Origin of the sequence: Streptomyces sp. OZ13, from assembly GCF_052068155.1 — a bacterium.
Taxonomy (GTDB): Bacteria; Actinomycetota; Actinomycetes; order Streptomycetales; family Streptomycetaceae; genus Streptomyces.
Map to the genome: position 1 here is coordinate 171700 of NZ_JBQHCZ010000006.1, position 57015 is coordinate 228714.

Genomic DNA, 57015 nt, shown 5'->3' on the forward strand with positions numbered 1-57015 from the left:
GCGCTCCACCACCTGCGGCAGCAGCCTGGTGAACCAGCGCTCCACATGGCCCAGATACTCCGCGTCCTCCGTGCGCGCCCGCCGCCCGACCCGGCCGGTCAGCCAGAACGGAAGGCCGCCGTTCTCCCACTCGGCGCAGATGTACGGACCCGGCCGCACGATCGCCCACATCCCCGCCGCGTGCACCGCGTCCAGGAACCGCCCCGGCGCCCCGTCGTCCGCGTACCTGCCCGGCTCCGGCTCGTGCAGATTCCACGGGACGTACGTCTCCACACAGTTGAGACCCATCGCCCGCAGCATCGACAACCGGTGGCCCCACTGCTCCTCGTGCACCCGGAAATAGTGCAGCGCCCCCGACAACAGCCGCACCGGCCGCCCGTCCAGCAGGAAATCCGTGTCACCCACGGTGAAATCAGCCACCGGCCCGTCCCTCTCTCGCAACCGCCGCCCCCACGATCACCCCTGGCGCGCGGCCGGTCCATGGACAAAGATCGGCTCTCCTTGGACTGGCCGGGAAGGAGCGACGAATCGGCATGTACCACACCTGGATGCGCTATTTCACCCCGAGCCCCCTGCACCACCGGCTCGGACTGGTGTGCCTCGGCGTCGGCCTCCAGCACGGCAGCCTCCCCACCGTCGGCCCCCGCACCCTCGACCACCACGTCGCCGTCGTCATCAGCGCCGGCAGCGGCTGGTACCGCGCCGCCGACGGGCGGCGCACCACCGTCACCGGGCCCGCCCTCATCTGGCTCACCCCCGGCGTCCCCCACCACTACGGGCCCGACCCCGCCGCCGGCTGGGACGAATCGTTCGTCGACTTCACCGGACCCGCCACCACCACCTACACCGAACTCGGCTACATCGAACCCGACCGGCCCGTCGTCCCCCTGTCCGACGCCGCCGGCGCACGGACCGCCGTCGGCAAGATCGCCCGCGCCGCCCGCCGCGGCAACCCGCTCCTCGAGGTCGAGACCGGCGCCGCCGTCCACGAACTGCTCGTCGCCCTGCGCCGAGCCCGCGCCGACCTCGGCCCCGACGGCGACCCCGTCCTCACCGCACTCGCCCGCGACGCCTTCCGGCCGATGTCCGTCGCCGAACACGCAGCACGCCACGGCATGACCCCCGCAGAACTGCGGACCGCCGTACGCCGCGGCGCCGGCTGCAGCCCCAAGGACTACCTCCTCGGCATCCGCCTCGGCCGCGCCAAGGAACTCCTCGCCGCCACCGACCTGCCCGTCGCCGCCGTCGCCCGCCGCGTCGGGTACGAGGACCCGGCGTACTTCTCCCGCCTGTTCACCCGCCGCGTCGGACTCGCCCCCGTCCGATTCAGGGAACAGCAGGGCAGGGCCGTACCCGGCGGCTGGAGCACCCGCGTCCCGGACCCTGAACACCCTCCGACCATCGGCGCCCGGCCGACGTAAGCTCCCTGACCATGACCACGAGTGACATCGACGAATCCGTGCGCGCCGAGCTCGACCGCCTGCGCTCGAGCATCGACAACATCGACGCCGCCGTCGTCCACATGCTCGCCGAGCGATTCAAATGCACCCAGCAGGTCGGACACCTCAAGGCCCAGCACCACCTGCCGCCCGCCGACCCCGCCCGCGAGGCCCGCCAGATCGCACGGCTGCGCCAGCTCGCCGAGAGCGCGAAACTCGACCCGGCGTTCGCGGAGAAACTGCTGAACTTCATCATCGCCGAGGTGATCCGCCACCACGAGCAGATCGCCGACCAGCCCGGCGAACGCCCACAGCACTGACCCGTCCGACCCGCGCGCCGCGTCCGCCCCACCCCGCCCGGACGCCCGCGCGCGGGAGCCGGGTGTGCGCTGACAGCGCAACCACCACCCCGTGTGCCGACCGGGGCCCATCAGGCAGCATGGGCCCATGTCCGTACTGACGCGCGACGAAGCGCAGACCCGAGCCCGGCAACTCGACGTACACCGGTACACGATCGACCTCGATCTGACCACCGGCGACGAGACCTTCGACTCCCGAACCGTCATCCACTTCACCGCGACAGCGGCCGGTGACACCTTCGTCGAGATCAAGCCCGCCGAACTCCGCTCCCTCACGCTCGACGGACTGCCTCTCGACCCCGCCGCCCTCACCGAGAACCGCGTCCCCCTGACCGGCCTGACCGCCGGCGAGCACGAACTGCGCGTCGACGCGCGGATGCGCTACTCCCGCACCGGCGAAGGCATGCACCGCTTCACCGACCCCAGCGACGGCGAGACGTACGTCTACACCCAGCTGTTCATGGACGACGTCCAGCGCGTCTTCGCCGCCTTCGACCAGCCCGACCTCAAGGCCGTCTTCGAGCTCTCCGTCACCGCGCCAGAAGCGTGGACCGTCCTCGGCAACGGCGTCGCCACCCACCACGGCGAAGGCCGCTGGACGTGCGCGCCCACCCCGCTGCTCTCCACCTATCTGGTCGCCGTCGCCGCCGGACCCTGGCACTCCGTACGGACCGAGCACGCCGGACTGCCCTTCGGCATCCACTGCCGCCGCTCCCTCGCCCCCTACCTCGACGCCGACGCCGACGAACTCCTCGACATCACCCGGCAGTGCTACGACCGCTACCACGAGAAGTTCGAGGAGCCCTACCCCTTCGACTCCTACGACCAGGCGTTCGTCCCCGAATTCAACGCCGGCGCCATGGAGAACCCGGGCCTCGTCACCTTCCGCGACGAATTCGTCTACCGCTCCGCCGTCACCGACACCCAGCGCCAGACCCGCGCCATGGTCATCGCCCACGAGATGGCCCACATGTGGTTCGGCGACCTCGTCACCCTCAAGTGGTGGGACGACATCTGGCTGAACGAGTCCTTCGCCGAATACATGGGCTACCAGACCCTCACCGAAGCCACCCGCTTCACCGACACCTGGACCGACTTCGCCATCGCCCGCAAGTCCTGGGGCTACGACGCCGACCAGCGCCCCTCCACCCACCCCGTCGCCCCCGACCCCGACGCCGTCCCCGACACCGCGTCCGCGATGCTCAACTTCGACGGAATCTCCTACGCCAAGGGCGCCTCCGCCCTGCGCCAGCTCGTCACCTGGCTCGGCGAGAAGGACTTCCTCGCCGGCATCAACACCCACTTCGCCCGGCACAAGTTCGCCAACGCCACCCTCGCCGACTTCATCGACTCCCTCGCCGGAGCCACCGACCGCGACGTGCACGCCTGGGCCGAGTCGTGGTTGCGCACCACCGGCGTCGACACACTCAGCCCCGCCGTCGCGGACACCGCGGGCGGCTGGTCACTCACCGTCGAACGGGACGGCAGCCGCCCTCACCGCATCGCCGTCGGCGCCTACGACGCCGACCCGATCGACCCCGGCCGCCTCGTCCTGCGCGACCGCCTCGAGATCGACGTCCCCGAGACCGGCAGCACAGCACCCCGCCCCGGACGCCGCCCGGCCCTCATCGTCCTCAACGACGGCGACAACACCTACGCCAAGGTCCGCCTCGACGCCGCCTCCTGGGCCGTCGTCGTCGACTCCCTGTCCGGCATCCCCGACGCCCTCACCCGGGCCGTCGTCTGGAACGCCGCACGGGACATGGTCCGCGACGGCGAACTCGCCCCCACCGCCTACCTCGAGACGGCCGACACCCACCTGCCCCACGAGAACGACCTCGCCATCGTCCAGGGCGTCCTCGCCTTCGCCGCCGGCCAGATCGCCGACTGCTACCTCACCCCCGACCAGCGCCCCGCCGCGCTCGCCACCCTCACCCGCATCAGCCGCGCCCTGCTCCGCCGCACCGAGGACGGCAGCGACCCCGGCCTGCGCCTGACCGCCGTACGCCACTACATCGACGCCGCCACCCAGCCGGAGCCCATCCAGGAATGGCTCACCGAAGGCAGCGTCCCCGGCGGCCCCGAGCTCGACCCCGAACTGCGCTGGCGCGTCCTGACGCGCCTCGCCGTACTCGGCGCCACCGACGACGCGGCCATCACCGCCGAACTGGAACGCGACCCGAGCGCCACCGGCCAGGAAGGCGCGGCCCGCTGCCGTGCCGCCCTCCCCACACCCGAGGCCAAGGCCGCGGCCTGGGCCCGGCTCTTCACCGGCGACGACCTGTCCAACTACCTGTTCGCGGCCACCGCGCAAGGCTTCTGGCAGCCCGAACAGGCCGACCTCGTACGCGAGTACGTCCCGCGCTTCTACCCCGACGCCGTCGCCCTCGCCGCGCGCCGCGGCCCGGCCATCGCCGAAGCTTGCGGCCGCTGCGCCTTCCCCCTCCACGCCGTCGACGCCGAGGCACTGGGCGCGGGGGAGGCCTGCCTGGCCGGGACGGACATGCTTCCGGCACTGCGGCGCAAGCTGGCCGACCAGATCGACGACCTGCGCAGGGCCCTGCGGGTCCGGGGAGCGTGACGTTTCCCCACCCCGCCCCTTCCCGAACCGGGCTCCGCCCGGGCCCGTACCGCCCTTCGGCCCCGTACCGCCCTTCGGCCCCGTACCGCGCTCCGCGCGGTGCCCTCAAACTCCCCCTACGGCCTGGCGGCCGTGGGAGGTGCCCCCAGGCGGGGTGAAGTTGCCTGCCAACTTCAGCCTCGCCGGCGTTTGAGGCGCGGGGTCCGGGGGCGGAGCCCCCGAAACACCGCGCGGAGCGCGGTGGCGGGTCCGGGCGGAGCCCGGTTTCGGGAAGGGGCGGGTAGGGGACAAGCCTCCGCGCAGCGGACCCCGCGCCCGCGGCGGCGAGGCCTTCGCGCAGCGGACCCCGCCCGGCGGCCACGCCCCGCGCAGTGGACCCCACGCCCCCGCAGACGCACGCACGCGCCCATACCAGCCGCCCGCCCCCCACCCCCTCCCTCCCGTGAGGCGATACCACTTTCGGGTTCCGATCGTTGAGATCTGCGGGCGCCCCGCCGGGCCCCTCGCCACCGTGGGGTGACACCCGCCGGGTGACACCCCAGCGCCTCGCCGAAGGACCCCGCCTCATGAACACCCCGCCCCTCGCGGGAGGAATCACCGGCCCCGACGCCCTGCGCCCCCTGCTCGCGCTCGTGCTCGACGCACTCGGCGAAGGCGCGATCGCCCGCGGCGGCCCCGTACCCGCCGGCGGGCCGGACGCCGTCGCCGCGTTGATGCGTCAGAGCCTCGGTGACGTACTCCCGGAGCACGGCGCCGGCGCCGCCCCCGCCCTGCGCGCCCTCGTCCGCGCCGTCGCCCACGGCGCGGCCGACCCCGCCGACCCCCTGTGCGCGGCCCACCTCCACACGCCGCCCCTCGCACTGGCCGTCGCCGCCGACCTCGCCGCCTCCGCGCTCAACCCGTCCATGGACTCCTGGGACCAGGCGCCCGCGGCCTCCGAACTGGAGGCACAGGTCACCCGTGCGCTCGCGGCGGAGGTGTACCCCGGCCGCACCGCCCCCGACGCGATCGTCACCACCGGCGGCACCGAGTCCAACCAGCTCGCCCTCCTTCTCGCACGCGAGCGCGTCGGCACACCGGTGCAGGTCGTCTGCGACGACAGCGCCCACCACTCCGTCGGCCGCGCCGCCTGGCTCCTGGGACTGCCCGGGCCGCTCCCCGTCCCCCTTGACGACCCGGCCGCGCTGGACGACGCACTGACCCGCCTCCACGGCCCGGTCGTCGTCGTCGCCACCGCGGGCACCACCGACACCGGCCGCATCGACCCCCTCGACCGGATCGCCGACCTCGCCGACCGCCACCGCGCCGAACTGCACATCGACGCCTCCTACGGCGGCCCGCTCCTCTTCAGCACCGAACGCCGCCACCTCCTCACCGGTCTGGAACGCGCCCACTCCGTCACGCTCGACCTGCACAAACTCGGCTGGCAGCCGGTCGCCGCCGGACTCCTCGCCGTACCCGACACCGCCCGCCTCGCGCCGCTCGGCCACACCGCCGAATACCTCAACGCGGAGGACGACACCGACGCCGGACTGCCCGACCTCCTCGGCCGCTCCCTGCGCACCACCCGACGGCCCGACATCCTCAAGATCGCCGTCACCCTCAAGGCACTCGGCCGCACCGGCCTCGCCGCCCTCGTCGACCGCACCTGCGCCGCCGCCCAGGACCTCGCGGACCTCGTCGACAAGAACCCGCGCCTCGAGCTCTACGAACGGCCCACCCTCTCCACCGTCCTGTTCCGGCCCACCGGCGCGAGCGACGAACAGACGGCCGGGATCCGGCGCGCCCTGCTCGTACAGGGCCGCGCCGTCCTCGGCAGGGCCCGCGCCGACGGCCGTCTCTGGCTCAAGGCCACCCTGCTCAACCCCCACACCACAACCGGCGCCCTGCAGACCCTCACCGACCTCGTGGAAGGCAGCACCCCCCGATGACCGCCACACCACCGGCCCAGCAGCCCGACCGCCCCTACGACCTCGTCGGCATCGGCATCGGCCCGTTCAACCTCTCCCTCGCCGCACTCGCCCACGGCGTCCCCGGCGGACTCGCCACCACCTTCTTCGAGCAGCGGTCCACCTTCCGGTGGCACCCTGGACTCCTCATCGAGGGCGCCACCCTCCAGGTCCCGTTCCTCGCCGACCTCGTCACCCTGGCCGACCCCGCGAACCCCTGGTCGTTCCTCAACTACCTGCGCGCCCGCGACCGGCTCTACCCGTTCTACTTCGCGGAGCGCTTCCACATCCAGCGCGCCGAGTACGACGCCTACTGCCGCTGGGTAGGCGACAACCTTCCTGGCCTGCACTTCGGCCACCAGGCCGACGCCGTCCGCTGGAATACCGAACGCGACCTGTTCGAGGTCGACTTCACCCAGCTCGACGCCGACGGCGAGGCCGAGGCACTGGGCCGCGCCTACACCCGCAACGTCGCACTCGGCGTCGGCACCGAGCCGTACGTACCCGAACCGCTGCGCCCGCTCGCCGACGCCCCCAGCGTGCCCGTCCTCCACTCCGCCGACTACCTGGAGCACCGCGAACGGCTCCTCACCGCGGAGCACGTCACCGTCATCGGCTCGGGCCAGTCCGGCGCCGAAGTGTTCCTCGACCTGCTCCGCGCCCGCCCCGCCGGGGCCGAGAAGCTCCACTGGCTGACCCGCACCGAAGCCTTCGCACCCATGGAGTACTCGAAGCTCGGCCTCGAACACTTCACACCCGACTACACCCGCTATTTCCACGCCCTGCCGGAAAAGGTCCGGAGCGAGCTGCTGCCCCGCCAATGGCAGCTCCACAAAGGCATCGACGCCGACACCATCGCCGCCATCCACGACGAGCTCTACCGCCGCAGCCTGCACGGCGGCTGGCCCGACGCCGTCCTCACACCCGGCGTCACCGTCCGCACCGCCGGCCGGGTCGCCACCACCCGGGTCGAGCTCCACCTCGAACACATCCAGCAGGGCACCCGCTCCCGCCTCACCACCGACGCCGTCGTCCTCGCCACCGGCTACCGCGAACGCCCGCTCACCCGGCTCCTCGCCGGCATCGACCCCTACATCCGCCGCGACCGCGCCGGCCGCCCCCTGGTCGACAGCGAATTCCGCCTCGACCTCGACCCCGCCGTCAGCGGATCCCTCTACGTCCAGAACGCCGAGGCCCACACCCACGGCGTCGGCGCCCCCGACCTCGGGCTCGCCGCCTGGCGCAGCGCGAGCATCCTCAACTCCCTCACCGGCAAGGAGCACTACCCGCTGCCCCGCCGCACCGCCTTCACCAGCTTCGGCCTCCAGCAGCAGGAGGCGCCCGGCATTCCCGGCCAGACGCCCCCGCTCACACCACTGCAATCACAGCGCTAGACGGCCCGCGCGGGGAGGTCTAGAACACCGGTACGCCGTCCCGCGTCAGCTTCCAGCCCACAGAGGCGAACTCCGCGGGATCCACCGAACCCTTCGCCTGCACCCACGCGATGATCGTGTTCCGGATCTCCTCCGAGTTCGCCCACAACTGCTGCGCCGCGGCGATGTGCGGGAAATTGCCGCCCCCACTCGCCCGGTAGTTGTTGACCGCGAGCACGAACCGCGCGGCCGGGTCGACCGGGGCGCCCTCGAAGGACAGCTTCACGATCCGTGAACCAGCCGGCTTCGCGATGTCGATCTCGTACGCCAGACCCGACACCGCGTCGTAGTTGTAGTCCGGCGTCCCGTTCGCGTTCGTCAGCTTCGAGGTGTCCACCGGCGTCCCGGCCGGAGTCTGCACGTAGTACCGGGCCGAGAACTCCAGATACTCCTTCAGCTGCGCACCCGTCATCAGCCGCGCCTCGAGGGTGTTCTCGAACGGGTACAGCCCCGCCGCGTCCTTGATCGTCACCTCGCCCGCCGGGATCGCCGCCGTCCGAGAGAAGCACGACGCCTGCGACAGCACCGGCAGCGCCGCGTACTCGCCGCCCGCCAGCGCGGCCTTCACCGTCTCGGCCTGGACATGGTTGATCAGGTCGATGATCGGCTCGTCCTTCCACGGCGCGTCGGCCGTGGACATCGCCGCCGTCGACGTGCCGATGACCTGGTTGACGTACGCCACGACCTTCTTGTGCTCGTCACCCAGCAGACCCGTGACCTTCGGGTCCTCGGCGACCGTGTTCGAGTTCAGGACCTGCGCCCCGACCCGCTCCACGACCCAGCGGCCCCTCTCCCACACCAGGTCGAAGTCGAACAGCGTCAGCCGCTGCCCCCACTTCAGCGGCTCGGAGAGAACCACCTGCTGACCGGTCTCCTTGTTGGTGACGAAGTACTCCGGTATCTCCGTGTGCGCGTGCCCCACCAGGATCGCGTCGATACCGGGCACCTGCTCGGCCACCAGACCCGCCGCGTTCTCGACGTACGGCAACTGGTCACCGTAGGAGGACGTGCCGCTGGAACCCGAATGCGCCGAGACGACCACCACGTCCGCGCCCATCGAGCGCAGCTTCGGCACCCACTTCGCCGCCTGCTCCTCCAGGCCGGGGAAGACCATCTTGCCGCTCACGTTCTGCTTGTCCCAGATCGCGATGCCCGGATTCGTCAGACCGAGAACGGCCACCCGCACATCACGCCCGTGCGGCGTGCGCAGCCGGTGCATGCTGTACGGCGGGAACGCGGGCCGCAGCGTCTTCGCGTCCAGCGCGTTCGCACCCAGCAGCGGGAAGTCGCACTGCTCCTCGAACTTGCGCAGCACCGGGATGCCGTAGTTGAACTCGTGGTTGCCGAGCGCCGCGGCGTCGTAGCCGATGGCGTTCATCGCCTGCGCCATCGGATGCACCGGACCGCGCTCGGCCGTGATCGGGTCGACCTTGGCGTAGTAGTACGACAACTGGGTGCCCTGGATCGTGTCACCGGCGTCGATCAGCAGCGTGTTGTGCCGGCCCTTCTCCTCACGGATCCGGTTCACCAGCGTCGAGATCTTAGCCAGGCCCACGTCGTTGTGCGCCTTGTCGTCGAACTCCTTGTCCGTGAAATAGTCCCAGTTGAAGACATTCCCGTGCAGATCCGTCGTCCCCAGCACGGTGAACGAGTACCGCTTCCGCGGACGTCCGTGCCCGTGTTCCTCGCCCCGCTCCTCGGCCACCGCGGGCGCGGCAGCGACCCCCGCGACAGCGGCACCCGCCCCGGCGGCGGCCGACCGCTCAAGGAACGTCCTACGGTTCAGCGGCATTTCGTCTCCCTCGATCACATGCACAACGCGCGTAGATTCTGGCCTACGCGCCACCCCCGCAACACCCCTGACAGGTTTCGATCCGATGTCCGGCCGGGGCGCGAGCCGGCTGCCGGACCGGACAGCGGGATTCGACTGTGCGACCGGACGCCGGACCCGACTGTCCGACCCGGATGCGACAGTGGGACGACCGGCCCACCGTGCGAGGGAGACAGCCATGGACGACATCACACCCCCCACTCCCACCGCCCCCTACGCCACACCCGAACAACCGCGGGTCGCCGTACGCGGCGAGGCACGCATCGAATTCGACCCTGAGATCGCCCGCATCAGCATCACCATCAGCGCCCGCGGCAAGGACCGGCGCACCGCCCTCGAAGACCTCACCCGCCGCAACGCCGCCGCACTCGACCTCGTCAAGTCCTACGGCCAGGCGGTCGAAAAGCTCGAGACAGGCGCATTCTCCGTCACGCCCCAACTCACCCAGCACGGCCGCGGCGAACGCATCCACGCCTACCACGGCCGCGTCCACATCACCGCCGTACTGAGCGACTTCACCGCCCTCGGCGAGCTCACCACCCGACTCGCCGACCTCGAGCTCACCCACGTCAACGGCCCCTGGTGGTCACTGCGTCCGGACTCGCCCGCCCACGGCGAAGCCCGGCGCCAGGCCGTACGGGAAGCCGTCCAGCGCGCCCGCGAATACGCCGAAGCAGTCGGCGGCAGACTCGCCGCCCTCGTCGAGCTCGCCGACATCGGAGCAGAAGCCGCCCCGGCCCGCTATGCCATGCCCGCCCCGCCCGGCAGCGTGCGCGGCTTCGCCGGAGCCGCCGGCGCGGAGGCCGCCCCCGCTCTCGACCTCGAGCCACAGCGGCAGACGGTCTACGCCCAGGTGAACGCGCGCTTCACCATGACACCGCCGCAATTGTGAGCGGAAGGCGTCCCCTGCTCATCCGAGCGCCCGTGCGCACAATTCAACACTTGTCAATAGCCCTTCATGCAAAGGTTGTTGAGTAGTCACGCACGCCCAATTCTCTACCGACCGGTAAGCCATAGGCTCGAAACATGCGCCGAGCAAAAATCGTCTGCACCCTGGGCCCCGCGACCGACTCGTACGAGCAGATCAAGGCACTCGTCGACGCCGGAATGGACATCGCCCGCTTCAACCTCAGCCACGGCACCTATGCCGACCACGAGGAGCGCTACCACCACGTACGAAAGGCTTCCGACGAAACCGGCCGCAGCGTCGGCATCCTCGCGGACCTTCAAGGCCCGAAGATCCGTCTCGGCCGCTTCCGTGAGGGACCCGTACTGCTTGAACGCGGCGACACGTTCACCATCACCACCGAGGACATCGAGGGCGACCGCCACATCTGCGGCACCACCTATCAGGGACTCGCCTCCGACGTCAGCCGCGGCGAACGCATCCTCGTCGACGACGGCAAGGTCGCCCTCGAGGTGACCGCCATCGACGGCCCCCGCGTCACGACCACCGTCGTCGAAGGCGGCATGGTCTCCGACCACAAGGGCCTCAACCTCCCCGGTGTGGCCGTCTCCGTCCCCGCCCTGTCGGAAAAGGACATCGAAGACCTCCGCTGGGCCCTCGGCATCGGCGCCGACGTCATCGCCCTCTCCTTCGTCCGCAACGGCAACGACATCGACGACGTCCACCGCGTCATGGACGAGGAAGGCCGCCGCCTGCCCGTCATCGCCAAGGTCGAAAAGCCGCAAGCGGTCGAGAACATCGACGACATCGTCGCCGCGTTCGACGGGATCATGGTCGCCCGCGGCGACCTCGGCGTCGAAATGCCCCTGGAACAGGTACCGATCGTGCAGAAGCGGGCCATCAAGCTCGCCAAGCGCAACGCCAAGCCGGTCATCGTCGCCACCCAGATGCTCGACTCGATGATCGACAACTCCCGCCCCACCCGCGCCGAAGCCTCCGACGTCGCCAACGCCGTCATCGACGGCACGGACGCGGTGATGCTCTCCGGCGAGACCAGCGTCGGCAAATATCCGGTCGAAACGGTCCGCACCATGGCGCGGATCGTCATCGCGGCGGAAGAGGACGTCCTAGCCAAGGGCCTCCCCCCGCTGACCGACCGGAACAAGCCCCGCACCCAGGGCGGCGCCGTGGCCCGCGCGGCCGCCGAGATCGGCGACTTCCTCGGCGCCAAGTTCCTCGTCGCCTTCACCCAGTCCGGCGACACCGTCAAACGCCTCTCCCGCTACCGCTCCCCGATCCCTCTCCTCGCCTTCACCCCCGACCCCGCCACCCGCTCCCAACTGAACCTCACCTGGGGCGTCGAGACCTTCCTCGGCCCGCACGTCGGGTCCACCGACGCGATGGTCGCCCAGGTCGACGAGGAACTGCTGCGTATCGGCCGCTGCGAGCGGGGCGACATCGTGGTCATCACGGCCGGCTCCCCACCGGGCGTCGCGGGCTCGACGAACCTGGTCCGCGTACACCGCATCGGCGAGAGTCTGTAGCGGCGGGGGACATTCAGTACTTCGGCCCGACGTGCGCGTCCATGAGCGCGACGGACGCGCGTCGGGCGACGTGTTGTACGGATACGCCACCAGCCGACTGTGCCGCGCGGTGATTCAACTTCTCGGCAATGCGTCGATTGGGTACACCGCTAGGCATCATCTCGACGGCGAGTTCGCGAATCGATCGGTTGTGCTGATCCATACCCGTGCGGATCGCTGTCGCGACGACAGGAATGTGCACCATTCTTAAGGGATCACGCGAACGGGTGAGATGCGGTTCTGTCCGCCCCGGCTTGGAATCAGAGAGAAAGTACCCCGGGTGGGATTCGAACCCACGCTAGATGGTGTTTGAGACCATTGCCTCTACCGCTGGGCTACCGGGGTATCCTTCGAAATGAAGGCTGGCGATCACCCGCCGTGCCCCTACCTTACAGCAGCTGGGTAGGCTCTTGGGAGCTGTATCTGCCCCGCACCGAGGAGCCCCCGTGACCGCCCCCGAGTCGCCCCAGCCCACCGCCGATGACGACGACAAGTCGCACGTCCCGCCTCTGACGACACGTGTCGTCATCGCCGAGGACGAGGCGCTCATCCGGCTCGACCTCAAGGAGATGCTCGAGGAGGAGGGGTACTCGGTCGTCGGCGAGGCCGGTGACGGGCAGCGGGCCGTGGAGCTGGCGCGGGAGCACCGGCCGGATCTGGTCATTCTCGACGTGAAGATGCCCGTGCTCGACGGGATCTCCGCGGCGGAGAAGATCGCGGAGGAATCCATCGCGCCGGTCCTGATGCTCACCGCGTTCTCGCAGCGCGACCTCGTGGAGCGGGCGCGGGACGCCGGCGCCATGGCGTATCTGGTGAAGCCGTTCAGCAAGAGCGACGTCGTGCCGGCGATCGAGATGGCGGTGTCGCGGTTCACCGAGCTCAAGGCGCTCGAGCAGGAGGTCGCGGATCTTTCGCAGCGGCTGGAGACGCGCAAGCTGGTGGATCGGGCGAAGAGCATTCTGCAGACGCAGTACGGGCTGACGGAGCCGGCGGCGTTCCGGTGGATCCAGAAGACGTCGATGGACCGCCGGCTGTCGATGCAGCAGGTGGCGGAGGCGGTCATCGAGGACGCCGAGGAGAAGAAGGCCGCGAAGGGACAGTAGTCGGCGGCAGGGCGCTCAGCGGTCCGGAGGACGGGCGGTGGGGCAGCGTCACATACCGGACAAATAGGCGGAATTGCGGCGGGCCTCCGGTCACTTGGTGACCGGGGGCCCGCCGCTGTTGTGGGGGAAGTTGTGAAGGTCGTTTTCGATTCGGCCGCGCGGCGGGCCGTCGCGCGCTACGGTGACGCGACCCGGCCGGAGAGGCGCTGTCCGGTGAGACGGAGGTGCTCTGTGCGGCGTGTGGGAGGGACCCGGCGGGGGCATGTTCCGGCCAGGTCGTGTGACCGGGGCCCGGGAGAACGTCGCAGTTCAGAGCGTTGGCGGGGTCGGCGGAAATGTGGTCGTGAAGATCATGTGCGCGTTTGTCGGGAACTTGTGGATCACTGCTGACATGTCCGGTCGCCGGTAAGGAGTGTTCTGTTTCCGGCGCATGACTCAGGTCACAGGGCGATCACACATCTTCCGGTCACCTATCCGTGTGCCCGAACGCCCGATTACATTCCCCGCACACCGCACGGACAAGCGGTGTCCTGTGAGGGGATGCCAACTTCCCCCGCTGACAAGATCGTTCGCGCGGCTCCGAGGGGTTCGTAGTGCTGAACAAGACCATCATCAAAATGGCTATACCGCTGGCCGTGGGTGCTCTGGCCCTGACCGGGTGCGGCAGTGACTCCGGCAGCGGCGACGGCGCCGTGAAGATTGCTTTCCAGGGTCCGCTCTCCGGCGACAACGTCGCGCTGGGCGAGAACATGCAGAACGGCGTGAAGCTGGCCATCGACCAGGCCAACGCCAAGGGTGACCTCGACTTCAAGCTCGAGTACGTCGCCGGTGACGACCAGGGTCTGCCGGACAAGGCCACGGCCGCCGCGCAGAAGATCATCGACGACGAGAGCGTCGTCGCCGTGGTGGGCCCCGCCTTCTCCGGGCCGACCAACACCTCTTCGCCGCTGTACGCGGAGTCCGGTCTGGTGACGGTCTCGCCGTCCGCGACCAACCCGCTGCTGACGGACAAGGAGAACGGCTTCACCAGCTTCCTGCGCGGTGTCCCCAACGACAACATGCAGGGCGCCGGCATGGCGACCTACTACGCCAAGAAGCTGCAGGCGAAGAAGGTCTACCTGATCGACGACAAGACCGACTACGGCGTGGGCCTGGCGACTGTCGCCGAGAAGGGTCTGAAGGACGCCGGTATCGAGGTCGTCAAGAAGTCCGTCCCGCAGAAGACGCCGGACTACTCCGCGACCGCGAAGGACGTCGTCAACTCCAAGGCCGACGCGCTGATCTACGCCGGTTACTACCAGGACCTCGCTCCGTTCGCGAAGAAGCTCAAGGACGCCGGCTACAAGGGCGCGGGCATCTCGGGCGACGGCTCGAACGACATGAAGTTCGTCGAGCTCGCGGGTGACGCCTCCGAGAACTGGTTCCTCACCTGCCCCTGCACCGACGCCACCGTCGAGGCGGGCACGAAGAAGTTCGCCGAGGACTACCAGAAGGAGTTCGGCCGCGCGCCGGGTACGTACTCCGCCGAGGCGTACGACATCACCAACATGATCATCGCCGAGGTCAAGAAGTCGGGTGCGGACACCGAGCGTGAGGCTCTGCGTGACGCGCTGGCGAAGGCCTCCTACAAGGGCCTGACGAAGACCTTCTCCTTCGGTGAGAACGGTGAGTTCAAGGGCACCGACGTCTACCTGTACCAGGTCAAGGGCGGCAAGATCGGGTACCAGGGCAACATCAACGAGCTGGCCGGCTGACGCTGGGGCTTAGTGGCTGATGCCATGCGACTGGGGGCCGGGAGGCGGTAGTTCTCCCGGCCCCCGTCCGCGAAGTGGGGCGGTCGGTTCCCCGACCGGTGCCTCCCACTGTTTTGAATGATTCGCCCGCGGGCCGCCCTCGTCGCCACGAGCGCCGCCGCCCGCTCAGCTCCCACAAGGAAGTCTGCTCCATGTCCCTTCAGGAATTCTGGGACTACCTCGTCCTAGGGGTGATGCTCGGCTCGCTGTACGCCGTCATCGCCATCGGCTACACCCTTGTCTACGGCGTGCTGCAGCTGATCAACTTCGCGCACAGCGAGGTCTTCATGCTCGGCGCCTACGGCAGCCTCATCGTCCTTCAGCTGGTCAGTCCGGGGGACAACCCGTCCGCTCTTGCGTCCATCGGCTTTGTCGCTCTCGCCATGGCGGGGTCGGCGCTGTTCGGCGGCGTCACTGCGTACGGCCTGGAGAAGGTCGCGTACCGACCACTACGCAGACGTGGCGCGCCGCGGCTGATCTTCCTGATCACCGCGATCGGCGCCTCGTTCTTCCTGTACAACCTGGCCGGCAAGCTGTTCGGGCGTGACCCGCTGCCGCTGCCGGACATGTACGACAACCACACCGTGTTCTCGCTGTTCGGCGCCGGTGTGAACATCACTCAGATGCTCCAGTTCGCGACGGCCGTGGTCATGATGATCGCGCTGGACCTGCTGGTGACCCGTACGAAGCTCGGCAAGGGCATCCGCGCGGTCGCCCAGGACGCCGAGGTCGCCGGCCTCATGGGCGTCGACATCGACAAGGTCATCTCCCGCACCTTCATCATCGGCGGTGTGCTGGGCGGTGTGGCGGGCTTCCTGTTCGCCAACCTGAACCAGGTGTCGTACACGATGGGCTTCATACCCGGTATCACCGCGTTCGCCGCGGCCGTCGTCGGCGGCATCGGCAACATCCGCGGTGCGATGTTCGGCGGCATTCTGATCGGCATCGTGGAGACGATGACGGTGCCGCTGCTCGGTGACGAGTGGCGCAGCGTCTCGGCCATGGTCGTGCTGATCCTTGTGCTGATGTTCCGCCCGATGGGCATCCTCGGTGAGCGAGTGGGGAGGGCGGCATGAGTACGGTCGACACCTCGAAGAACCTGACGCCGTCTGCGGCGTCGAAGCTGCGCCGTACGGCGTGGTACCAGTCGGAGCGTTTCTCCCGGCTGTGGGCGATGATCGCCCTGGGTGTGCTGCTGGCCCTGGTGACGGGCGAGCAGGGCAACACGCGTGACATCTTCTTCTCGATCGAGAACACGTTCACGGGTCCCAACCTGTGGGTGTGCCTGGGTCTTACGGTCGGTGTGTGGGCGCTGCGGGAGTTCGCGGCGGCGCCGATCAAGGGCGCGGTCACGAAGGCCAAGGAGTCGGCCGGTTCGGCTGTCTCCGGTGGCCCGGTGGGCACGCTGCGGGAGCGGCTGCGGACCGACAAGCGGGTGAAGCTGGGTGGCATCGCCGTCCTGCTGATCCTGGTCCTGGTCATTCCGTCGGGTCTCGAGCGGACCTGGCAGACGGTGCTGGTGGACCAGATCGCGATCTTCGCGCTGCTGGCGATCGGCCTCAACGTGGTGATCGGCTGGGCGGGTCTGCTGGACCTGGGCTTCTTCGCCTTCTTCGCCGTGGGTGCCTACTCGACGGCGTACTGGACGGGCCGGCTTCCGATCGAGCCTCCGGTCGTGCTGAACAACTTCTGGGTCATCCCCGTCGCGGTGATCACGTGTCTGATCTGTGGTCTGCTGCTGGGTGCTCCGACGCTTCGGCTCCGGGGTGACTACCTGGCGATCGTGACGCTCGGTTTCCACGAGATCATCTACCTGGTGGCGAAGAACGCGGACGGGCTCACGGGCGGTCCGCAGGGTGCCCGGCTGATCCCGGACTTCTCCATCGACTTCGCGGGCTTCGAGTACAAGTGGTCGATCAAGCCGTTGCCTTACTGGTACCTGCTGGTCTTCTTCATCGTCCTGGTGATCATCCTGTTCTCGCGCCTCGAGCACTCGAGGGTGGGACGTGCGTGGACGGCGATCCGTGAGGACGAGATCGCGGCTGCGGCGAACGGCGTCAACACGGTGCAGTTCAAGCTGATGGCGTTCGCGATCGGTGCGTCGACCTCGGGCGTCGCGGGTGTGATCTTCACGAGTAAGTACGGGTACATCAACCCGGAGGTCTTCCCGCTTCTCCAGTCGATCCTGATCCTGGCGTACGTCATCTTCGGCGGTATGGGTTCGATCCCGGGTGTGCTGATCGGTACGGCGATCCTGGTGTGGCTGCCGGAGGCGCTGAAGGACTGGGTCGACCCGTCCGACCGGTACATGTATCTGGGCGCGCTGCTGGTGATCATGATGATCTACCGGCCTCAGGGTGTCTGGCCGTCCCGGCGAAGGCAGAGAGAGCTGAAGATGGCTGAGGAAGGCATCGGCGACGCGGACGCGATGTCCGAGCCGGCGGGAGGCAAGATCTGATGAGCACGGACGTGAAGAGCGACGCGACGGCCGGTGCGCAGCCTTCGGCCGCCGGCACCGATCTGGTGCTGCAGGCGTCGGATGTGACGCTGCGGTTCGGCGGGTTGACCTGTCTTGACCATGTGGACGTCAACATGTGCCGGGGCGAGGTCCTGGCGGTGATCGGGCCGAACGGTGCGGGTAAGACCTCGCTGTTCAACTCGCTCACCGGGGCGTACACCCCGCAGGAAGGCAAGATCGTCTTCCGTTCGAAGGACGGCGACGAGAAGTCCCTGCTGGGCAGCAAGCCGCACATCGTCAACCGTGTGGGTGTGGCGCGTACGTTCCAGAACATCCGGTTGTTCGGTGCGCTGACTGCGCTGGAGAACGTCAAGATCGCGGCGGAGACCCGGCTCAAGGCCGGCCCTGTCTCGATCATGCTGGGTCTGCCCAACGCGCGTAAGGCGGAGCGGCTCAGTGACGAGCGTGCGCACCGGCTGCTGAAGTTCGTGGGCCTGGAGGACAAGCTCAACGAGATCGCGGGCAGCTTGTCGTACGGCGACCAGCGCAGTCTGGAGATCGCGCGGGCGCTGGCCACGGATCCGCAGGTGCTGCTGCTGGACGAGCCGGCCGCCGGTACGAACCCGACGGAGAAGCTGGAGCTGGAGCAGCTGATCCGCCGTATCAACACGGAGCTGGGCATCAGCGTGCTGCTCATCGAGCACGACATGCGTCTGGTGATGTCGGTCGCGGACCGGGTGATGGTTCTCAACTTCGGCAAGAAGATCGCCGAGGGGACGCCGAGCGAGGTGCAGCAGCACCCGGCGGTGATCGAGGCCTATCTGGGCGCGTCGGCGGAGGACGCGGAGGTGGTTCAGGCCGCCATCGCGGAGCAGCATGCGGCGACGGACGGTTCGCAGGAACCGGCGTCGGACGAGTCCGCTTCCGAGGAGCCGGGTTCGGACGAGCCTGCTTCCGAGGACTCGGGTTCGGACGAGCCGGCTTCGGACGAGCCGGCTTCGGACGAGCCGGCTTCGGACGGGTCCGCGGCGGACGATGCCTCGGACGAGGTGTCGGCCGATGCGAAGTCGTCGGACGGAACGGCGCCGGGCGAGACCGCGGCGGACGAGGAGAGCGGCAAGTGAGCACCACGACTGAGCTGCAGAAGGACGCCGGTACGGCGGGCACTTCGGAAGAGACGCTGCTCGAACTGAAGAGCATGCGTGTGTTCTACGGCGCCATCGAGGCCATCAAGGGCATCGACCTGACCGTGCGCAAGGGCGAGATCGTGGCCCTGCTCGGCGGTAACGGCGCGGGCAAGACGACGACGCTGCGCACCGTCTCGGGCATGCTCCAGCCGCGCCACGGCGAGGTGCTGCTGCGCGGTGAGCGCATCGACGGCATCAAGTCGCACGAGCTCGTGCGGTTCGGCATCGGTCATGTGCCGGAGGGCCGGCGGGTCTTCTCGACGATGACCGTGCGGGAGAACCTGGAGATGGGCGCGTACCGCTTCAGCTCGGTCGACATGGCCGAGATGGACCGGGTGTTCACGCTCTTCCCGCGTCTGGCCGAGCGGCGCTCGCAGCAGGCGGGCACGTTGTCGGGCGGTGAGCAGCAGATGCTGGCGATCGGCCGTGCCCTGATGGGCAAGCCGGAGCTGCTGCTGCTGGACGAGCCGTCGATGGGTCTGGCGCCGCTGATCGTGCAGCAGATCTTCGAGATCATCGAGGAGATCAACAAGCAGGGCACGACGGTGCTGCTGGTGGAGCAGAACGCCACGCAGGCGCTGGGTCTGGCGAACCGCGGCTACGTCCTGGAGACGGGCGAGGTCGCGATGTCGGGGCCGGCGGCGGATCTGCTGGCGGACAACCGGATCCGGGCGGCGTACCTCGGTGAGGGCGCGGCCTGACGGTCCGTGAACCGATGAGAAAGGGGCCGGGAAGCTTCGCTTCCCGGCCCCTTTCCGTGCCTTGCGGGTCTTTCGTGGGGCCGGTTCAGCCCTGGGCGTCGCGGAGCAGGCAGGTGAGGCGTGCGGTGCAGACGCGCTTGTCCTGCTCGTCGGTGATCACGATCTCGTAGGTGGCGGTGGAGCGGCCGCGGTGGACGGGGGTGGCGACTCCGGTGACCATTCCGGAGCGGGCGCCGCGGTGGTGGGTGCAGTTGAGGTCCACGCCGACGGCGATCTTGGAGGGGCCGCCGTGCAGCATGGAGCCGACGGAGCCGAGGGTCTCGGCGAGGACGGCGGAGGCGCCGCCGTGCAGCAGGCCGTACGGCTGGGTGTTGCCCTCGACGGGCATCGTGCCGACGACCCGGTCCGCCGCGGCCTCGAGGATCTGTACGCCCATGCGCTCGCCCAGGTGTCCGGCGGAGAAGAGCGCGGGCAGGTCCACCCCGAGCTCGGCGTACTCGTCGATGACATCTTGCGGGAACTTCACGGTGGTCTGCTCGCCCATGCCGGCTCCGATCGTATGACTGTCTGGTCCTGTGTTCGTCTGCTCGTCCTGCTGCCTGAGCGAACGCTTAGACGGTTGGTGATTGTTCCAGACGTACGATCACGGACTTGCTGGCGGGGGTGTTGCTGGTGTCGGCGGTGGAGTCCAGCGGGACCAGCACATTGGTCTCCGGGTAGTACGCGGCGGCACAGCCCCGCGCGGTGGGGTAGTGGACGACGCGGAAGCCGGTGGCCCGCCGCTCCACGCCGTCCTTCCATTCGCCGACCAGATCGGCGTACGAACCGTCGGCCAGACCCAGTTCGCGAGCGTCCTCGGGGTTGACCAGGACCACCCGGCGGCCGCCCTTGATGCCGCGGTAGCGGTCGTCGAGGCCGTACACCGTGGTGTTGTACTGGTCGTGCGAGCGCAGGGTCTGGAGCAGCAGCCGGCCCTCGGGGACCTCCGGGTACTCGACGGGGGCGGCGGTGAAGTTGGCCTTGCCGGTGGCGGTGGGGAAGCGGCGCTCGTCGCGCGGGCCGTGCGGCAGGGTGAAGCCGCCGGGGCGGGCGATCTTCGCGTTGAAGTCCTCGAAGCCGGGCACGACGCGGGAGATCCGGTCGCGGATCGTGCTGTAGTCCCGTTCGAAGTCCTCCCACGGTGTGGTGGAGGAGGGGCCGAGCACGGCGCGCGCCATCCGGGCGACGATCGCGGGCTCGGACAGCAGGTGGGGGCTCGCGGGAGTGAGGTTGCCGCGGGAGGCGTGGACCATGCCCATCGAGTCCTCGACGGTCACCACCTGCCTGCCGCCCGCCTGGATGTCCTTGTCGGTACGGCCCAGGGTGGGCAGGATGAGCGCCCGGCGGCCCGTGACCGCGTGCGAGCGGTTGAGCTTGGTGGACACGTGCACGGTCAGCCGCGCACGGCGCATCGCGGCCTCTGTGACGTCCGTGTCGGGGCTCGCCGCCACGAAGTTGCCGCCCATGGCGAAGAACACCTTCGCCTTCCCGTCGCGCAGCGCCTCGATGGACCGCACGACGTCGAGGCCGTGGTGGCGCGGCGGGGCGAAGCCGAACTCCTTCTCCAGGGCGTCCAGGAACGCGGGCGCGGGCCGCTCGAAGATGCCCATGGTGCGGTCGCCCTGGACGTTGGAATGCCCTCGGACGGGGCAGACGCCCGCACCCGGGCGGCCGATGTTGCCGCGCAGCAGAAGGAAGTTGACGACCTCGCGGATGGTGGCGACGGAATGCTTGTGCTGGGTCAGGCCCATCGCCCAGCAGACGACGGTCCGGCGGGAGTCGAGCACCATCCGCAGGGCCTGCTCGATCTCGTCACGGCCGAGGCCCGTCGCGGCGAGCGTGGCATCCCAGTCGGCGGCCCGTGCCGCAGCAGCGAAGTCCTCGAAGCCTTCGGTGTGCTCGCGCACGAACTCCTCGTCGACCGCGCCCCCCGTCTCCAGGATCAGCTTGTTGAGGAGACGGAACAGAGCCTGGTCGCCGCCGATGCGGATCTGGAGGAAGAGGTCGTTCAGCGCGGTGCCCTTGAGCATGCCGCGCGGGGTCTGCGGGTTCTTGAACCGCTCGAGACCGGCCTCGGGCAGCGGATTCACCGAGATGATCCTGGCGCCGGAGGCCTTGGCCTGCTCCAGCGCGCTGAGCATCCGGGGGTGGTTGGTGCCCGGGTTCTGCCCGGCGACGATGATCAGGTCCGCCTGGTGCAGGTCCTCCAGCGAGACGCTGCCCTTGCCGACGCCGATGGTCTCCGTGAGCGCCGAGCCGGAGGACTCGTGGCACATGTTGGAGCAGTCGGGCAGATTGTTCGTGCCGAACTCGCGGGCGAACAGCTGCAGCAGGAACGCCGCCTCGTTGCTGGTGCGGCCGGAGGTGTAGAACAGCGCCTCGTCCGGGGATCCGAGCGCGCGCAGTTCCTCGGCGATGATCGCGAAGGCCCGCTCCCACGTCACCGCCTCGTACCTCTCGGCGCCCTCGGGGAGATACATCGGCTGCGTGATCCGGCCCTGCTGCCCCAGCCAGTAGCCGCTGCGGCGCGCAAGATCGGAAAGCGGGTGCGCGGCGAAGAAGTCGGGCGTCACCCGGCGCAGGGTCGCCTCCTCCGCGACCGCCTTCGCGCCGTTCTCGCAGAACTCGGCGACATGGCGCTTGTCGCCCTCCGGCCAGGCGCAGCCGGGACAGTCGAAGCCGTCCTTCTGGTTGACCTTCATCAGGGTGCGGGCGGTGCGGCCCACTCCCATCTGCTGCTGTGCGACGCGCAGGGTGTGGCCGATGGCGGGCAGGCCGGCCGCCGCATGCTGCGGGGCCCCGACCTGCGGGGTGTCCTGGACCGGGTCCCCTGCGGGCGGCTTGCTGGCCATCGTGCTCCCCTTCGAGCCGTGCCTGTGCGATACGTCTTTCCCTACCTCTCCGATCCTGTCACGGGCCTCCGACAAACAGTGAGCCCAGGCCGGGCGGTCGGGAATGTCAGCGGTGCATGGCAGGATCGGGGTCGTGGCTGAGACAGCATCGAAGAAGACGGCAGACAACCGACCGCGCCTGCTCCTCATGGACGGGCACTCCCTGGCGTACCGGGCGTTCTTCGCGCTGCCCGCGGAGAATTTCACGACCGCGAGCGGCCAGACGACCAACGCGATCTACGGCTTCGCGTCGATGCTGGCGAACACCCTGCGTGACGAGGCGCCCACGCATTTCGCGGTGGCCTTCGACGTCTCACGCAAGACCTGGCGGTCGGCCGACTTCCCGGAGTACAAGGCGAACCGCTCCAAGACGCCCGACGAGTTCAAGGGCCAGGTCGAGCTGATCGGCGAGCTCCTCGACACGATGAACGCCGAGCGGTTCGCGATCGACGGCTTCGAGGCGGACGACGTGATCGCCACCCTCGCCACCCAGGCGGAGGCCGCGGGCTTCGAGGTGCTGATCGTCACCGGCGACCGGGACTCGTTCCAGCTGGTCAGCGAGCACACCACCGTGCTCTACCCGACCAAGGGCGTCTCCGAGCTGACCCGCTTCACCCCGGCGAAGGTCGAGGAGAAGTACGGCCTCACCCCGCAGCAGTACCCGGACTTCGCCGCACTGCGCGGCGACCCGTCCGACAACCTGCCCGGCATCCCCGGCGTCGGGGAGAAGACCGCCACGAAGTGGATCAACCAGTTCGGTTCGTTCGCGGCGCTCGTCGAGCACGCGGACGAGGTCAAGGGCAAGGTCGGCCAGGCGCTGCGCGACCACCTGGAAGCCGTCAAGCTCAACCGCCACCTGACGGAGCTGGTGCGCGACGTGGAGCTGCCGAAGGCAGTCACCGACCTGGAGCGCGCGCCGTACGACCGGACCGCGCTGAAGGGTTTCCTCGAGGTCCTGGAGATCCGTAACCCGAGCCTGCGGGAGCGGCTGCTCGCGGTCGACCCCGGAGCCGCGGAGGAGGAGCCGCCGGCCCCCGAGGCCGGTGTGGAGCTGGACGGCACCGTGCTCGGCGCCGGCGAGCTGGCGTACTGGCTGGAGCAGCACGGCAAGCAGCCGCTCGGCGTGGCCACCGTCTCCGCGTGGGCGCTGGGCGTCGGCAGCGTCAGCGAGGTCGCGCTGGCGGCCGCCGACGGCAAGGCGGCCTGGTTCGACACGACCCAGCTCGACGAGTCCGACGAGCGGGCGTTCGCCTCGTGGGTCTCCGACCCGTCCCGGCCGAAGGTCATGCACAACGCCAAGGACGCGCTGCGGGTCTTCCCCGAGCACGGCTGGGAGATCGCCGGCGTGACCATGGACACGGCGCTCGCCGCCTACCTGGTCAAGCCCGGCCGCCGTTCGTTCGCCCTGGACGCGCTGTCCATCGAGTACCTGCACCGTGAGCTGGCACCCGCCGCGGCGGACGGGCAGCTTGCGTTCGGCAGCGACGAACAGGCCGAGGCAGACGCGCTGATGTCCCAGGCCCGCGCCGTCCTGGATCTCGGCGAGGCGCTCGGCGGGAAGCTGAAGGAGGTCGGCGCCGTCGAGCTCCTGCACGACGTCGAGCTGCCCACCTCCCTGCTGCTGGCCCGGATGGAGCGGCACGGCATCGCCGCCGACCGCGCCCACCTCGAAGCCATGGAGCAGCAGTTCGCGGGCGCCGTGCAGCAGGCCGTGAAGGAGGCGCACGCGGCAGTGGGGCACGAGTTCAACCTCGGATCCCCCAAGCAGCTCCAAGAGGTGTTCTTCGGCGAACTGAACCTGCCGAAGACGAAGAAGACCAAGACCGGCTACACCACGGACGCCGACGCGCTCGCGTGGCTCGCCGCGCAGACGGAGCACGAGCTGCCCGTCATCATGCTGCGCCACCGCGAGCAGGCCAGGCTCCGCTCGACGGTCGAGGGCCTGATCAAGACCATCGCCGCCGACGGCCGCATCCACACCACGTTCAGCCAGACCGTCGCCGCGACGGGACGCCTCTCCTCCACCGACCCCAACCTGCAGAACGTGCCGGTGAGGACGGACGAGGGCCGCGCCATCCGGCGAGGCTTCGTCGTCGGCGAGGGCTACGAGTCCCTGATGACGGCCGACTACAGCCAGATCGAGCTGCGGGTCATGGCCCACCTGTCGGAGGACGCGGGCCTGATCGAGGCGTTCACCTCCGGCGAGGACCTCCACACGACCGTCGCCTCCCAGGTGTTCTCGGTCGAGCGGTCCGCCGTCGACGCGGAGATGCGTCGCAAGATCAAGGCGATGTCGTACGGGCTTGCCTACGGGCTCTCGGCGTTCGGCCTCTCCCAGCAGCTGGGCATCGAGCCTGCCGAGGCACGAGTCCTGATGGACACCTACTTCGAGCGGTTCGGAGGCGTGCGGGACTACCTGCGGCGCGTCGTCGACGAGGCGCGGGCCACCGGCTACACGGCGACGATGCTCGGCCGGCGCCGGTATCTCCCCGACCTCAACAGCGACAACCGGCAGCGGCGTGAGTCCGCCGAGCGGATGGCGCTCAACGCACCGATCCAGGGCACCGCGGCGGACATCGTCAAGGTCGCCATGCTCAACGTGGACCGGGCACTGAGGGACGCGAAGCTGTCATCCAGGCTGCTCCTCCAGGTCCACGACGAAGTCGTCCTGGAGGTCGCCCCGGGCGAGCGCGAGCAGGTCGAGACACTCGTGCGCCACGAGATGTCCTCTGCCGTATCGCTCCGCGCCCCGCTGGACGTCTCGGTCGGCTCGGGCACGGACTGGGAGTCGGCAGCCCACTGACGCCTGCGGCACGCCCCTCGCCGGGGGCGTGCCGCCGTTCGCGTCCGACAGTGCCCGGCACATGAACTCCGCGCGCAGGACGGCAGGGACCCGTCACCCCTGACGCACTCCCCGCTCCGGCAGCGGCGGCGCCTCGGAGCTCTCCGTGACCGGTCCCCGCCCGCGCTCACGCACCCGCGCCGCCGTGGCGTACAGCACCAGCCCCACGGCCAGCCCGGCCCCCGCCCCGAAGCAGGCCGTCGGGATGATGTCGAGCGGCGTCTCGATCCCGCCCCAGTACTGGTACCAGCGCACACAGCGGTGCGCGACGCCCGCCAGCACGCACACCGCGATGAGCCCTGCCGCCAGCAGCCGGTCCCGGCGGCCGAGCAGCATCACCGGCGCCTCCGGTGACGCCGGCGCACGCCGCAGCGCCGACGCCGTGAACCACACCAGCGCGACGAGAGCCACGGCCGAACTGCCGTACTGCGTGTACGTGTAGAGCGGGAAGCCCGCGACGACCTCCCCGAGGACCGGCATCATCCGCACGCCCCACCGGTCGAAATGGGTGAACGCGTCCCATACGACATGCGTACTGGCCCCGATCACCGCCGAGACGTAGAACCACAGGGCCGCGGTGACCGGCGGCCGGACCCTCTTCCGCCCGCGCAGCAGTGTGTACACCCGGCCCTGCTGTGCCGCCGGCAGCAGCGCGACGAGCGGATCCCGCATCAGCAGCCAGAGGCAGACGAGTACCGCGGTGATGGCGACATCGACGCTCAGCACGCCCAACACCCCGTGCGTCACCTCGCCGTAGCCCATCGCGTCGGGAAGGAGACTCGCCGCGAAGTACGTCGTGTCCGGTGCGAACGACCCGAGGACGAGTGCCGAGGCGTACAGGGGACCGCGCGCGGTCCCGTTCCGCCGCAGCCCCGGCAGTACCGCCGCGGCGTGGCTGATGGTGAACGGCATGGCGACGCCCCCTGTGACCGATGTTGATCAGTGGGCCCAGTATGCGTGATGCCTTGCGGCGAGGGGCGTCCGGAATCCGGCGAGGACCAGGAGGTGGCGAAGTAGTGAAAACCGGTCAGCGCACGGTGTCCCGATGTCTCAAGGTGCACTAGGGTCACGTGAGTCCGCGCTGGGGAGCGCGAACAGCAGCTCATGGGGAGGGAACAGACGTATGGCAGCGCAATTCGGCCGCCGGCTGCGCAGGGGAGCGACGACGACGGCGGTTGCCGCCGCCGCTGTGGCCGCACTCTCCGCTTCACAGGCGCCCGGCGTCACGTCCGCCACCTCGGGCACCGGGCAGGAGGCCTCGGACGCTGCCCCGCCGCCCGGCACGCCGGTGACCGGAAACTCCCCGTACTACACGGACCTCCCGCCGCTGAACACACCCGACAAGCCCGGCACTTCGGGCGATCTGCCGGAACTCGGCGTGGGTGAGGCCGGTATACCCGCCTCTGTTCTCGCCGCCTACAAGCAGGCCGAGCAGACCATCGCCGCGTCCGACCCGGCCTGCCGGCTGCCCTGGCAGCTGCTCGCCGCCATCGGCAAGGTCGAGTCCGGTCAGGCCAGGGGCGGCAGGGTAGACGCGAACGGCACGACGCTCACACCGATCCTCGGTCCCGTCCTCAACGGCGTCGGCTTCGCGAACATCTCGGACTCCGACAACGGCGCCTACGACGGCGACACGGTGCACGACCGTGCCGTGGGGCCGATGCAGTTCATCCCGCAGACATGGGAGACCTGGGGCCAGGACGCCAACGCCGACGGCCGCAAGGACCCCAACAACATCTACGACGCGGCGCTCGCCGCGGGCCGCTATCTCTGCGCCAACGGCCGCGACCTCGGCAACAAGGACGACCTCGACCAGGCGATCCTCGGCTACAACCACTCGCGGGAATACCTGCGTACGGTGCTGTCCTGGTTCGAGTACTACAAGCGCGGCGCCCATCAGGTCCCCGACGGGGCCGGTGTTCTGCCGGTGGGCGACGGTCCCGACAGCTCGGGCCCGCTGCCGACGCCGAGCCCCACCACCCCTGTGCCGAGTCCGTCGAAGCCCGCGCCGAAGCCGACGCCGAGCCCCACGCCGAGCCCGTCGGACCCCGCCCCCACGCCGACGCCCACGCCGACCCCGCCCCCGACGTCCACTCCGGCCCCCGCGCCCGTGAGCCGTATCGAGGACGCGGGCACCGGGACGCTGACGGCCGTGGCCGGCCGGCAGTTCACCGAGCGTGTCACGGTCCGCGCGGAGAACGCCAAGGGGCAGTCCGTCGCCAAGGTGGCCGTTCGGTTCATGATCGTCGGTGACACCGACACCCGCTTCACCGATGGCCGCACAGACGCCGTCGTGGCCACAGGTGCGGACGGCACGGTCAGCGCCCCCGCGCTGGTCGCGGGGGAGCGGACCGGTGCCTTCACGGTGCGGGCCACCGTCGTCGAGCGTTCCCTGCCCGGCGTCGAGTTCAAGGCCACCGTCACCGAGCGGGAAGCGGACAGCATCGTCCGGACCGACACCAAGGACCTGACGGCCACCGCCGGCGGCGAGTTCGCGGACGTCATCCGCGTCAGGGCCGCATGCGACGGAGCCGCCGCCTCCGGTGTCGCGGTCTCCGCCACGATGATCGTCTCCAAGGAGACCGGGGCGGAGAACGACAAGGGCCCGTACTTCAAGCAGGCCGACGGCACGGTCGTCCGCACCCTGACCGGGCTCCGCACCGGCGCCGACGGCGTGCTCGAGCTTCCGAAGGTCTTCGCCGACGGTAATCAGGGCACTTTCGTCCTCCGTCTCACCGCTCCCGGCGGCGGCAGCCTGGACATCGAACTCCAGGTGACGGCACCGGCGAGCGCGACCCCGTCGCCTTCCCCGTCGCCTTCCGGGTCGACGGCCCCCTGACCGAGCGCTCTGCCCGCACCGCCCTTGCCCCGCCCGCCGGGACAGGGGCGGTGCTGTCTGTTCTCTTCTTCCGGCCACGTTGCTACGGTGCCCAGACCTGACGACCCATCAGATCAGTCCGGGAGGCCGAGCATGCGCGTCCTCGTCGCCGCCGCCGTCGGACTCGCCGCCGCCCTCGCCCTTGTGCTCACCGTCACGGCGATCGGCGCACCCGCCGGCGAGACCTCGCCGGAGCCGCTGCTGACCACCGTCCCCGGCCCCAAGGACTGAGGGCCGCCATGCGCAGCAGAGCAGGCCTCGTCCTTGTCGCCCTCGCCGTCTTCCTCGCCGCCCTGTCGCCGCTGCTGCGCTGGTACGCCTTCCCACGGCTCGCCAAGATCCCCGCCGGCCAGTACCAGGAGATGGTGCTCGAGGCGAAGCCCGCGACGCTCCTCGACTACGGCACCCTCGAGGCGAAGAAGGTCGAGAAGGTCACCATCGTGCAGACCCTCAAGGGCAACGTGGAGGAGTCCGAGCGGATCGAACGCACCGCCGGCCGCGACATCGTCGTCTGGGACTCCCTCTCCTACATCCAGGGGCCCGACGGCGCGATGGTGTCGCAGATCCCCGAGCGCTACATCTTCGACGCGCACACCCAGGAGCCGGTGCACGCCACCGGCGAGTCCGTCGACGGCGACCCGGTGCGGCGCGAGGGCATCGAGTTCAAGTGGCCGTTCCTCACCGAGAAACGGGACTACGTGTACTTCGACGCCCAGGCCCGGACGTCCGCGCCCATCCACTACAAGGGCACCCGGGAGTTCCGCGGTCTGGAGGTGTACTACTTCGAGCAGACCATCCCCTGGACGAAGGTGCCCTACCCGAAGAGGATGCCGATCCCTGGAATCGACGCGACCACGCTCGAGAAGCAGACCGGCACCACCCGCTGGTACACCACCAAGCGCATGTTCTGGGTGGAGCCCGTCACCGGAGCGCCCGTCAACGGAGAGGAGATCCACCTGGAAGAACTGCGCGGCGGCTCCCTGCTCGGTGGGCGCGACAAGGTCACCGCCTTCGCCGGGCATGTGAAGATGCGCCCCGACTACGTTGACTCCACGGTCGAACTGGTCACCTCCCAGCGCCGTACGGTCCTGCTCATGACCTTCTACCTTCCGTGGGGGTTCCTCGTCGCCGGCGCCGGACTGTCGGCGCTCGCCCTGTGGCTGGAGGCACGCCGCCGCCCTGACCCCGCGGGCGTCGCGCCCGCGCCGGAGCCGCTCAGGGTCTGAGCCGCGCCTTCGTGTGCCGTGTCGGTTCCGCCGTCGCCGGGTCCTCGGGCCAGGGGTGCTTCGGATACCGGCCGCGCAGCTCCGCCCGCACCGCCCGGTAGCCCTCACGCCAGAACGAACCCAGATCCGCGGTGACCGCCGCAGGACGGCCGGCGGGGGAGAGGAGATGCACCACCACGGGTACGCCGGCGACCTCGGGCGTCTCGCGCAGCCCGAACAGTTCCTGGAGCTTCACCGCGAGCACCGGCTGCTCCCCGCCGTACTCGACCCGTATCCGGGACCCGCTCGGCACCTCGATCCGCTCCGGCGCGAGCTCGTCCAGCCTGGCCGCGTCGCCGGTCGCCCACGGCAGCAGCCGCTGCAAGGCCTGACCGGCCTGGATGCGGCCGAGGTCCGCCCGCCGCCGGGCACGGGACAGCTCCGGCTCCAGCCACTCGTCGGCCCGCTCGAGCAGCTCGGCGTCCGACACGTCCGGCCACGGTGGCCCCAGCACCCTGTGCAGGAAGGCGAGCCGCTCACGCAGCCCGTGCGTCTCGCGCGTCCAGTGCAGCAGTCCGAGCCCTTCCCGGCGCAGGCCCTCCAGCAGCGCCTGCCGTACCAGCCCCGGGTCCGGGTTGCTCAAGGGACGGACGGACAGTTCGACCGCGCCCAGCCGCTCCACGCGCCGGGCCACGACGTCGCCGTCCTCCCAGTGGACGTCCTCGCTACGGGACAGAAGATGCGAGGCGGCGTGGCGGGCGCCGTCCTCGTCGAGCACGGCGGCGAGCCTGACCCGCGCGGAAACGGCGGTGGCGGGGCGGTCGGCGACGGCGACCGCCAGCCAGGGCGCGTCGCGCAGCGCCGACCCCGCGTCGAGCAGGCCTCCGGTGCCGGAGGCCATCAGATACGCCCCGTCGCCGCGCCCCCGCGCCACGCGCTCCGGGAACGCGAGCGCGGCGACGAGCCCAGCGACGGCGTCGTCGCCTGACGGCCCTGCCGGGTGCCTCGTGGCGCCGCCGAGGGACGACTCCAGCCGACGGGTCTCCGCACGCCACCGCGCCCCGTACGCGTCATTGCCGCGCCGGGCCGCGCGCCAGGCGCCCGCCAGGTCGTCCCCGTACTCACGCGGTGGTTCGTCGCTCAGCAGCGCCACGACCTCGGCCGCGCGCCGGGCGCCCACCTGCGCGGAGCCGTCGAGCAGAGCCCGGGCCAGCCGCGGATGCACGCCCAGTCGCGACATCCGGGTGCCACGGCCGGTGGCCCTGCCGGAGGCGTCGACCGCGCCGATCGCGGCCAGCACGGAGCCTGCGGCGGCCATCGCGCCCGGCGGGGGAGCGTCCAGCAGTGCCAGGCCGGCGGCTGCCGGGTCGCCCCAGCACGCCACGTGCAGCGCGAACGCCGTGAGATCCGCGACCTTGATCTCCGGGGCGGGGAAACGCGGGAGCCGGGTGTCCTCGGCCTCCGTCCAGCAGCGGTACACCGTGCCGGGCCCCTCGCGGCCGGCCCTGCCCGCGCGCTGGCGGCCGGAGGCCTGCGAAGCCCGGACGGTCGTGAGAGCACTCAGGCCCCGCGCGTGGTCGGTGCGCGGCTCACGTGCCAGCCCGGAGTCCACGACGACGCGCACTCCGGGCACGGTCAGCGACGATTCGGCGACCGACGTCGCGAGGATCACCCGGCGGGTGTCGCCCCCGGAGAGCACCGCGTCCTGGACGGCCGTCGGCGCCCGGCCGTGCACCTGAAGGACTTCCGCGTCCACCCCGGCGAGCTGCCCGGCCACCCGGCCGATCTCACCCACGCCCGGCAGGAAGCAGAGTACGTCCCCCTCACGTTCATCAAGGGCCCTGCGCACCACCGACGCCACGTGCGTCAGCAGCGCGGGATCGACCCGCATCCCGTGCGGCGGACGGACCGGGCGGGCCGGAGGGGCCCAGACGACCTCGACCGGGTGCGCGACGCCCTCGGCCCGCACCACCGGCGCGTCACCCAGGAGCCGCGCCCACCCTCCCGCGTCCGTCGTCGCGGAGGCCGCCAGGAGCCGCAGCTCCGGGCGCAGGGTGCCGCGGACATCCAGCAGGAAGGCGGCGACGGTGTCGGCGTCGAGATGGCGCTCATGGCACTCGTCGAGCATCACCGCATCCACCCCGGCCAGCTCCTGGTCGCGCTGCAGCCGTTGCAGCAGCACGCCGGTGGTGACCACCTCCACGACGGTCTCCGGACCGACCACGCGCTCGCCGCGGACGGTGAAGCCCACCCGGCCGCCCACCTTCTCGCCGAGGAGCCAGGCCATCCGCCGCGCCGCCGCGCGCGCCGCTATCCGTCGTGGCTCCGCGACCACGACCCTGGCGCCGGTCTCGGCGAGGACCAGCGGCACCAGCGTGGTCTTGCCCGTGCCCGGCGGAGCGCACAGCACGGCCGTGCCGTGCTCGTCGAGCGCGCCGAGCAGCTCGTCGACGGCATGGCGGACGGGAAGGCGGTCGATTGCGTCGTTTCGGATCACGGGCTCAGTCTCGTACGTCCCGGCGAACCGCGGACGCGACTGTCCACAGGACCGGTGGGCTTGTATGACATCCCGGCATCGCGTGGTCGTTCCGTGACGCGCGGCCTGCCGCGCGTCACAGTCCTCCGGAGACGATCCTCGAGTGGATCGACGACGCCCGCCGCGAGGCTGCCTCGCGGGGGTCCGCCGGTGCCGCGATCGCGTCTGCCGTCCGGTCAGTCCCGCTCGCAGACGAAGATCGCCGTCCCCGGGATCAGATTGCCGCGCAGCGGGGACCAGCCGCCCCATTCCTGGCTGTTCCAGGCGGGCCACTCGGGCTCGACCAGGTCGACCAGCCGGAAGCCGCCGGCCACGACGTCCCGCACCCGGTCGCCGAGCGTCCTGTGGTGCTCCACGTAGACCGCGCGGCCCTCCTCGTCCTGCTCCACGTAAGGGGTGCGGTCGAAGTACGACGCGGCCACCGACAGGCCCTCGGGCCCCGGCTCGTCCGGGAACGCCCAGCGAATCGGGTGGGTGACGGAGAAGACCCAGCGCCCGCCGGGCCGCAGCACCCGTCTGACCTCCTGGAACACCCGCACCGGGTCGGCGACGAACGGAACCGCCCCGTAGGCCGAGCAAGCCAGGTCGAAGGAGCCGTCCCGGAACGGCAGCACGCCCGCGTCCGCCTCGACGAGCGCGACGTCTCCGCCGATGCGCAGGGCGTGCTGCAACTGGCGGTGGGAGAGGTCGAGCGCCACCGGCCGGGCGCCCTGCGCGGCGAGCCAGCGTGAGCACTGGGCGGCGCCGGCGCCGATCTCCAGGACGTCCAGTCCTTTCAGCGAGCCGGCAGGGCCGAGAAGCGCCGCATCCGCCTCGTCGAGCCCTTCGGGTCCCCATACGAACCGGTCGTCGCCCAGGAACGCGCCGTGTTCGTTCTGGTACTCGTCGGCGTTCCGGTCCCACCAGCCGCGGCTCGCCCGGCTGCTCTCCGCATCCCCGGTGCTACGGCGGGTCGCTTCCGGTTCAAAATCTTGGCTCATCGTCACCGTCGTTGTAGTTTGCGTTCCAGCGCGCCGAGAACCGGGCTTCGAAAGACGCCATCGTGGCCTCGGCGAACAAGAGTTGTGCCGGAATTGTGGTCTTCCACCCCGGGTGTGCGCCTTCGCGCATTGACCGTGTCCGGCTGCCCCCGTATGCTACAAGTTGCGCTGCGAGCCTGCGCGCCTCAGACCGAGCAGGCCGCGCTCGCATCTGTATGTATCCCTCGGTTCACGGGGCGCCTCCAGAGATCCTCGGATCGCTCGGCTGTCGCTTCGAAGGCTGTCCGGTTATGCAGCTGCGACACCGGCTCTCGGCGTAGCAGTACCTACGACTTCAATGTCCGTACCGGAGCCCTTTCCCACATGACGAGCAGCACCGAGACCACCGCCACCACCCCGCAGGTTGCGGTCAACGACATCGGTAACGAGGAAGCCTTCCTCGCCGCGATCGACGAGACGATCAAGTACTTCAACGACGGCGACATCGTCGACGGCGTCATCGTGAAGGTCGACCGGGACGAGGTCCTGCTCGACATCGGTTACAAGACCGAAGGTGTCATCCCGAGCCGCGAGCTCTCGATCAAGCACGACGTCGACCCGAACGAGGTCGTCAAGGTCGGCGACGAGATCGAGGCCCTTGTCCTTCAGAAGGAGGACAAGGAAGGCCGCCTGATCCTCTCGAAGAAGCGCGCCCAGTACGAGCGCGCCTGGGGCACCATCGAGAAGATCAAGGAAGAGGACGGCATCGTCACCGGCACCGTCATCGAGGTTGTCAAGGGTGGTCTCATCCTCGACATCGGCCTCCGTGGCTTCCTGCCGGCCTCCCTCGTCGAGATGCGCCGTGTCCGCGACCTCCAGCCCTACGTGGGCAAGGAGCTCGAGGCGAAGATCATCGAGCTGGACAAGAACCGCAACAACGTGGTCCTGTCCCGCCGCGCCTGGCTCGAGCAGACCCAGTCCGAGGTGCGCCAGACGTTCCTCACCACCCTGCAGAAGGGCCAGGTCCGCTCCGGCGTCGTCTCCTCGATCGTCAACTTCGGTGCGTTCGTGGACCTGGGTGGCGTCGACGGTCTCGTCCACGTCTCCGAGCTGTCCTGGAAGCACATCGACCACCCGTCCGAGGTTGTCGAGGTCGGCCAGGAAGTCACCGTCGAGGTTCTCGACGTGGACATGGACCGCGAGCGTGTCTCCCTGTCGCTGAAGGCGACGCAGGAGGACCCGTGGCAGCAGTTCGCCCGGACCCACCAGATCGGTCAGGTCGTCCCGGGTAAGGTCACCAAGCTCGTTCCGTTCGGTGCGTTCGTCCGCGTCGACGAGGGCATCGAGGGTCTGGTCCACATCTCCGAGCTGGCCGAGCGCCACGTGGAGATCCCGGAGCAGGTCGTCCAGGTCAACGACGAGATCTTCGTCAAGGTCATCGACATCGACCTCGAGCGCCGCCGCATCAGCCTCTCGCTGAAGCAGGCCAACGAGTCCTTCGGTGCCGACCCGGCCTCGGTCGAGTTCGACCCGACCCTGTACGGCATGGCCGCGTCGTACGACGACCAGGGCAACTACATCTACCCCGAGGGCTTCGACCCGGAGACCAACGACTGGCTGCCGGGCTTCGAGTCCCAGCGCGAGGCGTGGGAGACGCAGTACGCCGAGGCGCAGCAGCGCTTCGAGCAGCACCAGGCCCAGGTCATCAAGTCCCGCGAGGCCGACGAGGCCGCCGCTGCCGAGGGTGGCACCGCTGCCCCGGCCGGTGCCCCCGCGGGTGCCTCCGGCGGTTCGTACTCCTCGGAGTCGGACGACAACTCCGGCGCCCTGGCGTCGGACGAGGCGCTTGCCGCCCTGCGCGAGAAGCTGGCCGGCGGCCAGAGCTGACGCTCTGCCCCGACAGCTGACCAGCTGATGTAAGGCCCGCTCCCCCCGGGGGAGCGGGCCTTACCGCTGTCCGGTCGGACAGCGGTGTGTGTCATGACGGCTACGGTGTGACCGCGATGTTGGTCAGGCCCTTGCCTCCGGTCACGGTGTTGCTCGCGTAGACGGTCGTGCGGCAGCTCGAACTGTGGTTGGTGACATTGATGGCGAGCTGCTTGGAGCCGGTCGCGCCGCGCAGATCGGAGTTGTTGCCGCGGAAGACGGTGCCGCAGCCCCAGCCGCTCTGCTGGGTGTGGGTCTCGTAGCCGTTGTTCGTCGTGCTCCTGCCGGTGTTGTTCTCCACGAGGACGTTGTTGCCCTTCACGTCGATCCACGAGTCGTCGTAGTTCGCGCCGGTCAGGCCGTGCCCGTCGAAGGTGTTTCCGACGATCTTCGCGCCGGTCGTGCCCTCCTTGATGTCGACGGCTTCGCCGCCGACGTCCGGGCCGATGGTGTTGTTCAGGATCTGCGCGTTGTCGCTCCGGTCGGAGGTGCCGCCGGCCGAGCCGACGTACACGCCCTCGCCCATGCCTCTGCCGTCGTTCCCGGTGTCGTAGATGCGCGAGTTCTTGATGACGCCGTTGCGGCTGGAGTTGCGGAAGTGGACGCCTTCCATGTCGAGGCCGTGGACGGTGACCGAGTCGATGACGACACCGTCGGCGGTGTCCGTCATGATCCCCTTCTGCCCGCCGGTGACCGTGATGCCCTTGACGGTCCAGTAGGAGGCGCCGTTGAGGTGGAGTCCGTAGCCGCCGCCCGCCTTGAGCACGGCTCGAGACGAGCCTGTCAGCGTGATGCGGGAGCTCGACGTGCCGTCCACGGTGGTCTTGAAGTTGCCGGTGTACGTGCCGTCGGCGATCTGGATCGTGTCGCCGGGGCGGGCCGCCGTGAGGGCGGCCTTCAGCTCGGTGGCGGTGTCCACGTCGATGACCGACGCGGCATCGGCCGGGGTGGCCAGCAGGGACAGCCCGCCGGCCGCGAGCAGGGAGGCGAGCAAGGAGGGGAGCAGTCTTCTGGTGCGCATGGGGGGTGCCTTCCCGTCGGTCCGAGGTGGGGACAGTCTTCGTACGGTTCTCGTACGTGAACATCGGGTGGGTTTCTGAACGCGCGCGTTGACCCGTGACGGTAGGGACGGGGAAATGGGGTGTCAAGGTCCGTACCAAACCCGGCTCCTGGGGGGTGCGCGTCCGAACTGCCCGACGGCGGTGGGACGTTCGGGACCGCCCGCCACGGGAAGGCGACATGACGGGAGGGGACCGGGAATGCAGATGTACCGGCGCGCGTTCTTGTCTTCGAACACGAGGAGGAGCGGTAATCGTGCTTGATCCACAGGGTTTGTACGAGTGGGAGCCGAAGGGTCTCGCGGTCGTCGACATGGCGCTCGCGCAGGAGTCCGCAGGCCTGGTCATGCTGTACCACTTCGACGGCTACATGGACGCGGGAGAGACCGGCGAGCAGATCGTCGACAACCTGCTGGAGACGCTTCCTCACCAGGTGGTGGCGCGGTTCGACCACGACAGGCTCGTGGACTACCGGGCCCGGCGCCCGCTGCTGACCTTCCGCCGCGACCGCTGGTCCGGCTACGACACCCCTTCCCTCGAGCTCAGGCTCGTCCAGGACGCCACCGGCGCGCCGTTCCTGCTGCTCTCCGGCCCTGAGCCGGACGTCGAGTGGGAGCGCTTCGCGGCCGCGGTCGGCCAGATCGTCGAGCGGCTCGGGGTGCGTCTCGCGGTCAACTTCCACGGCATTCCCATGGGTGTCCCGCACACCCGTCCCGTGGGCATCACTCCTCACGGCAACCGCACCGACCTCATGCCCGGCCACCGCAGCCCCTTCGACGAGGCGCAGGTACCCGGCAGCGCCGAGGCGCTTGTCGAGTACCGCCTCATGCAGGCAGGTCACGACGTACTCGGCGTGGCCGCCCATGTGCCGCACTACGTGGCCCGCTCCTCGTACCCGGACGCGGCACTGACCGTGCTGGAGGCCATCACGGCCGCCACAGGGCTGGTGCTGCCCGGAATCGCGCACGCGCTGCGGACCGAGGCGCACCGCACCCAGACCGAGATCGAGCGGCAGATCGGGGAAGGCGACGAAGAGCTCGTCGCCCTCGTGCAGGGACTTGAGCACCAGTACGACGCGATGGCGGGCGCCGAGACCCGCGGCAGCCTCGTCGCGGAGGCCGTGGACCTGCCGTCGGCGGACGAGATCGGCCGGGAGTTCGAACGTTTCCTCGCGGAGCGTGAGGGCGACGCCTGACCAATCCGTTCCGGACGGCCGCTGATGTCGAGGAGGCCTCCCGGGGGGCCCGGCGGTGCGGCCTGGCCGGAGCCGCGACGAGACGCTCGCGTAGGCTGCGGCCCATGCTGACAGTGGGTCTGACCGGCGGCATCGGCGCCGGCAAGAGCGAAGTGTCCCGGCTGCTGGCCTCGTACGGGGCGGTCGTGGTCGATGCCGACAAGATCGCCCGCGAGGTCGTCCAGCCCGGCGCTCCCGGGCTCGCCGCCGTCGTGGACGCCTTCGGCCCGGAGGTGCTGGCCGCCGACGGCAGCCTGGACCGTCCGAAGCTCGGCTCGATCGTCTTCGCCGACCCGGAGCGCCTCGCCACCCTGAACGGCATCGTGCACCCCTTGGTCGGCGTCCGCTCCCGTGAACTCGAGCAGGCCGCCGGCCCGGACGACGTGGTCGTCCACGACGTGCCACTGCTCACGGAGAACAAGCTCCAGTCCCTGTACGACCTGGTCGTCGTGGTGGACGCGTCGCAGAAGACCCAGCTGGACCGGCTCGTACGGCTGCGCGGTATGACGGAGAGCGAGGCGCGCTCGAGGATGGCGGCACAGGCCACGCGTGAGGACCGGCTGGCCATCGCCGATCTTGTCATCGACAACGACGGGCCGCTGGAGACGCTGGAGCCCCAGGTACGCGAGGTGTGGCAGGAGCTGACGCGCCGCGCAGCTTCGGGCCAGGCGCAGCACTGACCGCTGTCGCGCGGCTCCGGACCGGGCGCCGACCGTCGCGCGACGCGCCGGCCGCCCGGAATAGCGCCGAACCACCCTGTGTTGGAAGGGATCAGTCAGGGAAGGATGCGAGCGTGTCGAACAGCAATCCGGAAACGCACGTCATCGACTTTCGCGCTGCCGAGCAGCTGCTGGCCGCTCGGGACCCGCGTGGGGCCGTCAAGCTGCTCGACTCGGTGATCGCGGCCCACCCCGAGAACACGGCGGCTCGTCTCCTGCGCGCACGAGCCTTTTTCCTGTCGGCCCAATTGCGTCCGGCGGAGCTCGAATTCGAGCTCGTCCTGGAGCGTGAGCCGGACAACGCGTTCGCCCACTTCGCCCTCGCGCGGACCTTCGAGCGGGCGGGCAAGCCCGAGCAGGCCAAGCGGCACTTCCGGCTGGCGGCGGCCTTGGACCCCAATCCGGAGTATCTCAAGGCCGCCCGCTTCGACACCGAGTGACATCCGCGGAACGGGACGGGTGAGGATCCCGGCCGCTCAGCCGCGGTCGGGATCGTACGGTGGGACGTCACGGCCCGGCTGGTAGTGAGGGCCCTGCCGGATGTGCCGCACGACCAGGAACAGGTCGACGGCCACGACGACCAAGAGCACCCCGCACGCGACGGCCCAGCCCGTCCGGCCCACCATCGCGAAGGCGATCGTGCCGCCGGCCGTCCAGATGAGACCCCAGACGCCGAGCCAGAAACGCATGCGCAAAGGACTGCGCGCGGTGACGGGTTCACTCCCAGTACGCATCGGCATCACATCTCCCTCTCCAGGATGCACCTGTCATGCCTGCCCGTTCCTCGCGGACACCCGCTCTCCTCCCGACACCCGCTCTCCTCCGTCAGCGGCGATGACTTTTCGTGCCCGCGGCGGTCTGACTGTGTGAAAGCGCTACGGAGACCGAAGCGCCGACGCACCCCATCACCGCTCGCACGAGGAGACAGACATGTCCGCCGGTACCTCCGCCACGCCCACCTCCCTCGCGTCCGCTTCTGCTGCTTCCGTCGCTTCCGGCGGCACGGTGGCAGTCGCAGGGCCGAGCAGGCGCACCCATCTCGCCGTACGCACGCTGCAGATCGTGCTCGCGCTGTTCTTCGCCGTCGCGAGCGCCGGTCCCAAACTCGTGGCCCACTCGTCCGCGACGGAGGGATTCGACAGAATCGGCTACGGCGACTGGTACATGTACCTGGTGGGCGGTCTGGAACTGGCCGGCGCGGTGGCCCTGGTGATCCCGATCCTTTCGGGGGTCTCGGCCCTTGCCCTCATGGGGCTGATGATCGGCGCCTTCGTGACTCAGGTGACCGTGTTCGACGGGGAGAACGCCTTGACTCCGGTCATCTTCTTCGCACTCCTCGCCGTCGTCGCGGTGGTCCGCCGCCGCCACAACGCCGAACTCGTGGCCTTTGTACGTGATCGCTTCTGAGGGCGACTCCCGGCCGGACGCGGCCACATCCGGCCCCGCAGGGGGCGCCGGATGTGGCCGCGTCCGGCGTTGTGGCGGCGACCCCATGTGCGTGAGGGGTGGATATCGCCCGACTGGGCATAACGGTCATACTGTGGTATTTGATGACCCCGGTATTCGATGACCGCCCCGGACGACGAGGGGGTGCCCCGATGATCGAGGAGCTGGCGGTGGCCGGCGTGGCAGTGGCGACGGGGCTCGTGGCTTATGCGATGGCCGCAGCGCGCATCGTCAAACAGTACGAGCGTGGTGTGGTCTTCCGTCTGGGGCGTCTGCACGGCGAGGTGCGACGCCCGGGATTCACGATGATCGTTCCGGCCGTCGACCGGATCCGCAAGGTCAACATGCAGATAGTGACCATGCCCGTACCGGCCCAGGAAGGCATCACCCGGGACAACGTCACGGTGCGCGTCGACGCGGTCGTGTACTTCCGCGTGATCGACGCGGCCAACGCGGTCATCGAGGTCGAGGACTACCGCTTCGCCGTCTCTCAGATGGCACAGACCTCGCTGCGTTCCATCATCGGCAAGAGCGACCTGGACGACCTGCTCTCCAACCGCGAAAAGCTCAATCAGGGCCTCGAGCTGATGATCGACAGTCCGGCGGTCGGCTGGGGCGTCCAGATCGACCGCGTCGAGATCAAGGACGTGTCGCTGCCGGAGACCATGAAGCGCTCGATGGCACGCCAGGCGGAGGCGGATCGCGAGCGGAGGGCCCGCGTCATCAACGCGGACGCCGAACTCCAGGCGTCCAAGAAGCTCGCGCAGGCGGCGGGCGAAATGTCCAAGCAGCCCGCGGCGCTCCAGCTGCGACTGCTGCAGACCGTGGTGGCAGTGGCGGCTGAGAAGAACTCCACGCTGGTGCTGCCGTTCCCCGTGGAGCTGCTGCGCTTCCTGGAGCGGGCCGCGCCGCAGCCGGGCGAACCGGGCGATGCAGGTCGACAGGCGCCGCACAGGCGGCAGGGCGAGGTGGACGGCGCGGGCCCTGTGACCTCGCCCGAGGTGGAGGCCGCGGCTGCCGAAGCCGTTCTGCCCACGGCGGCGGGAATCGGTGAGGACACCGCAGCGCCCGGTGCGCTGCCGGCCGACGAAGTGCCGCCGATGGTGACGGGAGGCGGCGAGGACGCCGCGCAGGACGCTTCACGGACCGATTCCTCGCGGGTCGGCGACGTGCCGCCCATGGTGCCGTGACCGGTGCGCGGTCGGCTGACCCCGCACCGGCCGGCGCACCGTCGTGCGACGGCTCCTCGGCGCCGTGCTTCTCCCGCCTGATCAGAGGTGACGGTCCGAGGCCGCCTCGCGTCGCGTCCGCGGCGGCAGCTCCGCACTCGCGGCGCCTCGTGGCGGGTCGGCGGCGGGGTCCGGTCACGTGCTGACGTGCCGGAGACGGACGCGGCTCTACATGGCGGCGCGTCGGCGTCGGAGCCAGGTCGGTGCTCGTGCCGGAGCACAACGCAGTCCGCCTCGGCGCGGACGGATCCCGCGGCTGCCCCGGGGCCGGGGCCGCCGAGGACAGAAAGGCCAGGTCACACGACCGCGTCGCCTCCAGTGTCAGACCCCGCCCGTAAGGTCGTTCATGCGAAGTCGGCAGTCGGCACTCACGGGAGAGGAGGGACGCGGTGATCCCGGTCATGGGCTCAGGCACTAAGGCGGTGACGGGGACGGGCACGGCACCCCTCCGGGCCGTCGCCGCCGTCTTCCTTCCTGCCGCGCTGCCCCGCGACGGCCGCGTCGCCTTCTGGGACCCGGACGGTCGTGCCCTCCCCGGAGCGGACGACGAGATCACGGTCGTCCGTCCGGACGGCACGGACCGCCCTGACGGGCCCGATGGCCCCGATGTCCGCAGCGCCACCGTTCCCGCCGTCGTCATGACCGTCGCGGACGCCGCCCCGCTTCTGATCGCCGCCCGGCGGGACCCGGCAGCCCACCCGGCCGCCGCCTGCTGGGGCGCGGCCGTTCTGCATGCCCTGCACCTCGTCGCCCGCGGCAGGCTGCTGCCGGGACTGACACCGTCCGACCACGACGCCTGGCGCGCCGGGCCGCTGGACGCCGATGACATCGCACAGCTGCGAGCCATCGCCGCTGCCATGCCGTACGAGGCACACGCCGTTCCCGTCGACGACTCCCCGCCTCTGCGGCTGCCCGAGCCCGAGGCCCTGGTGCGTGCCTTGTTCGATGCCGTGGCCGACAGCCTGCCGCGGACGCCGGCCGCCGAGTTCGCGGCGGGCGCGCCGTTCGCGGCCGCTGCGCCGCAGCATCTGCCCGGGGCGCGCGAATGGGCCGCCGAGGCGGCGGCCGGCATGGACGCGGGCGTCCGTGTCTCCCTGCGTCTGGACCTGTCCGCCTACGAGTTCTTCGACACCACCCCGGACGGCGGCGCCGAGCGCAACGCGGCAGCGGCTGTCGTCCAGGTGCACAGCCTCGCCGACCCCACTCTCATCATGGACGCGGCCAGGCTCTGGGCGGGGGCCGGCGACGAGCACTTCGGACCGCGCGCCCGGATCGACACAGTCCTGGCGCTGCGCCGCGCGGCCCGTGCCTGGCAGCCGCTCGCCCGGCTGCTCGAGCGGGACGTGCCCGACGTGCTGCCGATGACAGAGGACGAGCTGTATGAGCTGCTCGGACCGGGCGCCGCCCGCCTGGACGCGGCGGGAGTGGCCGTGCACTGGCCGAAAGAGCTCGCGCGCACGCTCACGGCCGCTGCCGTCGTGCGCTCCGCGCCCGGTTCCGCCACCGACGGCACGCCCTTCTTCGACAGCGAGCAACTGCTCGCCTTCAACTGGCAGCTGGCGCTCGAGGGAGAGCCGCTGACGGAGGGCGAGATGGACGCGCTCGCCGAGTCGCACCGCCCGATCGTGCGGCTGCGCGATCGGTGGGTCGTCGTCGACCCCGATCTCGTGCGCAAGGCGCGCAAGAGGGAGCTCGGCCTGCTGGAGCCGGTCGACGCGCTGGGGGTGGCTCTGACCGGTACGGCGGAGGTCGACGGGGAGACGGTGGAGGCCGTGCCCACGGGCGCGCTGGCCGCCCTCCGCGACCGCCTCACCGCCGCGACAGCCCCCGTAGAAGCACCCGATGGCCTGCGCGCGACCTTGCGGGACTATCAGCTACGGGGCCTGGCCTGGCTGGACCTCATGACCTCGCTCGGCCTCGGCGGCTGCCTCGCCGACGACATGGGACTCGGCAAGACCGTCACCGTGATCGCCCTGCATCTGCGCCGGGCACACACCGCGCCGACACTCGTCGTCTGCCCGGCGTCACTGCTCGGCAACTGGCAGCGGGAGATCGCCCGCTTCGCCCCTGACGTGCCCGTACGGCGGTTCCACGGCGCCGGCCGCACCCTCGACATGCCGGACGGCGGCTTCGTCCTGACCACGTACGGCACGATGCGCAGCAGCGCGGAGCAACTCGGCTCCGGGAGCTGGGGGATGGTCGTGGCCGACGAGGCCCAGCACGTGAAGAACCCGTTCTCCGCGACCGCCAAGGCACTGCGCACTATCCCCACCTCCGCCCGCGTGGCCCTCACCGGCACTCCTGTGGAGAACAACCTCTCCGAGCTGTGGGCGCTGCTGGACTGGACGACCCCGGGGCTCCTAGGCCCGCTCAAGGCCTTCCGCTCCCGCCACGCCCGCCTCGTGGAGAACGGTGAGGACGACGACGCCGTGGAGCGGCTCGCCCGGCTCGTCCGCCCGTTCCTGCTGCGCCGCAAGAAGTCCGACCCGGGCATCGTGCCCGAGCTGCCGCCGAAGACGGAGTCGGACCATCCGGTGCCGCTCACCCGTGAGCAGGCGTCCCTGTACGAGGCCGTGGTGCGGGAGACGATGGCGGCGATCGAGGCCGCGGAGGGCATCGCGCGCCGCGGCCTGGTGATGAAGCTGCTCACGGCCCTCAAGCAGATCTGCAACCACCCCGCCCAGTTCCTCAAGGAGTCCGGCGCGGGCCGGGGCACCGGGGCCGAATCCCTGAGCGGGCGAGACAGCCGGTCCGGGGGTGGTGGCCCGTCCGTCCGGCTGGCCGGCCGCTCGGGAAAGCTGGCGCTGCTCGACGAGCTGCTCGAGACGATCCTGTCCGAGGACGGCTCCGTGCTCGTCTTCACGCAGTACGTCTCCATGGCCCGTCTGCTCTCCGCGCACCTCACCTCCCGCGCGATCCCGAGCCAGCTGCTCCACGGCGGGACACCGATCGCCGAGCGCGAGCGCATGGTCGACCGCTTCCAGTCGGGCGAGGTGCCGGTGTTCATCCTGTCGCTCAAGGCGGCGGGCACCGGGCTGAACCTCACGAGGGCCGGTCATGTGATCCACTACGACCGCTGGTGGAACCCGGCCGTCGAGGAGCAGGCGACCGACCGCGCCTACCGCATCGGCCAGACGCAGCCCGTGCAGGTCCACCGGCTCGTCACCGAGGGCACGGTCGAGGACCGCATCGCGGAGATGCTCGCCTCCAAGCGCGCCCTGGCGGACGCGGTGCTGGGATCCGGAGAGGCGGCGCTGACCGAGCTCACCGACCGTGAACTGGCCGACCTCGTCTCCCTGCGGAGGCCCTCATGACCCCCCGCGCGCACGGTGGCCCCCGCTCCCGGCCGGGAGCACCGGCCGGAAGCCTCCACGACGACCAGCGCCGGACGTTTCCCCCGATGGAACCGCTCGCAGGCGACGAGGCGGCCACGACATGGTGGGGCAACGCCTGGGTGGAGGCGCTCGAGGACACCGCCCTCGACCCCGCCCGTCTGGTCCGTGGCCGTGCCTACGCCGCCCGGGGCCACGTCGCCGCGATCACGGTGACGCCCGGAAAGGTCATGGCGTACGTCCAGGGCAGCCGGCCCCGGCCGTACCGCACGGAGATCCGCCTGCGTACGCTCACCGACGACGACTGGGACGACTTCCTCGCCGCGGCGGCGGCACGGCCCGACCACATGGCGGCGCTCCTCGACAAGGACGTCCCCCAGACGCTGGCGGCCGCCGTCGAGCTGCTGCCGGCGCCCGGGGACCTGATCCCCGACTGCTCCTGCCCGGACGACGGCTACCCCTGCAAGCACGCCGCCGCGCTCTGCTACCAGACCGCGAGGCTGCTGGACGAGGACCCGTTCGTGCTGTTCCTGATGCGCGGCCGGGGCGAACGGGAGATCCTCGCGGCGCTCTCCCGCCGAAACGCGGCCCGTTCAGCGGCCGAGCACACCGCTGCCGCAGCCGCGGCCCCGCAGGCCACCGTGCCCGCGAGCGAGGCCCTCGCCCCCGGCACGGTACGGCCGCCCCTGCCGCCGCCCTTCCCGGCACCGCGGCGTGCGGGCCGCCCTCCGGCCTACCCGCACGCGCCGGGCGCCCCCGATCCGCTCGCCCTGGACCTGCTGGCCTGCGAGGCGGCCGCCCGCGCCCACACCCTCCTCACCACCGGCCGCGACCCCGTCGCGGCGCTCACCAGGTGGCAGGACGCCGTCCGGCTGGCAGCCGCCCATCCCGGCTCCGGACTGACCGCCTCCACCCGCGCCCTCTACCGCGACCTCGCCGCCGCGGCCGACCGCACGCCCACCGACCTGGCACGCGCCGTTGCCGCGTGGCGTCAGGGCGGTCCGGCGGCCCTCTCCGTGCTGGAGGAGCCGTGGGATCCGCCCGCCGGCCCCTTCGACCGGGCGCGCCCCGCCCTGGCCGCCGCGGACTTCCCCGGCTTCAGACCCTGGCGCAACCAGCTCTCCACCCGCTCGCTCCAGCTGAGGCTCGGCCGTGACGGCCTCTGGTACGGGTACGAGTCGGATCCCGATCGCGAGGACTGGTGGCCGCGCGGAACCCCCGACACCGACCCGGTCGGAGCGCTCGCCGCGCTGTTGGGCAGGTGACGGCGCAACGGACGCCGAGTGACGCGTGGCGGACGGTCGCCCGAGGACGGCGTCAGAAGTCGGCCAGTGTCGGTTCGTCGAGCCTGGCGACCGAGTCCTGGCCGTACGCGGCGACATACGCGTCACGGATCCTTTCGATCTGTGGGTCGCGGGTACGGGCCTCGGCCGCCGGATACAGCAGGATGAGTTCGTACGAGCGCTCCCGCTCGATGACGCCGTTGGAGTCCCGCCACTGGCCGCGGCCCTCCTGGATCGTCAGACCGTCGGGGAAGTGGGGCGTGACGCTGCGGTCGACGAACGTCATGAACTGCGCGTCCGTCACGTCAGGTCCGCCGTCCGGCCGTTCCGTGCCGAAGAACAGCCGGGACTCGAGGTACGCCTCACCATGCGCCGCCCCCGCTGCCGTCGCACGGGGCTTCGCGGTCCCTCCGTCGTCCAGCGTCGCCTGCGCGGCCGGTGCGCCGACGGTCAGCGCGGCGACCGCCGCGGCGACGACGGCGAGCAGCGTGCGCCGGGTCCGGTTCTGATGCTGCCTCTGGTCCTGGCGCTGCACGAAGGTCGGCACGGTTCGAAATCCTTTCGTGGAGTCGTGGCCGGGCGGCCGCCGGTGCAGCTCACTGTGGCCACCAGCAGGCCCGTTCGCCCGCCCGGACACAGGCTTCGACCGGATTCCACCCGCACGAGGACCGCCGCGATGGCGGCCGGAGCAGGGGACGCACGGGGCAGGCCGGCCGGCGGCGCCGGGGAGCCGGGCGGAGAAGCCGGGTAGGACGGGACGGACGGATCCTGGACGTCGACAGAGGAGCACCGGGATGACTTCAGCGGAGCGTGCGGACCGTCCACCGGCGGCGGATCTCGTGATCGCCGGGTGCACGGTGATGGTTCACGACGAGGACGGCCGGATCGACTTCGTGGACGACGCGGCGGTCGTGGTCCGTGACGGCGTCATCGACGCCGTCACCACGGCCGCGGCCGTCGCGGATCTCCCCGCCACCGAACGCATCGACGCCAAAGGCCAGTTGGCCATGCCCGGGCTGATCAACTGCCACACCCACACGCCGATGGTCGCGCTGCGCGGCATCGCGGAGGATCTGCCGGTGGAGGAGTGGTTCAACGACTGGATCTGGCCCATCGAGTCCAACCTGACGGAGACGGTCGTCGAACTGGGCGCCCTGCTGGCCTGCGCGGAGATGATCAGCGACGGCGTCACCACCTTCGCGGACCACTACTTCGCCATGGACCGGGTCGCCGCCGCGGTCACCCGGAGCGGCATGCGGGCGAACCTGGGCTGGGGCTACTTCTCCAGCCAGGGCGCGGAGGGACGCGAGCGTTCCCTCGACTTCGCCCTTCGCGCGGCCGGCGCGGCGGACGGCCGGATCACCACGTCCCTCGCGCCGCACGCCCCGTACACAGTGGATGACGAGGACCTCGCCGCCACCGCGCGGCTCGCCCGCGACCACGGGCTCATGGTCCATCTGCACGCGGCCGAGAACAGGGCTCAGACCGACCGCAGTGTCGAACGGCACGGGCTCACACCCGTCGAAGTGCTGGAGCGGGCCGGGCTGCTGGAGACCGATCTGCTCATCGCGCACGGCACCGGGATCACGGACGGGGACCTCTCGGTGCTGCGGCGCGCCACGGGCCGGATCGCGGTCGCCACCGCGCCGCGCGGCTACCTCAAATTCGGCTGGGACACGACACCGATCCGGGCGCTCGCGTCGATCGGCCTTCCCGTGGGGCTGGCCACCGACGGCGCCGCCTCCAACAACACCCTCGACGTGTGGGAGTCCATGACGCTCACCGCGCTCGTACAGAAGTCGACGGAGCGTGACCCGGCCTGGCTGACCGCACGGCAGGCGCTCGACCATGCCACCGCACAGAGCGCGCGGGCGCTGGGACTCGACGACCGCATCGGGGCGCTGGCACCGGGCAGGCGGGCGGACCTGATCCTGGTGGACCTCACCGGACCGCACACCCAACCCCTGCACGACCACGCGGCGACCCTGGTGCACAGCGCGCGCTCCTCGGACGTACGTACGACGGTCGTGGACGGCAGGGTGCTGATGCGCGACCGCCGTCTGCTCACCCTCGACGTGCCCGCCATCACCGCCGAACTGGCCAGTGAGCTGCCCGCTTTGACGCGACGGCGACAGGGCCGGCGTATTCAGGAGTACGACGGCCAGTAGGGCCGGAAGGAGTGGAGCCCTTCGAAAGTTCGCACACTCGATGGGGTGAATGCCTCGTTCAGCAGAACCGATGCGGCCGCACGGCGTTAATTCCGGTGCGGGCGAGTGTCCCGCGGGTTTCTCTTCTGAAGGCAGGCAACCATGAGGCAGGTTCACCGAAAGGGCCTGGCGACCGTGATGCTCACGGGCGGCGCGCTGGCCATGGCCACCGGCTACGCCCAGGCGGACTCGGGTGCGCACGGCGTCGCCGCCGGCTCGCCCGGCGTGCTCTCCGGCAACGGGGTCCAGGTTCCCGTCCACGTCCCGGTGAATGTGTGCGGCAACACGGTGAACGTCGTCGGACTGCTCAACCCGGCGGCGGGGAACTCCTGCGTCAACGAGTCGCACGGCGAGAACGGCGGCAAGGGCGGCAACGGCGAGCACGGCAGCGAGGGCGGCTCGCACGGCGGCGGCACGGGCGCCCACAACGGCGGCGGCGCACACGCGGACGGCGAGACGGCCGGATCGCCCGGCGTCCTGTCCGGCAACGGCGTTCAGCTCCCCGTCGACGTGCCGGTCAACGTGAGCGGCAACTCCGTGAACGTCGTCGGCATCGGCAACCCCGTCACCGGCAACACCTCGGTGAACGACTCCGCCGAGCCGCCGGCCGAGGAGAAGCCCACCACCCCGCCGAAGGCCACGGAGTCCGAGCAGCCGGCCGCGCCCGAGGCGCCGGCGCCCGCCCCGCAGTCCGCCGGGTCGTCCCTCGCCCACACCGGATCCGACGAACTGGCGTTCGCGGTGCCCGCCGGCGCGACGATGATCCTCGGCGGCCTTGTGCTGTACCGCCGGTTCCGCCCCTCCCAGGGGTCCTAGGGCCTGCCCGGAGCGGGGGACCCGGAGACCATTCCGGGCGGCCCCGGATCCGGCTCCTGGGGCAGGGGCCTTTGAGGCTCCGCGGCGTCCTGCGCGGGCCCCGTCTCGTCCGGGAGCCGTCTCCAGGACGCCAGCACGGCATCGATCTCCCCGGCCAGCCGGGCGCGCGCCTCTTTGCGGGCCACGCCCGCCATCAGGAGGGCGTCGTAGCCCGTGTCGAGGTGCCGCACGGACGCGCGCACGGCGGCCGTGACGGCTCCCTCCTGCAGGGAGCGGCCGGCCGCCGTGCGGCCCACACGCCCGCTGCCCCGGGCGGAGGCGTGGGCCGCGATCCCGGCGGCGCGCTCCTCGGGGCAGCCGGGGAACAGCTTCCGTATCCGCGCGGCCAGTTCGGCGGCGAAGCGGACGTCCGCTGCTGCCCGGCGGGCAGCGTCCCGCTCCCGGCGCCGGCGCCGGGCATCCGCGTCGGCGAGGCACGCCGACTCCGCGCGGGCGAGCGCGGACTCCTCGACGAGCAGCCCTTGGCGCTCGTAGCGGCCACGGCGGCGGTTGTGACGGATCACCACCGCCCACAGGGCACTCGCCTCCCTCGCCCGCCGGGTCAGCGCGGCGTCGCCCCGGGGCAGAAACACGAGATGGCCGAGATCGGCGCAGTCGAGACAGACCGGAACGCCGGACTCGAGAAGATGCATCGGCAGCGGGCCCCTGCGGCACTCGGCGCAGTGCCTGCCCTTGAGCGGCTGGATCACCACCAGGTCCATGTCCCGTTGGTACCCGGCGGATACGCTCCGATCCCATGACGCTCAACTGTGCAGTACTCGACGACTATCAGGATGTCGCGCTGTCCATGGCCGACTGGTCATCACTCGAGGGCAGCGTCGAAGTGCGCTCGCTCCACGAGCACTTCGGCTCCGAGGAAGAGGTGGCCGCGGCGGTCGGCGACTGCGAGATCCTGGTCGTGATGCGCGAGCGGACGCCCTTCCCCGCGTCCCTTCTCGACCGGCTGCCGCGTCTGCGGCTCCTGATCACCTCGGGGATGCGCAACGCGTCGATCGACCTCGCAGCCGCGGCCCGCAACGGTGTCACCGTGTGCGGCACCGCCAGCAATTCGGAGCCGCCCGCCGAACTGACGTGGGCGCTCATCCTCGGACTGGCGCGCCATGTGGCCACGGAGAGCGGCGCCCTGCGCGAGGGAGGCCCGTGGCAGTCCACGGTCGGCGCGGACCTGCACGGTCGTACGCTCGCGCTTCTCGGCCTCGGAAAGATCGGTGCGAAGGTCGCCGCGGTCGGCCGGGCCTTCGGCATGGACGTCCTGGCGTGGAGCCAGAACCTCACCGAGGAGAGAGCCGCCGAACACGGCGTCCGGCGGGCCGGGTCGCTCGGGGAACTGCTCGAGGCCGGCGACTTCGTCTCCGTACACCTGCAACTCGGCGAGCGCACACGGGGGCTGATCGGCGCCGGGGAACTGAAGCGGATGCGGCGGACCGCCTACCTCGTCAACACCTCACGGGCCGCGATCGTCGATCAGGAGGCCCTGGTGCTGGCCCTGCGCGAGGGCTGGATCGCCGGCGGCGGGCACCGACGTCTTCGAGGAGGAACCGCTGCCCGCCGACCACCCGCTGCGCACGGCCCCGAACTTCCTCGGCCTGCCCCACCTCGGCTACGTCACCCGCCGCAACTACGAGGGGTACTTCAGGGAGGCGGTCGAGGACATCGCCGCCTATCTCGCGGGCAGCCCCGTCCGTACCCTGGCGGTGCCCTCCTGACGCGTTCCGTCCGGATCAGGCCGGGACCCGGACGGAAGTCCTAGCGCACCCCGGGCGCCGCCGCGCCGATGAACTCCGACAGGGTCTCCCGTGCCTGTTCGGACCGGAGCGAGCGGTCCGCTTCGTCGGGTGCCTCGTGCAGACAGTTGGTGAGCTCGAACGCGGATGCCGCCAGTGCCAGGGCCTGCGGGTCGTCGCACACCAACTGGACCCGGATCAACGCCTGATGGGCGCTCGAACGCAGTCGGTACGAGTCGATGCGGGCCTCCTCCGCGACGGTGCTGCCCGGCGTCTCCAGCGCCCGGTGCCAGCGGTCGTTCTGGCCGCGGCGGTAGTCGACGAGCGCGCCGGCGAAGGCGCTGTACGCGGAGATCCGTTCCTGGCGCAGCTGCTCCGCCCGCGCGAGGACCGCGGTGCGTTCCGCGGTCTGGCGCTGGAAGAAGTGGGTCGCCACCGACCCGAGCAAGGTGCCGATGACCGCGATGAGCGCTGTCCACATGTGGTGCTCCCGGACTTGATATGTCGTGCGAGGGTGTGTGGCTCAGCGCCGGTTTGTTCGCCGGCTCCGGGCACGAGCGAATCAGATCACCGCAGTGGAGAGACGCGTCAAGTCCTCGGTGACGCCCTACTTCCGGTAACCACTTGATAGCTTGAGGCGTTTGCCGGAGCGATGACTCGGAGGGGACCGGCCATGCGTGGCTTCACGGTGATGGGCAAGCGGTTCGACGTACGTACGGCGCTGGTTCTGACGGGCTGCATGGCGGCGCTGGCGGTCGTCCCGTCCGCCGCGAACGCGACCCCCGGCAGCGGCGTCACGGGGACGGTCCTGGCCCAGGGCACGTCCGGCGACTCGCTGAGGATCACGGCCAAGGGACGCACGGATGTGGTCGTCCGCACCCTCACCATCGCCCCCGGCGGCACGACGGGGTGGCACCATCACCCCGGCCAGGTCCTCGCCGTCGTCCGGTCGGGCACGCTGACCCGCACACTGGACGACTGCTCCCTCGAGGTCACCGGTCCCGGCGGCGCGATCCTGGAACCGGCGGGCGCCCGCCATCGCCACCTCGGACGCAACCTCGGCACCGAACCGGTCGTCCTGTACGTGACGTACTTCCTGCCCGCGGGCAGTCCGCTCTCGGTGGACGAGGACGCGCCGGACTGCGCGGCCGGATAGCCGGCCGCCGCGCCGGGCCGGTCGGTGAGGATGGGTGTGTGCGACTCGAACCGATCACCTGGGAGCGGCTGGCCGAGAACCTGGCCGAGCGTGTCCTGAGAACGACCGCCGCCGACGGCAGCCCCTGGCTGCGCGTCGGTGTGGACGGTGCCCCGGCGTCACGTCCCGGCGAGCTCGCGGAGCTCGTCGGCGAGGCGCTGCGGGTGCGGGGGCGGGGTGTCGTCGTGGTGGGCACCGGCGGGTTCCTGCGGCCCGCTTCGCTCCGTTACGAGTACGGGCGCGAGGACCCCGACAGCTACTACAACGGCTGGTTCGACACGGGCGCGCTGTGGCGTGAGGTCTTCGGGCCGCTGGAAGCCGGCGGCAGCGGACGGGTCCTGCCCGATCTGTGGGACCCGCTGACGGACCGGGCGACCCGCAGCGCGCACGTCGAACTGCCGCCCGGCGCGGTGCTGTTGCTGCACGGTCCCTTTCTGCTCGGTCACTGGTTCCCGTTCGACCTGACCGTGCATCTGAGGCTGTCTCCGCCCGCGCTGGAACGCCGCACGGAAGAAGGCGAGCGCTGGACGCTTCCGGCGTACGCCCGGTACGAGGGAGAGGTCGGACCCGGTGACGCGGCGGACATCCTCGTACGGGCGGACGATCCACGGCATCCGGCCTGGTCGGCTGCCTCCTGACCCCGCCGCCGACGGCGGGCCCGGCCGACCGGCCGGGCTCAGGGGCGGCCGCCGATCAGCGCCACGGCCTCCGCACCGGCCCGGCAGCCCTCCTCCGCGGCCGTGCGGGCGTCCGCACCCGCCAGCCGTGCGGCGAGGAACGCCCCTGTGAAGGCGTCACCGGCGCCCGTGGTGTCCAGCACCTGGGCGGCACGGGACGGGAGGCGGGCGGTGAGCGTGCCGGCCTCGGCCACCAGCGCGCCCCCTGCGCCCAATGTCACCACGGTCAGCGGGACCGACCGGCTGAGTTTCACGGCGGCGTCGGCGGGGTCGGGCAGACCGGTCAGCAGCCGCGCCTCGTCCGTGTTCGGCAGCAGGACGTCCACGCCGCCGAGGTCCGACAGCAGCCGCTCGACGCCGCGTTCGCGGATGAATCCGGTGGAGGCCGGATCGACGCTCACCGTCACGCCTGCCTTCCGCGCCGCGGCCATCGCCGCGAGCGCCGTCGCACGACTGGTGCCGGAGAACAGCAGGTATCCGGAGAGATGCAGGTGACCGACCCCCTCCAGCAGATCGGGCGACCAGTCGGCCGGGCACAGCCGTAGTACGGCTCCGCTGTCCGTGAGGAACGTCCGCTCCGCGGTGCGGTCGACGAGCGCGACGACCGTCGCGGTCGGCACCTCGGCGTCGGGCACGAGCAGCGGCCGCACGCCCGCCGTGCGCAGTCGTGCCGCGTGCCACTCCAGGTCGGCGACGCCCGTGCGGGCGAGCAGCCGTACATCGCGGCAGCCCCGGTACGCCGCCCAGCACGCCACGTTCGAGCCGGCGCCGCCGGGCACGATGCGGATCGTGGCGGGGGTGTCCGTGCCGTGGGCGAGCGGCGTGCTGTGCCGGGCCACGACGTCGGTGACGACATCGCCCACGACAAGGAGTCCGGTCATGCGTACGCCGCTGCGATCCGTGCCGCGAGCCGGACATTGCCGCGCACGGCCGCCAGGTTGGCCTCGAGGGACGCGCCGTCGGTGTACCGCATCAGCCGCTCGAGGAGGAAGGGCGTGACGGCCTGCCCGGTCACGCCCTCTTCGCGCGCCTCGTCGAGCGCCCGCGCGAGCACCCGGTCGTGCAGTGCCGGGTCCAACTGCTCCTCCACCGGCACGGGGTTGGCCACGATCAGCGAGGAGTACGGCTCGGCGAGGGCGTCCTTGGCGCGCATCACGGCGGCGACCTCCTCAGGGGAGTCGACGGTCCAGACGACCGGTTCGCCGGAGGAGGCCAGATAGAAGCCGGGGAAGTGGCCGGTCCCGTAACCGATCACGGTCACCCCCAGGGTCTCCAGCCGTTGCAGCGTGGCCGGGACGTCCAGGATCGACTTCACGCCCGCACAGACCACCGTGATGCCCACCTGGGCGAGCAGCCGCAGGTCCGCCGATTCGTCCTGGGTCTCGGTCCAGCCCCGGTGCACGCCACCCAGGCCACCGGTCGCGAAGACCCGGACGCCGGCCAGGCCGGCGAGGAACGCCGTGGCGGAGACGGTCGTCGCGCCGCTCGCCCCCATGGCGACGGCGGGAGCGAGATCGCGATGGCCGAGCTTGCGCATCCCGGGGTCGCCCGCGACCCGTTCCAACTCGGCCTTGGTGAGCCCGACATGGGCTCTGCCGTCGAGCACGGCGATGGTCGCGGGGACGGCGCCGCCCGAGCGGACGAGGGCCTCGAGCTCCGTCGCGACGGCCAGATTGCGGGGACGCGGCAGTCCGTGCGCGATGATCGTCGATTCCAGGGCCACGACGGGCACTCCGGTATCGAGGGCTTCCCTGACCTCTTCGGACACCATGGCTGCGGTCTTCGGCATGTCCCATCCCTGGCGCGGGGAAGCGGGGCGCAAACCTCGGGTGGACGGGAATCGAGCTGATTGGAAGGAAAGTTTACTGACAACCATTGACAGGGGCATGGCTGCTTGTCACCATCCCGGCAGCGGCTTGGCGCGGCGCCCGATCCCTGTGGGCGTGACGCGCTCAGCGAGAGCTCTGACCCGGCCGCTGTACGCCGAGCCCTGCCCGGGCGCGGCGCGTCGCAAGGAGTCCAGCTCTCGCCGTCCCCGTCCAGGGAGCCAGGTATGCGCCTGACCGCCTCCACCCCACCACGCCGGACCGCGGTACTCGCCCTCTCCGCCGTACTGCTGCTGATCGCCGCCGTCCTCATCGCCCGTCCCGGCCGGGCCGATGCCGCCGGTACCGGCGGCACCGCCGCCGCTGACCCCCTCATCTCGCGCGGCAGGACCGTCACCGCCTCGTCCCTCGAAGGCTCCGCGTTCGCCGCCTCCAACGCCTTCGACGGGAACACGGGAACCCGCTGGGCCTCCGCCGAGGGCCGGGACCCACAGTGGATCAGCGTCGACCTCGGCGGCGCCGCCACCGTCTCGCGGGTCACGCTCGACTGGGAGGTCGCCCACGCCCGGCAGTACCGCATCGAGATGTCCGCCGACGGCGCCGCCTGGACGCCCATCGCCACGGAGACCGCGGGTGACGGCGGCACGGACGAGTTCACCGGCCTCGCCGGCAAGGGCCGCTATCTGCGCGTCCACGGCACCGCACGCGGCACCCAGTACGGCTACTCGCTCTGGGAGGTCGACGTCTACGGCACGGTCGGCGGCGAACCGCCGACCGGCGCGTTCACCGTCGTCGCGGCGGGCGACATCGCCGCCCAGTGCACCGCGTCGTCGAGCTCCTGCGCCCACCCGAAGACCGCCGCCCGGGCCCAGCAGATCAACCCGAGGTTCTATCTGACAATGGGCGACAACCAGTACGACGACGCCCGTCTCTCCGACTTCCGCAACTACTACGACAAGACCTGGGGCGCCTTCAAGGCGAAGACCCGGCCGGTACCCGGCAACCACGAGTCGTACGACCCGGCGGGCGAGTTCGTGGGCTACAAGCAGTACTTCGGCGCCATCGCCTACCCGCAGGGCAAGCCCTACTACAGCTACGACGAGGGCAATTGGCACTTCGTCGCCCTCGACTCCAACACCTTCGACGACCCGGCCCAGATCAGCTGGCTCAAGGACGACCTCGCCCGCAACAGCAAGAAGTGCGTCGCCGCCTACTGGCACCATCCGCTCTTCAGCTCCGGCGGACACGGCAACGACCCTGTCGGCAGGCCCGTCTGGGACATCCTGTACCGGGCCAAGGCCGATCTCGTCCTCGGCGGCCACGACCACCACTACGAGCGCTTCGCGCCGCAGGACCCGGCCGGCCGGGCCACCGCCGACGGCATCGTCCAGATCGTCGGCGGCACGGGCGGCGCCGAGCCCTACGCGATCGAGGAGGTCCAGCCCAACAGCCAGAGGCGCATCAGCGGCCCGTACGGCGTGCTGAAACTGGACTTCACCGACACGACGTACCGCTGGAGCTACGTGGCCTCCGACGGTTCCGTCAAGGACACCAGCCCCACCTACACCTGCCACTGACGATGTATCTGGCCACCACCGGCCGGCCTGACACGCCGCCCGCACCGGGATCAGCACCCGGGGCGGCGCGGCGGGTCCCCGGCACCGTGATCGCGCTCGGAGCGGTCAGCCTCGTCACCGACATCTCCTCCGAGATGGTCACCGCCGTGCTGCCGCTCTACTTCGTCCTCGGACTTGGCCTGTCGCCCCTTCAGTTCGGCTTCCTCGACGGGCTGTTCAACGGCGTGACCGCCCTGGTGCGGCTCGCCGGCGGCCACGCCGCCGACCGGGGCGGCCGGCACAAACGCGTCGCCGGGGCCGGCTACGCGCTCTCCGCCTTCTCCCGGCTCGGGCTGCTGCTCGCGGGCGGCGCGACCGGAGGCATCGCCGCCGCGCTGGCCGCCGACCGGATCGGCAAGGGCATCAGGACGGCCCCCCGCGACGCGATGATCACACTCAGCGGTCCGCCCGAGACGCTGGGCCGGGCCTTCGGCGTCCACCGCGCCATGGACACGACGGGAGCGCTGCTCGGCCCGCTCGCCGCGTTCGGTCTGCTGTGGGCGACCGCGGACGCCTACGACGCGGTGTTCGTCGTCAGCTTCTGCATCGGGCTGCTGGGCGTGGTGCTGCTGGCCCTGCTGGTACCGGGGCACTTCACGCCGCCCGCACCCACCCCGGCGAGCCCCGCCCGCGACCGCCGTTCGGTGCTCGAGCCGCTGAGAAGTCCGGCCTTCCGCCGCATACTCGCCGCCGCCGCGCTGCTCGGCGCGGCGACCATCGGCGACGCGTTCGTCTACCTGCTGCTGCAACGCAGGCTGGACGTGGGCGTGGTCTGGTTTCCCCTGCTCCCGCTCGGCGCCGCGGCCGTCTACCTGCTGCTCGCCGTCCCGGCCGGCCGCCTCGCCGACCGCGTGGGCCGGCGGGTCCCGTTCCTGTGCGGGCACGGCGCCCTGCTCGCCGCCTACCTGCTGCTGCTCACGCCGATCAACGGCACGGCCCTCCTCACCCTCGTCCTGGTTCTCGTCGGCGCCTTCTACGCGACCACCGACGGCGTGCTCATGGCGCTCGCCGGACCCCTGCTGCCCGCCGCCCGGCGGGCGAGCGGCCTGGCGCTGCTCCAGACGGGCCAGGCGGTGGCCCGGCTGATCGCCGCCGCCGGATTCGGCGCGGCGTGGACGTTGTGGGGCCCGAGGCCCGCGCTCGCCGTGGCCGCGGCCGCGATGCTCACCGCCCTGGTACTCGCCCGGGCCGCTTTGCCCCGTACGGAACAGGAAAGGCAGTCGCCATGAAGCCACCCCCGTCCCCGTCCACGGCCGGTTCCCGCCGGCGGATCGGCGCGCTCGTGCTCGCCACGGTGGTGCTGGCGGGCGTCGCCGTCGGATACACGGTGAACGCGTCCGGCCGCGGCGACCGGCCGGCCGCCGCGGAGGAAACCTTCGAACTCGCCGGGCCCCGGCTGTACTTCCGCAGCACTCAGGAAGGGGACGGCCGCATAGCCCACAGGCCCGCGGCGGAGCAGGAACCGGACGCGCCCCGCACGACCGGCGGCCCCTCCTGCGACCGCTTCCACGCGGCGGGCGGCGCCGCCCTGTGTCTCCAGCGCCGCCCAGGCGTGCCGCCACGCGCCTACGCGGTCGTCCTCGACCGCCGGCTGCGCGAGACCCGCCGCATCGCGCTGCCCGGAATTCCCGACCGGGCACGGGTGTCGGCGTCCGGACGCATGCTGTCGTGGACGATGTTCGCCGTGGGGGACTCGTACGCCGGCTCGTCCTTCTCCACGCGTACCTCCATCCTCGACCTGCGCACCGGTTACCTGATCAAGAACATGGAACAGATCCCCCTCACCCTCGACGGCCGCCGCTACCATGCGCCGGACGTCAACTACTGGGGCGTCACCTTCGCCCGCGACGACAACCGCTTCTACGCGACCGTCTCGTCCAAGGGACGCACCCATCTCGTGGAGGGCGACATGCGCACCTGGTCGGCGCGGGCGCTGCGCGAGAACGTCGAATGTCCCTCGTTGTCACCGGACGACGGGCGGATCGCCTTCAAG

At 70.8% G+C, this 57015-nt stretch carries 46 protein-coding genes, 1 tRNA gene and 1 pseudogene (2 of these 48 cut by a window edge); 33 read left to right on the forward strand and 15 right to left on the reverse strand.

The genetic code is table 11. The features are described from left to right. Nucleotides 1–420: the 5' portion of a glycoside hydrolase family 35 protein gene (locus ACTMTU_RS17300; RefSeq protein WP_441264361.1), read on the reverse strand. 1362 nt of this gene lie to the left of the window's left edge; 420 of the gene's 1782 nt are visible here — the first part of the coding sequence; it begins with the start codon at nucleotides 418–420; its stop codon lies beyond the left edge, outside the window. A 113-nt stretch (nucleotides 421–533) separates the two neighbouring features. On the opposite strand from ACTMTU_RS17300, the gene ACTMTU_RS17305 reads away from it, so the two are divergent. The 5 genes from ACTMTU_RS17305 to ACTMTU_RS17325 all read left to right on the forward strand — a co-directional run bounded on the left by ACTMTU_RS17305 (nucleotide 534) and on the right by ACTMTU_RS17325 (nucleotide 7722). After that, nucleotides 534–1421: a helix-turn-helix domain-containing protein gene (locus ACTMTU_RS17305; RefSeq protein ID WP_441264362.1), complete on the forward strand. Its 888-nt coding sequence runs from the start codon at nucleotides 534–536 to the stop codon at nucleotides 1419–1421. An 11-nt stretch (nucleotides 1422–1432) separates the two neighbouring features. Beyond that, a complete protein-coding gene (locus ACTMTU_RS17310; RefSeq protein ID WP_189472577.1) occupies nucleotides 1433–1759 on the forward strand; it encodes a chorismate mutase in 327 nt (108 codons plus the stop codon). Between the two features lie 127 nt (nucleotides 1760–1886). Then, nucleotides 1887–4379, forward strand: a complete 2493-nt coding sequence (gene pepN, locus ACTMTU_RS17315) for an aminopeptidase N (RefSeq protein WP_441264363.1) — start codon at nucleotides 1887–1889, stop codon at nucleotides 4377–4379. A 566-nt stretch (nucleotides 4380–4945) separates the two neighbouring features. Further along, nucleotides 4946–6310, forward strand: a complete 1365-nt coding sequence (locus ACTMTU_RS17320; protein WP_441264364.1) for a pyridoxal phosphate-dependent decarboxylase family protein — start codon at nucleotides 4946–4948, stop codon at nucleotides 6308–6310. Continuing rightward, nucleotides 6307–7722: a lysine N(6)-hydroxylase/L-ornithine N(5)-oxygenase family protein gene (locus tag ACTMTU_RS17325; protein WP_441264365.1), complete on the forward strand. Its 1416-nt coding sequence runs from the start codon at nucleotides 6307–6309 to the stop codon at nucleotides 7720–7722. The genes ACTMTU_RS17320 and ACTMTU_RS17325 overlap by 4 nt, the downstream gene beginning before the upstream one ends. 19 nt (nucleotides 7723–7741) lie before the next feature. Here the strand turns inward: ACTMTU_RS17325 and ACTMTU_RS17330 are convergent, their stop codons facing one another. Then, on the reverse strand, nucleotides 7742–9553 hold the full coding sequence (locus ACTMTU_RS17330) for a bifunctional metallophosphatase/5'-nucleotidase (protein ID WP_441264366.1): 1812 nt from the start codon (nucleotides 9551–9553) through the stop codon (nucleotides 7742–7744). A 217-nt stretch (nucleotides 9554–9770) separates the two neighbouring features. On the opposite strand from ACTMTU_RS17330, the gene ACTMTU_RS17335 reads away from it, so the two are divergent. Together ACTMTU_RS17335 and pyk are read left to right on the forward strand one after the other, a co-directional pair. After that, entirely contained in the window at nucleotides 9771–10484 is a 714-nt protein-coding gene (locus ACTMTU_RS17335) for an SIMPL domain-containing protein (protein ID WP_441264367.1), read from the forward strand. Nucleotides 10485–10618: 134 nt separating this feature from the next. Then, a complete protein-coding gene (gene pyk / locus ACTMTU_RS17340; protein WP_441264368.1) occupies nucleotides 10619–12043 on the forward strand; it encodes a pyruvate kinase in 1425 nt (474 codons plus the stop codon). A 311-nt stretch (nucleotides 12044–12354) separates the two neighbouring features. Here pyk and ACTMTU_RS17345 read toward each other — a convergent pair. Further along, nucleotides 12355–12427 (reverse strand) — tRNA-Leu (locus ACTMTU_RS17345). A gap of 101 nt (nucleotides 12428–12528) precedes the next feature. Here ACTMTU_RS17345 and ACTMTU_RS17350 point away from each other — a divergent pair. The 6 genes from ACTMTU_RS17350 (at nucleotide 12529) to ACTMTU_RS17375 (ending at nucleotide 19324) form a co-directional block, all read left to right on the forward strand. After that, a complete protein-coding gene (locus ACTMTU_RS17350) occupies nucleotides 12529–13185 on the forward strand; it encodes an ANTAR domain-containing response regulator (protein WP_189472564.1) in 657 nt (218 codons plus the stop codon). 617 nt (nucleotides 13186–13802) lie between these two features. Continuing rightward, nucleotides 13803–14939 carry a branched-chain amino acid ABC transporter substrate-binding protein gene (locus tag ACTMTU_RS17355; RefSeq protein ID WP_441264369.1) on the forward strand — a complete coding sequence of 379 codons (1137 nt, stop codon included), beginning with the start codon at nucleotides 13803–13805 and terminating at the stop codon, nucleotides 14937–14939. Nucleotides 14940–15130: 191 nt separating this feature from the next. Further along, on the forward strand, nucleotides 15131–16054 hold the full coding sequence (locus ACTMTU_RS17360) for a branched-chain amino acid ABC transporter permease (RefSeq protein WP_441264370.1): 924 nt from the start codon (nucleotides 15131–15133) through the stop codon (nucleotides 16052–16054). Beyond that, nucleotides 16051–17436 (forward strand): branched-chain amino acid ABC transporter permease, encoded by a 1386-nt coding sequence (locus ACTMTU_RS17365; RefSeq protein ID WP_441264371.1) that lies wholly within the window; start codon nucleotides 16051–16053, stop codon nucleotides 17434–17436. The genes ACTMTU_RS17360 and ACTMTU_RS17365 overlap by 4 nt, the downstream gene beginning before the upstream one ends. Continuing rightward, complete coding sequence (locus ACTMTU_RS17370) at nucleotides 17436–18560, forward strand: ATP-binding cassette domain-containing protein (RefSeq protein ID WP_441264372.1); 1125 nt, start codon at nucleotides 17436–17438, stop codon at nucleotides 18558–18560. The genes ACTMTU_RS17365 and ACTMTU_RS17370 overlap by 1 nt, the downstream gene beginning before the upstream one ends. Next, nucleotides 18557–19324, forward strand: a complete 768-nt coding sequence (locus ACTMTU_RS17375; protein WP_159693025.1) for an ABC transporter ATP-binding protein — start codon at nucleotides 18557–18559, stop codon at nucleotides 19322–19324. The genes ACTMTU_RS17370 and ACTMTU_RS17375 overlap by 4 nt, the downstream gene beginning before the upstream one ends. An 85-nt stretch (nucleotides 19325–19409) precedes the next feature. Here ACTMTU_RS17375 and ACTMTU_RS17380 read toward each other — a convergent pair whose 3' ends face one another. Then, nucleotides 19410–19868, reverse strand: a complete 459-nt coding sequence (locus tag ACTMTU_RS17380) for a PaaI family thioesterase (RefSeq protein WP_441264373.1) — start codon at nucleotides 19866–19868, stop codon at nucleotides 19410–19412. A 67-nt stretch (nucleotides 19869–19935) separates the two neighbouring features. Then, complete coding sequence (locus ACTMTU_RS17385; RefSeq protein WP_441264374.1) at nucleotides 19936–22215, reverse strand: FdhF/YdeP family oxidoreductase; 2280 nt, start codon at nucleotides 22213–22215, stop codon at nucleotides 19936–19938. Nucleotides 22216–22348: 133 nt separating this feature from the next. Between ACTMTU_RS17385 and polA the strand changes: the two genes are divergently transcribed. Further along, entirely contained in the window at nucleotides 22349–25057 is a 2709-nt protein-coding gene (gene polA / locus ACTMTU_RS17390) for a DNA polymerase I (protein WP_441264375.1), read from the forward strand. A 93-nt stretch (nucleotides 25058–25150) separates the two neighbouring features. Here polA and ACTMTU_RS17395 read toward each other — a convergent pair whose 3' ends face one another. Next, a complete protein-coding gene (locus ACTMTU_RS17395) occupies nucleotides 25151–26008 on the reverse strand; it encodes a DUF4184 family protein (RefSeq protein WP_441264376.1) in 858 nt (285 codons plus the stop codon). A 211-nt stretch (nucleotides 26009–26219) separates the two neighbouring features. Between ACTMTU_RS17395 and ACTMTU_RS17400 the strand changes: the two genes are divergently transcribed. The 3 genes from ACTMTU_RS17400 (at nucleotide 26220) to ACTMTU_RS17410 (ending at nucleotide 29200) form a co-directional block, all read left to right on the forward strand. Further along, nucleotides 26220–27935: a lytic transglycosylase gene (locus ACTMTU_RS17400; RefSeq protein WP_441264377.1), complete on the forward strand. Its 1716-nt coding sequence runs from the start codon at nucleotides 26220–26222 to the stop codon at nucleotides 27933–27935. A 132-nt stretch (nucleotides 27936–28067) separates the two neighbouring features. After that, a complete protein-coding gene (locus ACTMTU_RS17405) occupies nucleotides 28068–28205 on the forward strand; it encodes an SPW_0924 family protein (RefSeq protein WP_441264378.1) in 138 nt (45 codons plus the stop codon). An 8-nt stretch (nucleotides 28206–28213) separates the two neighbouring features. After that, entirely contained in the window at nucleotides 28214–29200 is a 987-nt protein-coding gene (locus ACTMTU_RS17410; protein WP_441264379.1) for a DUF3068 domain-containing protein, read from the forward strand. Here the strand turns inward: ACTMTU_RS17410 and hrpB are convergent. Together hrpB and ACTMTU_RS17420 are read right to left on the reverse strand one after the other, a co-directional pair. Beyond that, nucleotides 29190–31676, reverse strand: coding sequence for an ATP-dependent helicase HrpB (gene hrpB, locus ACTMTU_RS17415; protein WP_441264380.1), 2487 nt, complete (start codon nucleotides 31674–31676; stop codon nucleotides 29190–29192). The two genes, ACTMTU_RS17410 and hrpB, sit on opposite strands and share 11 nt — an antisense overlap. Nucleotides 31677–31891: 215 nt before the next feature. After that, nucleotides 31892–32695 carry a class I SAM-dependent methyltransferase gene (locus tag ACTMTU_RS17420; RefSeq protein ID WP_441264381.1) on the reverse strand — a complete coding sequence of 268 codons (804 nt, stop codon included), beginning with the start codon at nucleotides 32693–32695 and terminating at the stop codon, nucleotides 31892–31894. 363 nt (nucleotides 32696–33058) lie between these two features. Here ACTMTU_RS17420 and rpsA point away from each other — a divergent pair, with 363 nt between their 5' ends. Beyond that, a complete protein-coding gene (gene rpsA, locus ACTMTU_RS17425; RefSeq protein WP_005318902.1) occupies nucleotides 33059–34561 on the forward strand; it encodes a 30S ribosomal protein S1 in 1503 nt (500 codons plus the stop codon). Nucleotides 34562–34661: 100 nt separating this feature from the next. Here the strand turns inward: rpsA and ACTMTU_RS17430 are convergent, their stop codons facing one another. Next, nucleotides 34662–35621, reverse strand: coding sequence for a right-handed parallel beta-helix repeat-containing protein (locus ACTMTU_RS17430; protein ID WP_441264382.1), 960 nt, complete (start codon nucleotides 35619–35621; stop codon nucleotides 34662–34664). A 293-nt stretch (nucleotides 35622–35914) separates the two neighbouring features. Here ACTMTU_RS17430 and ACTMTU_RS17435 point away from each other — a divergent pair, with 293 nt between their 5' ends. The 3 genes from ACTMTU_RS17435 (at nucleotide 35915) to ACTMTU_RS17445 (ending at nucleotide 38051) form a co-directional block, all read left to right on the forward strand. Further along, nucleotides 35915–36853, forward strand: coding sequence for a PAC2 family protein (locus ACTMTU_RS17435; RefSeq protein WP_441264383.1), 939 nt, complete (start codon nucleotides 35915–35917; stop codon nucleotides 36851–36853). Between the two features lie 104 nt (nucleotides 36854–36957). Beyond that, nucleotides 36958–37572, forward strand: coding sequence for a dephospho-CoA kinase (gene coaE, locus ACTMTU_RS17440; RefSeq protein ID WP_441264384.1), 615 nt, complete (start codon nucleotides 36958–36960; stop codon nucleotides 37570–37572). 113 nt (nucleotides 37573–37685) lie between these two features. Beyond that, nucleotides 37686–38051 (forward strand): tetratricopeptide repeat protein, encoded by a 366-nt coding sequence (locus ACTMTU_RS17445; RefSeq protein ID WP_159693049.1) that lies wholly within the window; start codon nucleotides 37686–37688, stop codon nucleotides 38049–38051. A 36-nt stretch (nucleotides 38052–38087) separates the two neighbouring features. On the opposite strand, the gene ACTMTU_RS17450 is transcribed toward ACTMTU_RS17445, so the two are convergent. Next, a complete protein-coding gene (locus tag ACTMTU_RS17450) occupies nucleotides 38088–38345 on the reverse strand; it encodes a DUF6343 family protein (protein WP_441264385.1) in 258 nt (85 codons plus the stop codon). Nucleotides 38346–38541: 196 nt separating this feature from the next. On the opposite strand from ACTMTU_RS17450, the gene ACTMTU_RS17455 reads away from it, so the two are divergent. The 4 genes from ACTMTU_RS17455 (at nucleotide 38542) to ACTMTU_RS17470 (ending at nucleotide 44883) form a co-directional block, all read left to right on the forward strand. Then, nucleotides 38542–39018: a DoxX family protein gene (locus ACTMTU_RS17455; RefSeq protein WP_441264386.1), complete on the forward strand. Its 477-nt coding sequence runs from the start codon at nucleotides 38542–38544 to the stop codon at nucleotides 39016–39018. Nucleotides 39019–39209: 191 nt separating this feature from the next. Then, nucleotides 39210–40247: a slipin family protein gene (locus tag ACTMTU_RS17460; RefSeq protein WP_441264387.1), complete on the forward strand. Its 1038-nt coding sequence runs from the start codon at nucleotides 39210–39212 to the stop codon at nucleotides 40245–40247. Between the two features lie 440 nt (nucleotides 40248–40687). Next, nucleotides 40688–43600 carry a DEAD/DEAH box helicase gene (locus ACTMTU_RS17465; RefSeq protein ID WP_441264388.1) on the forward strand — a complete coding sequence of 971 codons (2913 nt, stop codon included), beginning with the start codon at nucleotides 40688–40690 and terminating at the stop codon, nucleotides 43598–43600. Next, nucleotides 43597–44883 (forward strand): SWIM zinc finger family protein, encoded by a 1287-nt coding sequence (locus tag ACTMTU_RS17470; RefSeq protein ID WP_441264389.1) that lies wholly within the window; start codon nucleotides 43597–43599, stop codon nucleotides 44881–44883. Before ACTMTU_RS17465 ends, ACTMTU_RS17470 begins: the two co-directional genes overlap by 4 nt. Before the next feature lie 52 nt (nucleotides 44884–44935). Here ACTMTU_RS17470 and ACTMTU_RS17475 read toward each other — a convergent pair whose 3' ends face one another. Further along, nucleotides 44936–45448, reverse strand: a complete 513-nt coding sequence (locus ACTMTU_RS17475) for a DUF3574 domain-containing protein (RefSeq protein ID WP_441264390.1) — start codon at nucleotides 45446–45448, stop codon at nucleotides 44936–44938. Nucleotides 45449–45695: 247 nt separating this feature from the next. Here ACTMTU_RS17475 and ACTMTU_RS17480 point away from each other — a divergent pair, with 247 nt between their 5' ends. Together ACTMTU_RS17480 and ACTMTU_RS17485 are read left to right on the forward strand one after the other, a co-directional pair. Then, nucleotides 45696–47069 carry an amidohydrolase gene (locus ACTMTU_RS17480; RefSeq protein WP_441264391.1) on the forward strand — a complete coding sequence of 458 codons (1374 nt, stop codon included), beginning with the start codon at nucleotides 45696–45698 and terminating at the stop codon, nucleotides 47067–47069. A gap of 141 nt (nucleotides 47070–47210) precedes the next feature. Next, on the forward strand, nucleotides 47211–47924 hold the full coding sequence (locus ACTMTU_RS17485; RefSeq protein ID WP_441264392.1) for a chaplin: 714 nt from the start codon (nucleotides 47211–47213) through the stop codon (nucleotides 47922–47924). Here the strand turns inward: ACTMTU_RS17485 and ACTMTU_RS17490 are convergent. Then, nucleotides 47921–48685 carry a DUF2293 domain-containing protein gene (locus tag ACTMTU_RS17490; RefSeq protein WP_441264393.1) on the reverse strand — a complete coding sequence of 255 codons (765 nt, stop codon included), beginning with the start codon at nucleotides 48683–48685 and terminating at the stop codon, nucleotides 47921–47923. The genes ACTMTU_RS17485 and ACTMTU_RS17490 overlap by 4 nt on opposite strands. Nucleotides 48686–48720: 35 nt before the next feature. On the opposite strand from ACTMTU_RS17490, the pseudogene ACTMTU_RS17495 reads away from it, so the two are divergent. Further along, nucleotides 48721–49690 (forward strand): annotated as a pseudogene (locus tag ACTMTU_RS17495) (D-2-hydroxyacid dehydrogenase family protein). Between the two features lie 40 nt (nucleotides 49691–49730). Here ACTMTU_RS17495 and ACTMTU_RS17500 read toward each other — a convergent pair. Continuing rightward, a complete protein-coding gene (locus tag ACTMTU_RS17500) occupies nucleotides 49731–50189 on the reverse strand; it encodes a hypothetical protein (RefSeq protein ID WP_441264394.1) in 459 nt (152 codons plus the stop codon). 192 nt (nucleotides 50190–50381) lie between these two features. Here ACTMTU_RS17500 and ACTMTU_RS17505 point away from each other — a divergent pair, with 192 nt between their 5' ends. Then, entirely contained in the window at nucleotides 50382–50864 is a 483-nt protein-coding gene (locus tag ACTMTU_RS17505) for a cupin domain-containing protein (RefSeq protein ID WP_441264395.1), read from the forward strand. Between the two features lie 38 nt (nucleotides 50865–50902). Next, the gene (locus ACTMTU_RS17510) at nucleotides 50903–51541 is read left to right on the forward strand and encodes a uridine kinase (RefSeq protein WP_441264396.1); all 639 of its coding nucleotides are present in this window, start codon (nucleotides 50903–50905) and stop codon (nucleotides 51539–51541) included. Between the two features lie 38 nt (nucleotides 51542–51579). Here the strand turns inward: ACTMTU_RS17510 and ACTMTU_RS17515 are convergent, their stop codons facing one another. After that, nucleotides 51580–52461 (reverse strand): carbohydrate kinase family protein, encoded by an 882-nt coding sequence (locus tag ACTMTU_RS17515; RefSeq protein WP_441264397.1) that lies wholly within the window; start codon nucleotides 52459–52461, stop codon nucleotides 51580–51582. Then, complete coding sequence (locus tag ACTMTU_RS17520) at nucleotides 52458–53369, reverse strand: pseudouridine-5'-phosphate glycosidase (protein ID WP_441264398.1); 912 nt, start codon at nucleotides 53367–53369, stop codon at nucleotides 52458–52460. Before ACTMTU_RS17520 ends, ACTMTU_RS17515 begins: the two co-directional genes overlap by 4 nt. Before the next feature lie 264 nt (nucleotides 53370–53633). On the opposite strand from ACTMTU_RS17520, the gene ACTMTU_RS17525 reads away from it, so the two are divergent. The 3 genes in view from ACTMTU_RS17525 to ACTMTU_RS17535 are tightly spaced (at most 2 nt apart) and all read left to right on the forward strand, a layout consistent with a single transcriptional unit that may run on beyond the window. Continuing rightward, complete coding sequence (locus ACTMTU_RS17525) at nucleotides 53634–54983, forward strand: discoidin domain-containing protein (protein ID WP_441264399.1); 1350 nt, start codon at nucleotides 53634–53636, stop codon at nucleotides 54981–54983. 2 nt (nucleotides 54984–54985) lie between these two features. Beyond that, a complete protein-coding gene (locus ACTMTU_RS17530; protein WP_441264400.1) occupies nucleotides 54986–56251 on the forward strand; it encodes an MFS transporter in 1266 nt (421 codons plus the stop codon). After that, nucleotides 56248–57015, forward strand: the 5' portion of a protein-coding gene (locus ACTMTU_RS17535) for a TolB family protein (protein WP_441264401.1). It continues 255 nt past the right edge of the window; the window shows 768 of its 1023 coding nt (coding positions 1–768); its start codon is at nucleotides 56248–56250; its stop codon lies beyond the right edge, outside the window. The genes ACTMTU_RS17530 and ACTMTU_RS17535 overlap by 4 nt, the downstream gene beginning before the upstream one ends.

Bases quoted from the DNA above. Each gene is read 5' to 3' on its own strand.
- ACTMTU_RS17305 (WP_441264362.1), top strand. From the start codon at position 534: ATGTACCACACCTGGATGCGCTATTTCACCCCGAGCCCCCTGCACCAC.
- ACTMTU_RS17310 (WP_189472577.1), top strand. From the start codon at position 1,433: ATGACCACGAGTGACATCGACGAATCCGTGCGCGCCGAGCTCGACCGC.
- pepN (WP_441264363.1), top strand. From the start codon at position 1,887: ATGTCCGTACTGACGCGCGACGAAGCGCAGACCCGAGCCCGGCAACTC.
- ACTMTU_RS17320 (WP_441264364.1), top strand. From the start codon at position 4,946: ATGAACACCCCGCCCCTCGCGGGAGGAATCACCGGCCCCGACGCCCTG.
- ACTMTU_RS17325 (WP_441264365.1), top strand. From the start codon at position 6,307: ATGACCGCCACACCACCGGCCCAGCAGCCCGACCGCCCCTACGACCTC.
- ACTMTU_RS17330 (WP_441264366.1), bottom strand. From the start codon at position 9,553: ATGCCGCTGAACCGTAGGACGTTCCTTGAGCGGTCGGCCGCCGCCGGG.
- ACTMTU_RS17335 (WP_441264367.1), top strand. From the start codon at position 9,771: ATGGACGACATCACACCCCCCACTCCCACCGCCCCCTACGCCACACCC.
- pyk (WP_441264368.1), top strand. From the start codon at position 10,619: ATGCGCCGAGCAAAAATCGTCTGCACCCTGGGCCCCGCGACCGACTCG.
- ACTMTU_RS17355 (WP_441264369.1), top strand. From the start codon at position 13,803: ATGGCTATACCGCTGGCCGTGGGTGCTCTGGCCCTGACCGGGTGCGGC.
- ACTMTU_RS17360 (WP_441264370.1), top strand. From the start codon at position 15,131: ATGTCCCTTCAGGAATTCTGGGACTACCTCGTCCTAGGGGTGATGCTC.
- ACTMTU_RS17365 (WP_441264371.1), top strand. From the start codon at position 16,051: ATGAGTACGGTCGACACCTCGAAGAACCTGACGCCGTCTGCGGCGTCG.
- ACTMTU_RS17370 (WP_441264372.1), top strand. From the start codon at position 17,436: ATGAGCACGGACGTGAAGAGCGACGCGACGGCCGGTGCGCAGCCTTCG.
- ACTMTU_RS17380 (WP_441264373.1), bottom strand. From the start codon at position 19,868: ATGGGCGAGCAGACCACCGTGAAGTTCCCGCAAGATGTCATCGACGAG.
- ACTMTU_RS17385 (WP_441264374.1), bottom strand. From the start codon at position 22,215: ATGGCCAGCAAGCCGCCCGCAGGGGACCCGGTCCAGGACACCCCGCAG.
- ACTMTU_RS17395 (WP_441264376.1), bottom strand. From the start codon at position 26,008: ATGCCGTTCACCATCAGCCACGCCGCGGCGGTACTGCCGGGGCTGCGG.
- ACTMTU_RS17400 (WP_441264377.1), top strand. From the start codon at position 26,220: ATGGCAGCGCAATTCGGCCGCCGGCTGCGCAGGGGAGCGACGACGACG.
- ACTMTU_RS17405 (WP_441264378.1), top strand. From the start codon at position 28,068: ATGCGCGTCCTCGTCGCCGCCGCCGTCGGACTCGCCGCCGCCCTCGCC.
- ACTMTU_RS17410 (WP_441264379.1), top strand. From the start codon at position 28,214: ATGCGCAGCAGAGCAGGCCTCGTCCTTGTCGCCCTCGCCGTCTTCCTC.
- ACTMTU_RS17420 (WP_441264381.1), bottom strand. From the start codon at position 32,695: ATGAGCCAAGATTTTGAACCGGAAGCGACCCGCCGTAGCACCGGGGAT.
- rpsA (WP_005318902.1), top strand. From the start codon at position 33,059: ATGACGAGCAGCACCGAGACCACCGCCACCACCCCGCAGGTTGCGGTC.
- ACTMTU_RS17430 (WP_441264382.1), bottom strand. From the start codon at position 35,621: ATGCGCACCAGAAGACTGCTCCCCTCCTTGCTCGCCTCCCTGCTCGCG.
- coaE (WP_441264384.1), top strand. From the start codon at position 36,958: ATGCTGACAGTGGGTCTGACCGGCGGCATCGGCGCCGGCAAGAGCGAA.
- ACTMTU_RS17450 (WP_441264385.1), bottom strand. From the start codon at position 38,345: ATGCGTACTGGGAGTGAACCCGTCACCGCGCGCAGTCCTTTGCGCATG.
- ACTMTU_RS17455 (WP_441264386.1), top strand. From the start codon at position 38,542: ATGTCCGCCGGTACCTCCGCCACGCCCACCTCCCTCGCGTCCGCTTCT.
- ACTMTU_RS17460 (WP_441264387.1), top strand. From the start codon at position 39,210: ATGATCGAGGAGCTGGCGGTGGCCGGCGTGGCAGTGGCGACGGGGCTC.
- ACTMTU_RS17465 (WP_441264388.1), top strand. From the start codon at position 40,688: ATGGGCTCAGGCACTAAGGCGGTGACGGGGACGGGCACGGCACCCCTC.
- ACTMTU_RS17470 (WP_441264389.1), top strand. From the start codon at position 43,597: ATGACCCCCCGCGCGCACGGTGGCCCCCGCTCCCGGCCGGGAGCACCG.
- ACTMTU_RS17480 (WP_441264391.1), top strand. From the start codon at position 45,696: ATGACTTCAGCGGAGCGTGCGGACCGTCCACCGGCGGCGGATCTCGTG.
- ACTMTU_RS17485 (WP_441264392.1), top strand. From the start codon at position 47,211: ATGAGGCAGGTTCACCGAAAGGGCCTGGCGACCGTGATGCTCACGGGC.
- ACTMTU_RS17490 (WP_441264393.1), bottom strand. From the start codon at position 48,685: ATGGACCTGGTGGTGATCCAGCCGCTCAAGGGCAGGCACTGCGCCGAG.
- ACTMTU_RS17500 (WP_441264394.1), bottom strand. From the start codon at position 50,189: ATGTGGACAGCGCTCATCGCGGTCATCGGCACCTTGCTCGGGTCGGTG.
- ACTMTU_RS17505 (WP_441264395.1), top strand. From the start codon at position 50,382: ATGCGTGGCTTCACGGTGATGGGCAAGCGGTTCGACGTACGTACGGCG.
- ACTMTU_RS17515 (WP_441264397.1), bottom strand. From the start codon at position 52,461: ATGACCGGACTCCTTGTCGTGGGCGATGTCGTCACCGACGTCGTGGCC.
- ACTMTU_RS17520 (WP_441264398.1), bottom strand. From the start codon at position 53,369: ATGCCGAAGACCGCAGCCATGGTGTCCGAAGAGGTCAGGGAAGCCCTC.
- ACTMTU_RS17525 (WP_441264399.1), top strand. From the start codon at position 53,634: ATGCGCCTGACCGCCTCCACCCCACCACGCCGGACCGCGGTACTCGCC.
- ACTMTU_RS17530 (WP_441264400.1), top strand. From the start codon at position 54,986: ATGTATCTGGCCACCACCGGCCGGCCTGACACGCCGCCCGCACCGGGA.